This window comes from Umezawaea endophytica (assembly GCF_025061645.1).
Taxonomy (GTDB): Bacteria; Actinomycetota; Actinomycetes; order Mycobacteriales; family Pseudonocardiaceae; genus Umezawaea; species Umezawaea endophytica.
Genome location: NZ_JANYMP010000002.1, coordinates 775719 through 824445, shown reverse-complemented (window position 1 = coordinate 824445; position 48727 = coordinate 775719). Strand labels below are relative to the sequence as shown.

Below are 48727 nucleotides of genomic sequence, written 5' to 3'. Positions count from 1 at the left end.
TCAAACCGCGTCTTACCGCGGTGCAATCCGGGGCTTGTGTTTGAAGCTTAGCAAGCGATTTTTCTGACTGTCAAATCGGCCTGCGAGGCATTCAGTTCTGAAGATTGTGGCCCCCGCTCCGGCCCGTTTCCGGTCCGTGTCGCGGTGACAAGGAGAAAGTTACACCCCCATGAACCGGGGTCCAAATCGGGGTACCCCTACGCCCAAGGTCAACATAACCCCAGCTCGGAACCCCTGCCGGACCTCTCAGAGTGCCCCGAAACCCCTCAAATCACGCACAACTGTGACCGGGACCACGCGAACTTTCTTTCACCGGTTCGCGACGGGCAGGTGCACGATCACCGCGAGCCCCCCACCGGGCACTGCCTCGGCGTGCACACGTCCTTCGTGCGCGGTCACCGCTGCCCGCACGATCGACAGCCCCAGTCCCGTCCCCGTGCGCGCGGTCCGATCGGTCCCACCGCGGCGGAACGGCTCGAACAGGCTCTCCACCAGGTCCGGCGCGATCGGCGGCCCGGACGACGACACCCGCAGCGCGGACCACTGCGGCCCGCCCTCGGTCACCACGTCGATCCACCCGCCCACCACGTTGTGGCGCACGGCGTTCTCCAGCAGGTTCCCCGCGATCCGCTCCAGCAACGCCGGATCGCCCACGGTGTGCGCCGGACCGGTCCGAAAGCTCATCCGCAACTGCTTCGCGGCCGACTCGGTCCGCACCGCCCGCCACGCCGAGTCCACGACGGTCGCCAGGTCGACGTGCTCGTGCACCGCCAACCGCGTCCCCTCGGTGCGGGCCAGGAGCAGCAGCGCGCTCACGAGCTGCTCGGCGCGCTCGGTCGCCGACCGCACCACCCCGGCCATCCGCCGCAGCTCCTCGTCGTCCGCGTCCGGGTCGGACAGCGTCACGTCCAGTTCGGTGCGGATCACCGACAGGGGCGTCCGCAGCTCGTGCGACGCGTTGGCGACGAACCGGCGCTGCGAGTCGAACGCCGCCTGCAAGCGGTCGAGCATCCCGTCGAACGTGTCGGCCAACTCGGCCACCTCGTCACGGGGCCCGGACAGCCGCAGCCTCTCCCCCAGCGACTCGGCCGACAACCTGCGCGCGGCCTCGGTCACGTCGTGCACGGGCTTGAGCACCCGCCCGGTGATCGCCCACGCCAGCACGGCGGCAGCGAGCACCACGAACAGGAACGCCACGGCCCCGGACCGAACGACGTCCGCACGCGCGTTCGCCCCGAGCACCTGGCTCAACACATCGGTGTCGACCTCGACACCGTCCACCTGCACGGTGCTGCCCTCGGGGAACGCGGGCATCGAGTCGACAACACGCCCAACGAGCATCCACCCCAGCAGGAGCAGCAAACAGCTCACGAACGCGACGAGCGCCGTCGCGAGCAACGTGATGCGAAGCCGCAGCCCCGGACCCCGCCGCTGGGTGAAGTCAGTCCTCAGCGGAGCCGCTCCCAGCACTGGGGACCCGGTAACCGGAACCCACGACCGTGTCGATGATGCCGGGCTCCCCGAGCTTCTTGCGCAACGTCATCACCGTGACCCGCACAGTCGTCGTGAACGGATCAGCATTCTCATCCCACACCCGCTCCAACAGCTCTTCACTGCTGACCACGGACCCCTTGGCGGCGAGCAGCACCTCAAGGACACCGAACTCCTTGCGAGTCAGTTCCACCAGCGCACCGGCACGCCGCACAGTCCGCCGAGCCGGATCAAGCTCGACGTCACGCGCACTCAACAAGGGAGGCGTGGCAGGCGTGGCCCGACGAGCAAGCGCACGAACCCGCGCCACCAACTCGGGAAAGGCGAACGGCTTCGCCAGGTAGTCGTCAGCCCCCAACGACAGACCGGCAACACGATCATCGATCCCCGCACTGGCGGTCAACATCATGACCCGCGTCAACGCACCAGAGCTGAGGATCTCCTTGCAGAGCTCATCACCGGACATGCCAGGCAAATCACGATCAAGGACAACCACGTCGTACCGCGTGATAGTCGACTTCTCGTGACCGGACTCGCCGTCGTAGGCAACATCCACAGCCATGCCTTCTCGCCGCAGACCACGCGCAATCGCATCGGCCAACGGCACTTCGTCCTCAACAACCAGGATCCGCACAAGCACAACGCTACCGGGACCACCTGAGAACCACCGCTAGAGACGAAACCGACCGCCCCAACGTCCAGGCCTCACCACCAACGCAACGGACGCCAACAGCAGCCAGCCACCTACAAAACCGGACCTCGCCGACTGCCAGCCACCTACGAAGCCGGACGCCGTCTACGCAGCGTGGCCGATTTTACTTGGGGGATTTGCCCCTTAAACTTGCGTCGGACGGCAGCTTCACCTCTGCCCTTTATTGTCCGACGAAGGGGCAAATCTAGGGGCCCCAAGTCAAATCGGCCACATCCTCGCTGGGACTTCGGTACGTCACCCAACCACGCTGTGACCTGCGAGTTTGACCCACAGGGGTTCCCCCGCCACCCCGCTCGCGCAATTATTTCAATGCTTTTCACGCTTTGTCAAGGCGGGAAAGATGCCTTGACAAAGCGTGAAAAGCACGAAGGGCGCTGGGGATGGGGGCGGCGGGGGAAGTGTGTGCCGGGTCAGTTGCGTGCGCCTGGTCAAGCGCCCTAGTGGGTCGGGTCGTGAGCAAAGCCAAGGGAAAGATCAAGACAGAGAAACACCGCAGCCCCGGTCACCTGGACCGGGGCTGCGGGCTACAACCAGGGACCCTACTTCTTCGCCGCCGCACCCATCTCCGACGACGACGCAGACGCGGACCCAGCCCCAGACTCCGACGCCCCAGACGCCTCCACCATCCGCCCAGCAACCCACTCCGTGACCCGCCGAGCAACCCCCTGCGCCGTCAACCCCAACTGGGCCAACACCTCCGCCCGCTCAGCGTGCTGGTGGAACTCCTGCGGCACCCCAAGGTCCCTCAAAGGCACCTCGACATCCGCATCACGCAACGCCGCGGCCAGCGTCCAACCGAACCCGCCGTGCCGTCCGCCATCCTCCACAGTCACCACGAGCTTGTGCTCAGCCGCCATCTCCACCAGCTCAGCAGGCACCGGGTGAATCCACCGAGGATCAACGACCGTCACCCCGATCCCCTGATCCGCGAGCCTCTGAGCAGCAGCGACACCAAGCTCACCAAACGACCCGACGGGCACGAGAAGCACATCCGCGCTCTCCCCCTCCGCGGGCCTCCTCAGCACGTCAACCGTCCCCACGCGCTCCAACGCGGGCAGGTCCGGACCGACGGACGCCTTCGGGTACCGCACCACCGAAGGCGCGTCGCTGATCTCGACGGCCTCCCGCAGCTCCTCCCGCAGCGTCGCCGCGTCCCTGGGAGCGGCCACGTGGATACCGGGGATCAAGCCGCAGATCGACATGTCCCACATGCCGTGGTGGCTGGCCCCGTCGGGACCGGTGATCCCGGCCCGGTCCAGCACGATCGTCACGCCTTGCTTGTGCATCGCGACGTCCATCAGCAACTGGTCGAACGCGCGGTTGAGGAACGTCGCGTACACCGCGACCACCGGGTGTAGGCCGCCCATCGCCAAACCGGCGGCCGACGTCATCGCGTGCTGCTCGGCGATCCCGACGTCGAAGCAGCGGTCCGGGTACAGGCCGGCGAACTTGTCCATCCCCACCGGGCCGCGCATGGCCGCCGTGATGGCCACCAGGTCCTCGCGTTCGCCGCCGAGCGCGGCCAGTTCGTCCGCGAACACGTGCGTCCACGTCCGCTTCGACGGGCCGACGGCCTCACCGGTGATCGGGTCGATGACGCCGGTGGCGTGCATCTGGTCGGCCTGGTGGTTCTCGGCGGGGGCGAAGCCGTTGCCCTTGCGGGTGACCGCGTGGACGATCACCGGGCCGCCGAACGCCTTCGCGCGGGTCAGCGCGGATTCGAGCGTGGGCAGGTCGTGGCCGTCGACCGGCCCGATGTACTTCAGGCCCAGGTCCTCGAACATCGCCTGGGGGGCCAGCGCGTCCTTGATGCCGCGCTTGGCGGCGTGCAGCGCGGCGTACAGCGGCTTGCCGAACAGCGGTGTCCGCTGCAAGGCGCGCCTGCCGCTCTCCAGGACCTGCTCGTACCCCGGCCGCAGCCGCAGCGAGGACAGGTGGTCCGCGAGACCACCGATCGTCGGCGAGTACGAGCGGCCGTTGTCGTTCACGACGATGACGACCGGGCGGGTCTTGTCCGCCGCGATGTTGTTCAGCGCCTCCCAGCACATGCCGCCGGTGAGCGCGCCGTCGCCGACGATCGCGACGACGGTCCGCTTGGCGTCCGTGAGCTGGAACGCCTTCGCCAGGCCGTCGGCGTAGGACAGCGCGGTCGAGGCGTGGCTGTTCTCCTCGACGTCGTGCTCGCTCTCGGAGCGCGACGGGTAGCCGGACATGCCGCCCCGCTGGCGCAGCGCGTCGAAGCCGTCGCGGCGCCCCGTCACGATCTTGTGCACGTAGCTCTGGTGACCGGTATCGAAGACGACCGGGTCGCGCGGCGAGTCGAAGACCCGGTGCACGGCCATGGTCAGCTCGACCACCCCCAGGTTGGGGCCCAGGTGACCACCGGTCCGGGAGACCTTGTCGACCAGGAATCCCCTGATCTCCTCCGCGAGCCGCACCAGCTCCTCGGCGGTCATCCGTTTCAAGTCCGCCGGTCCCTGCACGGATTCCAGCAGCGTCACCGCTCCACCTCGCCTGTGGTCTGCGTCGGTTCGGATTACGCATCGTGGTGGATGCGCATCGTCCGGTCAGTCTACGGAGGCACGGCTGAGGCGCAGTTCCTCACCCGCTTGCCTTGACCAGGACGTGAAGACCACCCGTCAGGTTGGCTTCTCAGGGTGTATGGAGGCTCACGTTCGGGGGACGAGGAGCGCCACGCACTCGACGTGGTGTGTCATCGGGAACGCGTCGAAGGCCCGGAGATCGGCCAGCTGATACCCCAGTTCCGCGAACGTCGCCACGTCACGTGCCAGTGCGGCGGGGTCGCAGGCGACGTAGACCACCCGCGCGGGTGAACGCCGGGCGATCTCGCCGACGACGACCTTGCCCGCGCCCTTGCGGGGCGGGTCGAGCACCACGACGTCCGGGTTCTGGTCGACGAAGTCGGGTGAGGACAGGACGTCCTCGACCTTCCCGCGGCGGAACTCGACCTGGCCCAGGTCGGACAGGTTGGCGACGCCGTCCTGGACGGCCTGGTGGGACGACTCGACGACCACGACGCGGCCGGTCGGGCCCACCTGCTCGGCGAGCACGGACGCGAACAGCCCGACACCGCCGTAGAGGTCCCAGGCGAGCGTGCCGGGTCCGGCGTCCGCCCACTCGCGGACGACGGCGGCCAGCGTGTCGGCGGCGGCCGGGTGGACCTGCCAGAAGCCCTCGGCGTCCAGCCGCCACGTGCGCTCGGCGGCCAGTTCGACGGCGGTGCCGCTGCCGCGCCTGCGGATGGGCCTGCCGGGCACCGCGCGGCGGCCGTTGCGCGGCTGGGGCTTGCCGGACTCGGTGATGTGCACCTGGCCGCCCGCGTCGCGGGTGACGGAGAGCTCGCCGCCGACCGCCCACTCGCGGCGCACGGCCTCGTCCAGCGCGCCGGGGGCGGCGATCACGCACTCGTCGACCACGACGACGTTGTGCCTGCGGTGGCCGCGGAACCCGGCCCTGCGCTCGGGGCCGACCGCCATCCGCATCCGGGTGCGCCACCCGGTCGGGCCGCCGGGCAGCTCCTCCACAACGACGGCCTGGTCCACGTTCGCGAGCCGGTGGAGCTGCTCCTCGACCACGGCGGCCTTCAGGTCGCGCTGGGCCTCCCAGGAGGCGTGCTGCCAGTCGCAGCCGCCGCACAGCCCCGGTCCGGAGAACGGGCACGGCGGCTCGACCCGGTCGGCGGACGGCCGGAGGATCTCCACCGCGTCGCCGCGGCAGAACGAGCCGCCGGTGTCGTCGGTGATCTGCACGACGGCCAGCTCGCCGGGCAGCGAGTGCCGGACGAACACGACCCGGCCCTCGTGGCGGGCGACGCAGTGGCCGCCGTGGGCCACCGGTCCGACCTCGACCTCGATCCTGCGGTGGCGCCAGTTGGGCTTCTCCACCCCACCGGTGGGGAGGTCGTCGTGGTCGGCGGGCTTGTCGTGCGAAGTCACCTGGGGTCCCTCTTGTCCAAACCGCGACGGATCGCGCCGGGCGCGATCACGTCCTTGTCGTGGACCCGTGTGGACGACGCGAGCTGCCACGGCACGCTCGTCACCATCACACCGGGTTCGAACAGCAGTCGCCCCTTGAGCCGCAGCGCGCTCTGGTTGTGCAGGATCTGCTCCCACCAGTGGCCGACCACGTACTCGGGGATGAACACCGTGACGACGTCGCGCGGGTTGTCCGAGCGCATCCGCTTCACGTAGTCCAGCACCGGTTTGGTGATCTCGCGGTAGGGCGACTCGATCACCTTCAACGGGATCTTGAAGGCTTCCTTCTCCCAGTCTTGCACGAGCCTGCGGGTGTCCGCGTCGTCGACGTTGACCGTGACGGCCTCCAGCACGTCCGGCCGGGTCGCCTTCGCGTAGGCCAGTGCGCGCAGGGTCGGCATGTGCAGTTTGGACACGAGCACCATGGCGTGGTTGCGGGCGGGCAGCATCTTCTGCCGCTCCTGCTGCCTCAGCTCCTCCGCGACCCGGTCGTAGTGCCTGCGGATCGCGGTCATCAGGGCGTAGATGGCGGCCATCGCGGCGATGGCGATCCAGGCGCCCTTGGTGAACTTGGTGATGAGCACGACCACGAGCACGGACCCGGTCATCACCAGGCCCACGGTGTTGATCGTCTGGGACCGCCGCATGCGGTTGCGGGCGGTCGCGTCCTCCTCGGTCGCGAGGAGCCGGTTCCAGTGCCGGATCATGCCGAGCTGGCTGAGCGTGAACGACACGAACACGCCGACGATGTAGAGCTGGATCAGCCTCGTGACCTCGGCGTCGAACGCGATGACCAGCACGACCGCCGCGCCGGCGAGGAACACGATGCCGTTGCTGAACGCCAGCCGGTCGCCGCGGGTGTGGAGCTGGCGCGGCAGGTAGCGGTCCTGGGCGAGGATCGAGCCGAGCACCGGGAAGCCGTTGAACGCGGTGTTGGCCGCGAGCACGAGGATCAGCGCGGTGACCGAGGCGATGAAGTAGAAGCCGACCGGGAAGCCCTCGAACACCGCGCCCGCGATCTGGGCGACCATCGTCTTCTGCTCGTAGCCGGGCGGCGCGTTGACGATCTGGTGCGCCGGGTCCTCGGCCATCCGCACGCCCGTGACCTGCGCCAGGACGATGAGACCCATCAGCATCGTGACGGCCATCAGGCCCATCAGCAGCAGGGTCGTGGCGGCGTTGCGCGACTTCGGCTTGCGGAACGCGGGCACGCCGTTGCTGATCGCCTCGACGCCCGTGAGCGCGGCGCAGCCCGAGGAGAACGCGCGCAGCACCAGGAACACGAACGCGAGGCCCATGAGGTGGTCGTCCTCGGCCCGGATCTCGATGCTGGAGCTCTCCGCGTGCATCTGGTCGCCCAGCACGAACGCCCGGAACAGGCCGTAGCCGATCATCAGCAGGATGCCGACCATGAACGCGTAGGTGGGGATCGCGAACGCGGTGCCGGACTCGCGCAGGCCGCGCAGGTTGATGGCGGTCAGCACGACGATGGCGGCGACCGCGAACTCGACCTTGTGGGTGGCGACGTACGGCACCGCCGACCCGATATTCGCCATCGCCGAGGCGATCGACACGGCCACCGTGAGGATGTAGTCGACCAGCAGCGCGCTGGCCACCGTCAGCCCGGCCCGGCGACCCAGGTTCACCGTCGCGACCTCGTAGTCACCGCCGCCGGACGGGTACGCGTGCACGTTCTGCCGGTAGCTCGCGACCACGACGAGCATCACAGCCACGACCACGAGGCCGACCCAGGGTGCCAAGGTGTACGCGGACAGGCCCGCGACCGAGAGCACCAGGAAGATCTCCTCCGGCGCGTACGCCACGGAGGACATCGCATCCGAGGCGAAGACCGGCAAGGCGATGCGCTTGGGCAGGAGCGTGTGGGCTAGTCGATCACTGCGGAAGGGCCTGCCGACGACAAGGCGCTTGGCCGCGGTTGCGAGCTTGGACACGGGTCCAGAGCGTAAGCGGTCCGCTCACCGTTTCGGACCAACCATGGGTAGGTTCAGTCACGCCGGTCGCGCAGGTCGCGGCGCGAAGAACGAGGAGGCACGCAGTGCACGTGGTGATCATGGGTTGCGGCCGGGTGGGGACATCCCTGGCCAAGGCCCTGGAGCGACTTGACCACCAGGTCGCGGTCATCGACAAGAACGCGCAGTCGTTCCGGCGGTTGGGGGCCGACTTCCACGGCCAGCAGGTCGTCGGCAACGGCTTCGACCGGCAGGTGCTGATCGAGGCGGGCATCGAACGGGCGGGCGCCTTCGCCGCCGTCTCCAGCGGTGACAACTCGAACATCATCTCGGCGCGCGTGGCACGGGAGACCTTCGGGGTCCAGCACGTCGTCGCGCGCATCTACGACCACAAGCGCGCCGAGGTGTACGAGCGCCTCGGCATCCCGACCGTCGCGACGGTCCCGTGGAGCACCGACCGCTTCCTCCGCGTGCTGGTCCCGGAGGGCTCCACGACGGCGTGGCGCGACCCGTCCGGCACCGTCGCCGTCCTGCCCATCACCGTGCACGAGGACTGGGTCGGCCACTCGGTCGCCGACCTCCAGGAGGCGACCGGGAGCCGGGTCGCGTTCATCATGAGGTTCGGCACCGGGGTGCTGCCGGACTCCAAGTCCGTCGTCCAAGCAGACGATGTGATCTACGTCGCAGCCCTGTCCGGCACCGTCACCGACGTGACCGCCGCGGCCGTTCGCGCACCTGAGGAGAACTGATGCGGGTCGCAATCGCGGGCGCGGGAGCCGTCGGCCGGTCCATCGCGCAGGAACTGGTGTCCGACGGCCACCAGGTGATGCTGATCGAACGCGACTTCGCGCACTTCGAGCCGCACACCGTCGAGCAGGCCGAGTGGGTGCAGGCCGACGCGTGCGAGCTGTCGTCGCTGGAGGACGCCGGGATGCAGCTCTGCGACGTCGTCATCGCCGCCACCGGCGACGACAAGGTCAACCTCGTCGTCTCGCTGCTGGCCAAGACGGAGTTCGCGGTCAAGCGCGTCGTGGCACGGGTCAACGACCCGGCCAACGAGTGGCTGTTCACCGAGTCGTGGGGCGTCGACGTCGCCGTCTCGACCCCGCGCATCCTGGCCGCGATGGTCGAGGAGGCCGTGACGGTCGGCGACGTGGTCCGCCTGCTGACCCTGCGCCAGGGCCAGGCGAACCTCGTGGAGATCACCCTCCCCCACGACACCCCGCTGGCGGGCGAACCGGTCAGCGGCCTGACCCTGCCGCGCGACGCGGCACTCGTGACGATCCTGCGCGGCGGCCGCGTGATCGTCCCGTCGGCCGAGGACACGCTCGAGGGCGGCGACGAACTCCTGTTCGTGGCCACCGCCGCCGTCGAGACGGAAATCCGCTCCGCACTGGGCTACTGACGACTCAGCCCCCGCTCGGACGCGCCGGGCGGGGGCTGGGTGGTCGGGTTTCGAGGGGCTGAGCCGCTACGCGTTGGTGTCCGCGGTGGACAGACCGAGTTGAGAGCACGCCTTGAGCAGTTTGGTGTCGCCGCTCGCGACGACGAGATCCCCGTCCTCCAACTGGTCCGCCGACGCCACGTGCACGGCGTCGTAGCCGCGAAGCGCGAACAGGTGGGCCAGTTCGGCCGCGCGACCGGTGACGACCTCGTCGACCTCGACGATCTCGAACTCGTTCCACATCCGGTCCATCAACCGGAGGGCTTCACCGTGGCCTTCGTCGGTCAGTCGCCCCATGCGCACCCCCTGGGCCAGCGCGGCGGCGGCCTCGACGTACAGGAGGCGCGTGGTGACGACGCTGTCCGAGTCGTTCCAGAAGCGCCTGCAAAATTCACTGCTCGACTCGGTGATCAAGAGGGGTACGAAGGCCGAGGTGTCGAAGTAACCGATCAACGCCGCTGTTCCCCCACCAGGTCGCTGATCGAACCCGTTGCGGCGACCGGCTCGGGAGCGGGCCGCTTTCGCGCCTTGGCCGGACGGACGCGCCCTTCGGCGATCAACCGTTCGAGCGAGGTCGGCTGACCGACGGGCACGATGCGAGCGATGGCGTGCCCGTGGTCTGTGACCACGACGGTCCGCCCTTGACGAACTTCCGCCAAGTGGCGACTGAGTCCATCGCGCAGTTCTCGGATTCCAACTTCCACGCCGCACCTCCTGTGGCCACAATCGTAGCTCAAATTATCGCCACCACCGCCGTCGAGACGGAAATCCGCTCCGCACTGGGCTACTGACGACTCCGCCCCCGCTCGGACGTGCCGGGCGGGGGCGGAATCGGTTGGTCAGGTTTCCGGCAGTGGTTTTGGTGGGGTGGCGTAGCGGGCGCGTAGTTGTTCTTCGGTTTCCCGCACCTCGGTCGCTTCGGCTTCCTCGAGGGCTTTGAGGCGTTTGTCCGAGCGGCGGACGGCCCAGACCGTCGCGGCGACCGCGATGGCCATGAGCGGGTAGCCCATGGCGAGGCGGGCGAAGGCGAGCCAGCCGACGGACGCGGTGTCGTACAGCCACTGCTGGACGACGAAGCGGGAGCCGAACACCAGTGCCCACACGAGGGTCGCGATGTCGTAGTCGCGGATCGACAGGCGGTCCTTGCGCCACGACGTGCCGCGGCCGTTGAGGAACGACCACACGACGCCCGCGAGGGGCCAGCGGACCGCGATCGACAGCAGGAAGGCGCCCGCGTAGATGAGGCTCTGCCAGATGCCGAACAGGAAGAAGCCCTTGGCGGAACCGGTGCGGTAGGCGATGAACGCCGCCACGCCCACACCGAACAGGCCGGAGACCGCGGGCTGGATCGAGCCCTTGCGGACCGCCAGCACGACGCCGATCAGCACCGCGGAGCCGAGTGCGCTCCAGATCGCGGGGTACAGGCCCGCGAAGGTGTTGACCAGCACGAACACGACGACTGGGAGCGAGGAGTAGACGAGGCCGCTGACGCCGCCCATCTGCTCCAGCATGGTCGGCATCTTCTCGGGGTCGGCGGTTTTCGTCTTCTGCTCTTCCGTCACGTTCTGGCCGTTCGTCGGGGTCATGAAGCGTTCTGGAGTTCGTAGTACGGGTTGTAGAGCACCTTGCGCCCGTCGCGGACCGCGATGCGGCCGCGGGCCTTGATGGTGCGGCCCGGTTCGATGCCCGCGATGCGGCGGCGGCCCAACCAGACCAGGGTCACGCCCTCGGTGCCGTCGAAGAGTTCGGCCTCCAGCGTGGCGGCCGAGTCGCGCGGGCACATCTCCACGCTGCGGAGCCTGCCCATCACGGTCACCTCCTCACCGGACTTGCAGTCGCACGCGCGCATGGCGCCGACCGCCTCGGCCTTCCGGGAGAGGTCGTCCGCGTCCAGCTCGGTCACGTCGCTGGTGAGGCGACGCATGAGACGGCGCCAATAGCCGTCCCCGGAAACACTCATCCCCGACTCCAGGTCCATCGCAAGGGGCATCGACGACGAAGCCCGTCCAACTCCAGGGTAACCGGGCGCGACGGCCCCGGTATCCGACTGGGGGAGGATCCTTCCCGTGATGCGCCCGATGGTCGATCTGGTCGGCCCAACCGCAGTGGTCCTGCCAGGCACGGCCTCGGACGAGGTGTTCGTCCGCAGTGTCTTCGAGGAGCCGTTGGCGCAGGTGGGACTGCGGTTGACCGCCCCGGAGTCGACGACGGTCGAGGAGCACCTGGCCGCGCTGGACGACGCTTGGAACGGCTGCCCGCTCCTGGTCGGCGGCATCTCGCTGGGGGCGCACGTGGCGGCCTCGTGGGCGCTCCGCCACCCCGAGCGGTGCGCGGGCCTGCTGCTGGCCCTGCCCGCGTGGTCCGGCCCCGCCGGAGAGGCCCCGGCGGCACTGGCGGCACGGGCGAGCGCGGCCGTCGTCGACCGCGACGGCGTCGACAACGCGCTGGTAGGGGTGGACGGCTGGCTGGGAGCGGAACTCTCCCGCGCCTGGCGCGGACACGGCCACCGACTGGCCACGACCCTGCGCGCGGCCTCGAAGTCCGAAGCCCCCACGACAGCCGAGCTGAGCGGCCTCGACATCCCCGCAGGAGTAGCCGCCTGCAACGACGACCCAGTTCACCCGCTGGGGGTCGCCCAATCGTGGACCAAGGCACTCCCCAAGGCCGCCCTGCGCACCACGACGCTGACAGCGCTGGGCACAGACCGCACCACCCTGGGACGAGCCGCAGTCCTGGCCCTGCTAGCCGCTCTAGCCACCTGACCTGCAGGACCCAACGCCGGCGCGAGCCAGCCCTACCCCTTGCCCCCGATCCCCAGCGCCCTCAGGTCCGCACCCTCTTTGTCAAGGCATCTTTCCCGCCTTGACAAAGAGGGTGCGGACCTAGAGACAATCAAAAATCGGGGTCGCGCACCCAAACCAACCCCACCAAACCCACCAAGAAGATCAGCCCTCAGCCTGCGCGGCGATGTGCTTCGCGATGGCCTCGGGCAGCTCGATCGGCAACGGCGTCCGCACCGGCATCGGCTGCGTGCCCCGGACCACGATCGTCCCGCGCAGCAGCTCGTACAGCGCCTCCGCGATCACCGGCGCCTGCTCCTCCGGCCCCGCGGCCACCCCGCGCAACAGCCACCGCGGCCCGTCGACCCCGACGAACCGCAGGTGCACACCGCTGTTCCGGGCGGTGATCTCCTCACCCCACTGCCCGTTCTCCCGGTTGATCCGAGCCCCGTCCTCCTTGAGCTGGGCGATCAGCTCCGCGCCGACCTCCTTCCAGAGGCCACCGCTGCGGGGCGCGGCGAACGCGCTCACCGTGAGCTGCCCCGCGGGCGTGAGCAGGTGCACCGCGCGCACCGCGCCCGCCGGGTCCATCTCGACCTGGAGCTGGACGCCGTCGGGCACCGGGAGCCTCACGGACCCGAGGTCCAGCCGGTTGACGTTGTCCTTGGGGGCTTCCGGTTCGTCGTAGGGACCGTCATCGGCGTAGTCGAGATCATCGCCGTCGAACTCCGCGTCCTGCTGCGCGGTCTCCCGGTTCGTCGCGTGCCTGCCCCGCTTGCGGCGCCGTCCGAACATCTGCGTCTACCCCTCTGTCCTCTGCATGGCGTCGGCCTTCGCCGCCGCCGCGAGCACGCCGTGCCCGCCGGTGGAGCCGTACCCACCCGCGCCCCGCTCGGAGCCCGGTAGTTCTTCGACCTCGCGGAACACGACGTGCTCGACCCGTTGCACCACGAGCTGAGCGATGCGGTCGCCCCGTGTGAGCCTGATCGGCTCGCGGAGGTCGTGGTTCACGAGGCAGATCTTGATCTCGCCGCGGTAGCCCGCGTCGATGGTTCCGGGGGTGTTGACCACGCTGAGCCCCACCCTCGCCGCGAGACCGGACCGCGGGTGCACGAACCCCGCATACCCCTCGGGCAGTGCGATAGCGATGCCGGTGCCGACCACCGCTCGCTCCCCAGGCTCTATCACCACGTCCTGGGTGGTGACCAGGTCGGCGCCCGCGTCACCCGGACGGGCATACGACGGCGGTGGGACTCCTGGATCGAGCCGGGACAGCAAGACCTCGACGCTGGGCACGGCGGGCGAGATTACCCTGCACACGTGAGCGAGAGTGCTGTGACCGCCCCAAGTGCCTTCAAAGAGCGGCTCTACGTCCCGTGGTGGGGCTGGCTGCTGCCGGTGACCGCCGCGGTGCTGCTGGCCGCGGAGATCCACATGGGCTTCCCCGGCGTCCGGTCCTGGCTGCCGTACGTGATCATCGTCCCGCTGGCCCTGCTGCTGATCGTGCGGCTCGGCTCGCTGAAGGTCGAGGTCAGCGGCGGTGAGCTGCGGATCGGTGACGCCCACGTGCCGCTGGAACTGCTCGGCGAGGTCGAGGTGTTCACCGCCAAGACCAAGCGGAAGGCGATGGGCCCGAACCTGGACCCGGCGGCGTTCGTCGCGCACCGCGGCTGGATCGGGCCGATGGTGAAGGTGGCGCTGGAGGACCCGGAGGACCCCACGCCCTACTGGCTGTTCAGCGTCCGCCACGCCGACCGGCTCGCGGAACTGCTGAAGAAGTGAAACGCGACTGGGCGCCACCCCTTCGGGTGAGCGCCCAGTGTCGTTCTTGTGGTGCTGTTCGGGTGACGCCGGTACTGGATCAGGCGCAGTCGCGGCAGATGTACTGCCCGTTGTGCTCCTCGGCGAGCCTGCTGCGGTGGTGCACCAGGAAGCACTTGGAACACGTGAACTCGTCGGCTTGCTTCGGCAGGACCTTGAAGGTGAGTTCCTCACCGGACAGGTCGGCACCTGGCAGCTCGAAGTTTTCGGCAGTCGCGTCCTCGTCGACATCGACTACGCCGGACTGCGTTTCGTTGCGCCGCGCCTTCAGCTCCTCGAGAGAGTCTTCAGCGAGCTCATCGGCCTCGCTGCGACGCGGCGCGTCGTAGTCGGTCGCCATTCTGTTTTCACCCCTGCGGTCTACGGAGACTGTGTTCGTGTCGCTGGTTAACGTCCCAGCGCCCCTTTTTGTGCCCCGTCGTCCAGTGACGGGGGTCTCGCCCCGGTCGTCGAGCGCCAACCCCCTGCTAGTCGACGCTTCTGGTGACTCAACGGTCCCGGAGCGCGCAGAGGGTAGCTCACCGATACGGGGGTAGCGCATCGGGTTCCCCCTAAATGAGCAGAAGGGTGACAGGACCCACGTACGCTGGCCCGATAGGCTGTACGTGGGCTCCGGCCCATCCGTCGCGGCCGTTCGCGGCGCTCCGGCGGCGGTGAACCCTCCGCTACCGGGTGATTGCGGGCGGCTACCAGCCGGTCGGGGACGCGGGATGGTCGCGGACGACATAGGCTGGAATACGGCGAGCACATGGGGACAACGCCAGGGGAGGTCGGCGGACGTGGGACCCGCGAGCACTACGGGGAACAGCGGGCTGTCGCGGTACAGGCGGCGGCGACCGCTACCGGCGCTCGTCCTCTTCGTGATCTTGGCCTTCGGAGCGGTGTTCGTCTGGGCGAAAGTCCTGAACACGGCGAACGACGTGGACCTGGCGATCCGGTGCAACACACCGGGGAGCGCGCCCGCGCCGTCGTCGTCGGCGCCACCCGCCGATCCCGCCGCGTCGCCGGTCGAGGCCCCGAAGCTGGGCAACGTGCTGGCGCACGACGCGCTGGACCGGACTGATCCGGTGCCGGTGGCGGACATCCAGTTCCGGGTGTTCAACGCGAGCACCCAGCGGAACCTGGCCAGGTTCGTCGCGACGACCTTGACCGAGCTGGGCCTGAAGCAGGCCGCCGAGCCGGACAACGACCCGGTGTACCCGGCGGGTGACATGACCTGCCGGGGCCAGATCCGGTTCGGGGCTCCGGGAGCGGGCGCGGCGCGCACGTTGAGCCTGATCGACCCGTGCCTGGAGCTGGTCAGGGACGAGCGGCAGGACGCGACGGTCGACATCGCCGTCGGCAAGAAGTTCGACGAGATCAAGCCGAACCACAACGCCCGCAAGGTGATGGACCAGCTCGCCGACTGGGCCGCGCAGCAGCCCGAGCAGGCCGGTGGCCAGGCCGCCGAGGCCGGGGCGCCCACCGTGGTGGCGTCGAACGTGACGGCGGCTCGGGACGTGCACTGCTAGGCCGGCTCCACCGCACCTGACTGCCGCGAAGCCCTCACCACCTCGGTGGTGAGGGCTTCGCGCTGTCCGGGACCTCGAAGGTCGGGGCGGCTCACACCAGGCCGAACCCGCACTCCACCAGTGCCGCGCGCAGTTCGGTCGCGATGGCCGGGGTGGCGGCGAACGTGGCGTCCTCCCCCAGCTCCGGGTCCTCACCGGGCAGGTGCACGACGGCGCCCGCCTCGCTGGCGACCAGCGCGCCCGCGGCCCAGTCCCACCGGCCGAGCGCGTGCTCCGCGTAGGCGTCGAGCCATCCCGCGGCGACCGCGCACAGGTCCAGCGACGCCGCACCGGCCCGGCGGATGTCCCGGACCCTGGTCGACAGGGCCGCCCAGGTCGTCGCCTGGCGCTGACGGCGTTCCGGCCGGTACGCGAAGCCGTAGCCGACCAGGGAGAGGTCGAGGCGGGTGGCGGCGGAGACCCCCAGCCGGGTTCCGTCCAGGTAGGACCCGTGGCCGCGGGCGGCCGTCCAGACCCGGCCGCTGACCGGTTCCACGACCACCCCCGCCACCGACACGCCGTCGAGCTGCGCGGCGATCGACACGGCGTAGTGCGGTAGTCCGTACAGGTAGTTCACGGTCCCGTCGATCGGGTCCACGACCCACGTGAGCCCCTCGACGGCGGCGCTGCCGCCCTCCTCCTCGCCGATCACCGGCTCACCGGGGCGCATGACCGCGAGTCGGTCGCGAACGAGCTGCTCAGAGGCCCTGTCGGCCTCCGTGACCACGTCGGTGGCGGTGCTCTTCGTGTCCACCTGAGCGGCGACGGCGGCGTGCCTGGTGCGTCGCACGAGGTCCGCGGCCTCTTGCGCGACGGTGACCGCGACGTCGACCAGCGGGCGAGGATCGAAACTCAACTGTTCCACCTACGTCACTCTCGCGGGACTATCTGGGGTGCTCAGGCTAGTGTCTGCGGCCACGGTTACTGAATCGAGTAGGAAGGCCACCGGGGATGGGCATTACCCGCGGGTTCGGTGTGGACATCGGCGGCTCCGGCATCAAGGGCGGCCTGGTCGACCTGGAAGCAGGAGCACTGGACGGGGAGCGGTTGAGGATCGCCACGCCCCAACCGTCGACGCCCGAGGCGGTGGCCGACGTGGTGGCCGAGATCGTCGCGAAGTTCGAGTGGACCGGTCCCGTCGGCATCACGCTCCCCTGCGTGGTCAAGCACGGTGTCGCGCTGACCGCCGCGAACGTGTCCAAGCACTGGGTGGACACGGACGCCCGCGCGCTGTTCGCGAAGCGGCTCGGCAAGCCGGTCGAGGACGTCGTGGTGCTGAACGACGCTGACGCGGCGGGCATGGCGGAGATGAAGTTCGGCGCGGGCGTGAACCGCGACGGGCTGGTCGTGCTGCTGACGTTCGGCACGGGCATCGGCAGCGCGCTGTTCCTCGACGGCCAGCTCGTCCCCAACACCGAGTTCGGCCACCTGGAGGTCGACGGGCACGACGCCGAGTCGAAGGCCGCCGCGTCCGTCAAGGAGGACAAGGGGCTGTCGTGGGCGGAGTGGGCGCCCCGCGTCTCGCGCTACGTGGGCGTCCTGGAGAACCTCATCTGGCCGGATCTGGTGATCGCGGGCGGAGGGGTCAGCAAGAAGGCCGACAAGTGGTTGCCGCTCCTCGAAGTGCGCACCGAAGTCGTCGCCGCGGCGTTGAAGAACGACGCGGGCATCGTGGGCGCCGCGGCGGCCGCCGCGCAGGGGATCAAGCACTGATCCGGAAAATCCCTTACACGATCTAGCTGCGGGAACACCTGTTCAACCCCCTCTAAGGCAAGCGGGGCGCAACAGCACGCGATTCTCGTCGTTACAATGGAACGGTGCCCCGCCGGATGGCTTCGGCGGGCTCTCCCCCGAACTCTGGCGTCCGAGGTTTCGCGCCCTTCGGATCGCCGTGATCGACAGTCGCGAAAGGGCGTACGTGGCAGCCGCAGAAACCGCAACCCGACGCTCCAGCACCACGAGCGCCGCGAAGACGACCTCGGCCGCAGCCGGTGAGTCTGAGGAGACCCCCAAGGCCGCCTCGGCCCGCAAGGCTCCGGCTCGCAAGCCCGCCGCGGCGAAGACTGCGGCGGCTGGCAAGACGGCGGCCAAGGCGCCTCGCAAGACCGCCGCCAAGGCCGGTCCCGCCAAGACGAAGAAGGACGGCGACGAGCCGGACGACCTCGAAGCCGCTCCCGGTGACGAGGACCTGGGCGAGGACGTGGTCATCGTGGACGAGCCCGTCGTCGACGAACCCGAAGAGGCCGAGGACGAGAAGAAGCCCGGCGAAGGCGACTTCGTCTGGGACGAGGAGGAGTCGGAGGCCCTGCGGCAAGCCCGCAAGGACGCCGAGCTCACCGCCTCCGCCGACTCGGTCCGCGCCTACCTGAAGCAGATCGGCAAGGTCGCGCTCCTCAACGCCGAGGAGGAGGTCGAACTCGCCAAGCGGATCGAGGCGGGCCTCTACGCGGCGGAGCGGGTGCGCCGGGCCGAGGACGAGAACGAGAAGCTCACCCCCCAGATGCGCCGCGACCTGCGGTGGATCGTCCGGGACGGCGAGCGCGCCAAGAACCACCTGCTGGAGGCCAACCTCCGCCTCGTGGTCTCGCTGGCCAAGCGCTACACCGGCCGTGGCATGGCGTTCCTGGACCTGATCCAGGAGGGCAACCTCGGTCTGATCCGCGCGGTCGAGAAGTTCGACTACACCAAGGGCTACAAGTTCTCGACCTACGCGACGTGGTGGATCCGCCAGGCCATCACCCGCGCCATGGCCGACCAGGCCCGCACCATCCGCATCCCGGTGCACATGGTGGAGGTCATCAACAAGCTCGGCCGCATACAGCGTGAACTCCTCCAGGACCTGGGCCGCGAGCCCACGCCCGAGGAGCTCGCCAAGGAAATGGACATCACCCCCGAGAAGGTGCTGGAGATCCAGCAGTACGCTCGGGAGCCCATCTCGCTGGACCAGACGATCGGCGACGAGGGCGACAGCCAGCTCGGCGACTTCATCGAGGACTCCGAGGCCGTCGTGGCCGTGGACGCGGTGTCGTTCACCCTGCTCCAGGACCAGCTCCAGTCGGTGCTGGCCACGCTGTCCGAGCGCGAAGCGGGCGTCGTCCGCCTGCGCTTCGGCCTCACCGACGGCCAGCCGCGGACGTTGGACGAGATCGGCCAGGTCTACGGGGTCACCCGTGAGCGGATCAGGCAGATCGAGTCGAAGACGATGTCCAAGCTGCGCCACCCGTCGCGCTCGCAGGTCCTGCGCGACTACCTGGACTAGACGCGAAAACCGGCGATGGCCCCGCACTTCGGTGCGGGGCCATCGCCGTGTCGCGCCGACCGCACACCCGTTCGAGGTGCGGAGCGGTCCACCGGCCGCCGAACGCGGCATTTCGGGCGCGGAGTTCGCTGGTCGGCAGCTCGCGGAGGTCACGGCGAGGTCTCTGAACGTCTGGTGAACGGCTCGAACCGCGTCCGAATGGTGGAATCCGGGGCCGTGTTCGCTGTGGGCTGACCAAAGTGTTATCGATCACACCAACGGCCGCAAGGGTCCCACCAGTTGGAGCAATCCGAGGCCTTCGGCCCCCAAAACGCCTGGTCTGAAACCGTTGCCACGACTGCGGAAAGTGATGTTGAACCCCGCGAATCGGCGTTCGGGCCGGTTCGGCGCACCGACGAGTGGGTAAATCGCGAGTGACGCGCGTCGCCACGTCGACGGGAACACTGACTTCCGCGCGAACGTCTGAGAGAGTGGAGCCAGCGAGCACCGCGCACCAGCCAGATGCGTAGTGGTCGCAGCTTGGTAAGAGGGCACCGAAATCCTCGGTGCCGGGACGGAGGGAGACTCTAATGACTACACCCACGCTCACCCGCCCCGAGTTGACCGCTGCCGACCGCTGCGACCGCTGCGGGGCTGCTGCCCAGGTTCGCGCCGTACTCCCCTCCGGGGGCGAACTGCTGTTCTGCGGGCACCACGCCCGTGAGCACAGCACGAAGCTGCGCGAGCTCGCTGCCGAACTTCAGCAGGGCTAACAATCGGGGCCGTGTGTGGCCCTCAAGCACCCTTGCCGTTCCGGGGCGGGGATCCGAGAGGATCCCCGCCCCCCTCGCGTTCAGGGGGCTTCTCGCGCCCGCTACACGGTGCCGAGCACGGGTTCGAAGGCCGCTTCGGCCGCGCCCACCAGCTTGGCGTCGCGGCCCAGCGGTGAGCTGAGGATGCGGGTGCCCCCGACGGCCCTGCTGACCAGGCTGCGGCGCTGCACGACGGCCCTGACCTCGGCGACCACCGGTTCCGGCAGGGCGGTGAACAGGTCGCCCAGCACGACCAGCTCCGGGCCGAGCATGTTCACCACGGTGACCAGGCCGACGGCCAGCCACTCGGTGAACTCCCCCAGGCGGTGCATGACGTTGTCGGGGTCCGTGGCGAGCGAGCGAAGTTCGGCGACGACGGCGCCGCGGGAGGCGTTGACCGGCAGTGCGAGCGCTCGGCAGAGGGCGGCTTCGCCGACTTCCGTCTCCCAGCAGCCCTCGCAGCCGCAGTAGCACGGCAGACCGCCGGGTCGGACGACCATGTGCCCCAGTTCGCCCACGTAGCCGCCGGTGCCGCGCAGCGGTGAGCCGTTGGAGATCACGCCTCCGCCGACCCCGACGTCGGCGGAGATGTAGACCATGTCCGACGCGCCTCGGGCGGCGCCGCGGACGTGCTCGGCCAGCGCGCCCAGTTCGGCGTCGTTGCCGACCTGCACCGGGAGTTCCATCACGGCGCTGAGGCGTTCGCCCAACGCGACGTTCGTCCAGTGCAGGTTCGGCGCCTCGTGCACCCAGCCGTCGGACCGGCGGACCACACCGGAGACGGAGACGCCGACCGCGACGGGCTGGAGGTCCAGTTCGTCGCTGAGCAGCTTCGCCGACTCGACGATGTGGGTGATGACCTCGCGGGGATCGCGGGTGCGGGTGTGCAGGTTCCAGCTATCCCGGCCGATGATCTCCCCGCCCAGCCCCACCATCGCCATGGCCACCTGCTCGACGCGGATGTCGATGGCCAGTACCACGGCGGCGTGGGGCTGGGGGAGGACCAGCAGCGAAGGCCTGCCTGCCCCGCTGCGTTGCGCGGGTACGCGTTCGGCGACCACCCCGGTTTCGGCGAGCCCGTCCACCAGGGCCTTGATCGTGCTGCGGTTGAGCCCGAGCTCAGCCGCCAGCGACGCCCTGGTGGACGGACCGTCGACGTGCAACCGGCGCAGGAGCGCCGTGCGGTTGTGCCTGCGGACCTCGTCCGGCCTGGCTCCCGCGGTCGGTGACGTCACCGCTTGCTACGAAGCGGCCGAACGACGACGCGACAACGCATCCACGCTGGCGGCCAGCAGCAGCACGAGGCCGGTGACGATGGAGACCACCGCCGCCTCCTGCTTGAGCAGGCCGAGGCCGTTCTCGATGATCGCGATGACCGCGCCACCGATGACCGCGTCGCGCAGTCGACCCTTGCCGCCGAACAGCGAGGTACCACCGATGACGGCGGCGCCGACCGCGAAGAGCAGCGTGTTGCCCGCGCCGGAGCTGGGGGAAACCGAGCCGATCTTCGAGGAGTACACGATGGCGCCGAGCGCGGCGACCGACGAGGCGATCACGAAGACGCTCATCCGGATCTTGGGCACGTTGATGCCCGCGCGCCGGGCGGCTTCGGCGTTGCCGCCGACCGCGTAGATGTGCCTGCCGTAGCCGGTGCGGTCGAGCACGAAGGTGCCCACCGTGAGCAGCACCAGGACGATCGGCACCACGTACGGCACGCCGAGGATGATCACGTTCGGGTTGACCGCGCGGTTCTGCGTGAGCAGGACGGTGGCGACCGCGCCGAGCAGGATCACCGTGCCGACCTTGATCAGCACGAGCGGCGTGGGCTGGGCGACGAGGCCCCTGCGCAGCCGGGAGAAGTGCCGGTTGAGCACCACGGCCGTGTAACCGCCCGCGGCCAGCAGGAACAGCACCCAGCTCCCGGTGGTGTCCAGGTTGCCGTTGGCGACGTTGAACAGCACCTTGTCGTTGCGGATGGGCAGCGTGCCGCCCTGGCCGATGTACTTCAGCGTCACGCCGCCCCACGCCAGGAACAGCGCGAGCGTCACGACGAAGGACGGGATGCCGACCTTGGCAACGAGGTAGCCGGTGAGGCTGCCGATCGAGGTGCCGATGCACAGCGCCAGCAGCATCTCGATCCACGCGTTCGGCGGCACGCCGAGCAGGAGGATCACGAGGCCGATGACCGGGAGCACGACACCCGGCCAGATGCGCAGCAGTGCGGACAGCACGGCCGCGATCAGCATGAAGCCGCAGGTGATGTAGAAGACGCCGTCACCGAAGGCGGACAGCATGTTGCCGTCCTTCACCAGGTGCAGCGCCATCACGGAGGCGGCCACACCGGACGCCGTGCCCGCGGACAGGTCGATCTCACCGAGCAGCAGGACGAAGACGAGGCCCATCGCGATGATCACGATGCCCGCGCCCTGCGCCAGCAGGTTCGAGATGTTGCCCAGTGTCAGGAAGGTCTCCGACTGCGTGCCGAAGAAGATCACCAGCACGAGCAGGCCGAGCAGTGCGGGCAGCGAACCGAAGTCGCCGCCGCGGACCTTGGCCACGTACTCCCTGAGCGCCTCGCCAGCGGACTTGGAGGTCGTGTCGATGCCGAAGTCGGAAATGGCCCCGGAGTCGGGGGCCTTCTCGCCGGTAGGGGTGTCAGTCATGCTCTGTTCCTCGGGCATCAGATGGTCGCGGATTCCGGGCGGGCGATGCCCAGGTCGCCGGAGCGACCAGCGGTGATCAGCTCGACCACCTGTCCGTGGGTGACGTCCTTCGTCGGTAGCTGAGCCGCCATGCGCCCCAGGTACAGGCAGGCGATGCGGTCGGACACCTCGAAGACGTCGTTCATGTTGTGGCTGATGAGCACCACTCCGAGGCCCTGTTCGGCGAGCCTGCGGACCAGGTCGAGCACCTGGCGGGTCTGCGCCACGCCGAGTGCCGCGGTCGGCTCGTCGAGGAGCACGACCTTGCTGTCCCACAGCACGGACTTGGCGATGGCCACGGTCTGCCGCTGGCCGCCGGAGAGCGACGCGACAGGCGTGCGGACGGACTTCACGGTGCGCACGGACAGCGAGGCGAGCGTCTTGCGCGCCGCCTGCTCCATGTCGGCCTCGTCGAGCAGCCCGTACTTGCCCCGTTCACGACCGAGGAACATGTTCTGGACGATGTCCAGGTTCTCGCACAGCGCGAGGTCCTGGTAGACGACCTCGATGCCGTAGTCGGCCGCTTCGCGGGGGCTGTGGATGGTGACCGGTTGACCTTCGAACAGCACTTCACCCGAGTCGATCGGGTGGATGCCCGCGATGGACTTGACCATCGTCGACTTGCCCGCGCCGTTGTCACCCACGAGTGCGGTGACCTCTCCGGCCCGCACGGTGAAGTCGATGTCGTGCAGCACGTGCACGGGTCCGAAGCTCTTGTTGATGCCGCGCAGCTCGAGAATCGGCTCGCTCACGGCTGTCCTCCAAAACATGGGTCCTGCGGCGGAAACCGCGGTGGGTGCCAGTCGGGGGCTGGCACCCACCGCGGCGGTTGCGGTGAAGCGGATGGCTACTTGATGCCGAGCTCGGTGCAGACCGCGGCGAGGTCGGCGACGCAGATCTCGGAGGCCTTGACGGCGCCCGCGTCCACGACGCTCTTGACCTTGTCCTTGGTGATGAGCTGCGCGTCGAGCAGGACCGACGGGACGTCGCGGTTCGCGGTGGTGTCCTTGGTCTTGCCGGTGGCGATCTTGTCGGCGCCCGCGGTGTCACCCTTGGCCAGGAGACCGGCCAGCTTGGCGGTGGCCTCGGCCTCGGCCTTGATCGGCTTGAAGACGGTCATGTACTGGTCGCCGCGGAGCACGGCCTGGAGGCCGTCCGGGGTGGCGTCCTGGCCGGTGACCGGCACCTTGCCGTTGAGGCCGAACTTCTTCAGCACGGTGATGACCGCGCCTGCGAGACCGTCGTTGGCGGCGACGACGCCGTCCACCTTCTGGCCGTTGCCGGTCAGGATCTGCTCGAAGACGGTGCCACCGATCGCGTTGTCCCACTTCTCGATCGGCTGGGACTGCACGAGCTTCAGGTCACCGGAGTTGTAGAGCGGCTTGAGGATCTTCTCCTGGCCCTCGGTGAACAGCGTGGCGTTGTTGTCGGTCGGGGCACCCTCGATCTGGATGACCTCGGCGCCCTTCTTGCCCTTCAGCGCCGTCGCGAGGCCCTGGCCCTGGAGCTCGCCGACCTTCACGTTGTCGAAGGAGACGTAGTACTTCGACGTGCCGCCGAGGTTCAAGCGGTCGTAGTCGATGACCGGGATGCCCTGGGCATCGGCCTTGGCCGCCACGGCGGCACCCACGGAGGAGTCCGGGGACGCGATGATGAGGACCTTGACGCCTGCGTTGATCATGCCGTCGGCCAGGGTGGTGAACTTCTGGTTGTCACCCTGCGCGTTCTGGATGTCCGCGTCGAGGCCTTCGGCCTTGAGCGCGGCGGTGAGGAGGGGCTTGTCGAAGCCCTCCCAGCGAGCGGAGGACGCGGTCTCCGGAAGGATCACGCCGACCTTCGCGCCGCCTGCCGCGCTACCGGTGTCACTGGTGCCGGTGGTGGTGCTCCCACCGGTCGAGCTGTTGGCACCGCACGCCGTCATGGCCACGGCAAGGCCGGTGCCTACGGCGATGAGGGCGAGGCTCTTGCTGCGCATCCGCCATCCCTTTCACTGCACTGTCCGAGGGCCGGACAGAAAATGTTGTGGCGCACAACGTATGCCCTTGGACCGGGTGACCGGAACCACACTGCATCGATAAAGAAGGCACGATGCTGCAACGGAGAGGTAACCAAGCCGACATGTGACTACTGCAAATGCACCGTGACGTCACGCTCGGTGAGATTAACCGGTTGCGCAGTGTGCCGAGCGTCTCATTTGATGCGCACGGATGATGAACGGAATTCACGTCCATGTCCGGCGGGCGAACGCGCGGGAACCGGTGGGCGAACAGATGACGCGCGGGCAACGAACACCCGACAAAACGGACCTGGGAACTACCAGGACCGCAGCGTGGCGATGCGCTCCTCGAGCTGCTCGATCGTCGCCATGGCGGTGGGCGGCCCACCGCAGTGCTCGCGCAGGGCGTTGTGGATCTTGCCGTGCGGCTTCTTGGTCCGGTGGTGGTGCATCGCGACGAGCGTGTTCAGCTCCTTGCGCAACGCGGCCAACTGCTCCTGCACGCCCTGGGGACGCGCGGCGCGCGGCGGCGGCGCGGGCTCGGCGGCCTTGCGCTTCGCGACCTCGACCAACTGGTGCTCCTGGCGCTGCCGCAGCAGCGCGCGCACCTGGTCGGGCTCCAGGAGGCCGGGCAGGCCCAGGTACTCCTGCTCGTCGTCGCTGCCGTGGAACGCGGCCGTACCGAACGAGGACCCGTCGTAGATGACCTGGTCCAGCTCGGCCGAGGCGCCGAGCGAGGTGAACGCCTTCTCCTCCTCGCCCTCCTCGTCCTTCGTCCGGTTCGCGTCGGCCAGGAGCTCGTCGTCCCAGCCCTCCTTCTCGCGGTGCGGCTTGCCGAGGATGTGATCGCGCTGCTGCTCCAGCTCGCTGGCGAGCCCCAGCAGCACCGGGACGCTCGGCAGGAACACGCTGGCCGTCTCGCCCTTGGCGCGCTGGCGCACGAACCGACCGATGGCCTGGGCGAAGAACAGCGGGGTGGACGAGCTGGTCGCGTAGACGCCGACGGCGAGCCGCGGCACGTCGACGCCCTCGGACACCATCCGGACCGCGATCAGCCAGCGCTCGGTCGTCCGGGAGAACTCGGCGATGCGCCCGGACGCCTTGGGGTCGTCCGACAGCACGACGGTCGCCGTGTGGCCGGTGACGCGCTCCAGGACCTCCGCGTACGCCTTCGCGGTCGCCTGGTCGGTGGCGATGATCATCGCGCCCGCGTCGGGCATGCCGCCGTTGCGCAACTGGGTCAGGCGCGTGTCGGCGGAGGTGATCACCGACTTGATCCAGTCGCCGCTCGGGTCCAGCGCCGTGCGCCACGCCCGCGCGGTCTGCTCCGTCGTCAGCGGCTCGCCGAGCCGGGCGGTGAACTCCTCGCCCGCGCTGGTGCGCCAGCTCGCCTCGCCGGAGTACGCCAGGAAGATCACCGGCCGGACCACGCCGTCGCGCAGCGCGTCGGAGTAGCCGTAGGAGTGGTCGGGCTGGCTGCGCATCAGGCCGTCGCCGCCGGGGGCGTACGAGATGAACGGGATGGGCGAGTCGTCGCTGCGGAACGGGGTCCCGGTCAGCGACAGCCGCCGCACGGCGGGCGTGAACGCCTCGCGGATCGCGTCGCCCCACGACTTCGCGTCGCCGCCGTGGTGGACCTCGTCCAGCATCACCAGCGTCTTGCGGTTCTCGGTGCGCACCCGGTGCAGCGTCGGGTGAGCCGCGACCTGCGCGTACGTCACCGCGACACCGTGGTAGTCGCGGGAGGTGACGGCGTTGGTGTTGCGGAAGTTCGAGTCGATCGCGATGCCCACCGCGGCCGCCGCCTGCGCCCACTGGTGCTTGAGGTGCTCGGTCGGCGCGACGATGGTGATCGACTCGACCGTCCGATCGGCCAGCAGTTCGGCCGCGACCCGCAGGCCGAACGTGGTCTTGCCCGCGCCGGGCGTCGCCACCGCCAGGAAGTCCTTCGGCTTCGCCGCCAGGTACTTCGTCAGCGCCCGCCGCTGCCACGCCCGCAGCGGGCGCTGGGCAGCCGGGGACTCGACAACCTGCGTGTCGGGCTGTGCCACGAACTCATCGCTCCTTCAGCGCAGGTCAAAGGTGTGCTGTGACAGGCGAATGCCCTCAGTCCGGTGATGTCCCGCGACAGCGCGGGAGCCCGGTGAGGGCAGCGTTCAGCCTACCCGTTCACGGCGGGACCGCCCGACACCGATGGCGACTTCGGGCCGTCGCGAAGGGGAAACCACCAGGTGGGAACAGCGGGCAACTTCGTCACACCAGTGTCACGACCTCCCGTGTCCGGCCCGCCAGTGCCGCGAAACCTCCCGCCATGCACCATGCTTGACCTCGCGATGAGTTTGCCGACCGACGACAGCAGGCGCTCCTCGCCCACCACCGCGCAGGAGCCGGTGCGCCGTGGGCCAGGGCGTCTCTTGGCACGCACGCTCCAGAAGGCGTGGCAGGGCAACCTGTTCTCCGAGGCGGCCGAGGCCGCGTTCTGGCAGACCCTGTCGTTCCCCCCGCTGCTGCTCGGCCTGCTCGGCAGCATGGGCTACCTCGGCGACTGGCTCGGCCCGGAGGTCGTGAGCCAGGTCAAGGAGAAGATCATCGGCTTCTGCCGCACGATCTTCAGCGGCGACGTGGTGTCCGGGGTGATCGAGCCGACGGTCGACCAGATCCTCACAACCGGCAAGGGCGAGATCGTCTCGATCGGTTTCGTGATCTCGCTGTGGGCGGGCTCGTCGGCCATGTCGTCGTTCGTCGACGCGATCACCGTGGCGCACGACCAGTACGGCGTGCGGAACGAGGTGTGGCAGCGGATCTTCGCGCTGCTGCTGTACATGGCCAGCCTGGTGCTGCTGATCGTCGGGCTGCCCGTGCTCGCGCTAGGCCCGGAACTGCTGACCGAGTTCCTGCCGACGAGCTGGCAGAACACCGTGTCGTACTGGATCGGCGTCTTCTACTACCCCGGCCTTGGCGTGCTGCTGATCCTCGCGCTCGCCACCCTGTACAAGCTGTCGCTGCCGCGGAAGCTCCCGTGGCACCGACTCGTACCGGGCGCCGTGCTGGCGATGGCCGTGTTCCTGGCCTCCAGCATCGGGTTGCGGCTCTACATCCAGTGGATCACCACCACCGGCTACACCTACGGCGCGCTGGCGACGCCCATCGCGTTCCTGCTGTTCGCGTACTTCATCGGCCTGGCGATCACCATCGGCGCGTACTTCAACAGCGCGATCCAGGACATGTGGCCCGCCAGGATGACCCGGCGGCAGCGGCGGCGGTGGCGCAGGCTGGAGATGGAGCGGACGGCCGAGCGGATCAGGGCCGACGAGGACCGGGGGTCCACGCCCCCCGAAGAGCCCGCTCCCGACCGGGGCACCGCGTCCTCACCCGCGGACACCAACCACACGACACCGCTGGTCGTGCCGCCCAGGAGCCCGCAGAACTGACGCCCTACTCGAACCGGCTCGGGTCCCCCGCGCCGACGCGGACGATCTCCGGTTCGCCGGTCGAGTAGTCGATGACGGTGGTGGGCACGGTGCCGCACTCGCCCGAGTCGATGACGGCGTCGACCACGTTGTCCAACCGCTCCTTGATGTCCCAGCCCTGGGTCATCGGCTCCTCCTGGTCCGGGAGGAGCAGGGTGCTGGACAGGAGGGGTTCACCCAGTTCGGCGAGCAGCGCCTGGACGACCGTGTGGTCCGGGATGCGGACGCCGACGGTCTTCTTCTTCGGGTGCATCAGGCGCTTCGGGACCTCCTTCGTCGCCGGGAGGATGAACGTGTAGCTGCCCGGCGTGGCCGCCTTGATGGCGCGGAAGGCCGCGTTGTCCACGTAGACGAACTGGCTGAGCTGCGCGAAGTCCTGGCAGACGAGGGTGAAGTGGTGACCGTCGCCCAGGTGCCGGATCTCGCGGATGCGGTCGATGCCCGAGCGGTTGCCGAGCTGGCAGCCGAGCGCGAAGCACGAGTCCGTGGGGTAGGCGATCAGTCCGTCGTTCCGGATCAGGTCGACGGCCTGGCTGATCGACCGCTTCTGGGGGTTGTCCGGATGAACGTCGAAGTACCTGGCCATGGGGGGAGCTTAGGGTCGGCCGGTCGGCGGAACACTTCGAGGTCGATCGATCGGGCGAGGACCTCGGCTCCGGCGTCGATCCGGTCCGGGTGAGGGGGTCGTGCTCACAGCGCCCGTGGCGGCCGAAATCCTCGGCGGGCGCGGTGGCCCCGCGCGCGCCGAGGTCGTGACGGGCGTCCTAGTCGTCGCCGCCGGGCGGCAGGCCGTCGTAGATCTTCTTGCAGTCCGGGCACACCGGCGAACCGGGCTTGGCCGACTTGGTCACCGGGAAGACCTCGCCGCACAGCGCCACCACGTGCGTGCCCATGACCGCGCTCTCCGCGATCTTGGCCTTGCGCACGTAGTGGAACATCTTCGGCGAGTCGTCACCGGTGGAGTCGGTGCCCTGGGACCGCTCATCGGTCTCCGGAAGCGTCTGGGTCAAGGTGCTCACCACACCATGATGCCCCACCGCTCGTTTTCGACCTAGTGGGTCGGTCGTTCATCATTACCCCTTGTGACGACTACGAGGATCGCCGAAGAGGTCGCCGACGCGTTGGCGGAGAACCGGGCAGTGGTGGCGCTGGAGAGCACGATCCTGGCCCACGGGCTGCCGCCGGGTCGCAACCGCGAGGTCGCCGGACGGTTGGAGGCGGTCGTGCGCGCGGCGGGCGCGGTGCCCGCGACGATCGCCGTGCTGAGCGGCGTACCGGTCGTCGGGTTGAGCACCAACGAGCTGGACCGGGTCTGCGATCCGGCCAACGACCTGGTGAAACTGTCCCGCCGCGACCTCGGACCGGCGTACGCGCTCGGCCGCGACGGCGCCACGACCGTCGCCAGCACGGCCGCCCTCGCGGACGCCGCGGGCGTGCACGTGTTCGCCACCGGCGGGCTCGGCGGGGTGCACCGGGGCGCGCACGACTCGTGGGACGTCTCGGCCGACCTGGACGTGCTGGCCACCACGCCGGTGCTGGTCGTGTGCTCCGGCGTGAAGTCGGTGCTGGACATCGGCGCGACCCTGGAGCTGCTGGAGACCCGCTCGGTGCCGGTGCTCGGCTACCGGGTCGACCGGTTCCCCGCCTTCTACCTGCGTGAATCGGAGTTCGACGTGCCGTGGCGGGTCGACGACCCCAAGCACGTCGCCGCCGTCGTGGCCGCGCACCGCGACCGCGTTCCCGGCCGTTCCGGGGTGCTGCTGGCCAACCCGGTGCCGTTCGAGTTCGAGATGGACCGCGACCTGCACGACCGGCTGCTCGAAGACGGTCTGGAGCTGCTCAGGACGCGCGGTGTGCACGGCAAGAACGTGACGCCGGTCCTGCTGGAGCACTTCCACGGCGCCAGCGGCGGCGTGAGCCTCGACACCAACGAGGCGCTGGTCATGTCCAACGCGCGGCTGGCGGCCGAGGTCGCCGTGGAGCTGGCCCCGTGACGATCGTCGTGGTCGGCGACGCCGGGCTGGACGTCGTCGCCCGGCACGTCGGCCCCATCCCGTACGGCGGCGACGTGCGGGCGAACGTGACCATCGAACCCGGTGGCGCGGGCGCGAACACGGCGGCGTGGCTCGCCGAGTGCGGTGCCCAGCCGGTGCTGGTGGCGCGGGTCGGCGCGGACGCGGCGGGCCGCCAGGTGCACGCCGAGCTGACGGCGGCGGGCGTGCGGTGCGCGTTCGCCGTCGACACCGAGGCCGCGACGTGCTGCGTCGTCTGCCTGGTCGACCCGCAGGGGCAGCGCAGCATGCTGGCCGACCGGGGCGCGAACGCGCGCTTCTCCCCCGCCGACCTCGATCCGGGGCTCCTCGCGGACGCCACGCACCTGCACCTGTCCGGCTACGTGCTGCTGGACGCGTCCTCCAAGCCCGCCGCGCTGGCGGCGTTGGCCGCGGCGAAGGAGGCGGGGCTGACGACGTCGGTGGACCCGCAGGCGTCGGTGCTGCTGGACCTGGACCCCGAGGGGTTCCTGGAGGACGTGCGCGGCGTCGACTTCCTGATGCCGAACGCGGAGGAGCTGACCGCGCTCACCGGGTCCGCCGACCCCGCCGCGGCGAAGGCGCTGCTGGACGTCGTGGGCGCGGTCGTGCTGACGTCCGGCGCGGACGGGGCGAGCTGGGTCGACCAGGACGAGATCGTGTCGGTGCCCGCCGAACTCGTGGAGTGCGTCGACTCGACGGGCGCGGGCGACGCGTTCGACGCCGGGTTCCTGGCCGCGTGGCAGCGGGGCGTGTCCAAGAGGGACGCGCTGCTCGGCGGGATCAGGGCGAGCGCGCGGGCCGTGACCCTGGTGGGGCCTCAGCCGTCGATGACGCGGTGATCCTTGCCCGAGGCGGCGATGGCCCTGCGCTCCCGCTCGTAGCGGTTGGTCTTCTCGGACTTGCGCGGCGGGCGGTCATTCGCGATCAGGACGGCCATCCACGGCAGCGGGATCGACAGCACCAGGAACGCCACGGCGAGCCACCAGATGTCGATGAAGACCATCGCCAGGATGATGCACGGGATGCGCGCGCTCATCATGATCGCGTACTTCCGCTTCCTGGCCTTGTGCTGCTCGTCGAGGGACAGGGCGGCCTCGGTGATGAGCACCGGGGTGTCGTCACGCTCGGATGTGCTCACGACACCACCTCCGTTTTCATCGTCCCACTATCGATACCCATCCAACACCCGCCGAAGCGGGGTCCGCACAACAGGGCCGACCTAGGATCCGCTCGTGGTCGCCCTTGATCGGCTGGTCGACGTGCTGGGGAGTCTCGGCACGCACCTGAGCTGCGCTCCGCGCGGGCGGGCCGTCGAACTGCGCGGCGTGGCCCTGCACGACGCCGCCGAGCAGACCCCGGCCGCTCCCGACGACGTCCTGCTGGGCCTGGGCGTTCCCTCCTCGTCCGCCGCCGCCCGGTTGGTGGCCTCCACCGCCGCGGCCGTCGTGGTGCTGCACGGGCGTCCTCCGCTGGACGAGAAGGTGCTCGTCGCCGCGCGGAGGTCCGGGGCGGCGGTGCTGCTGGTGGAGCCGTCGGTGCCGTGGGGCCAGTTGGCCTCGGTGGTGCAGACGCTGGTGCTCGGGGGGCAGCGGTCCGGCGACCTGTTCGCCGTGGCGGACGCCATCGCGGCCGTGGTGGGCGGGCCGGTGACGATCGAGGACCAGCAGTCGCGGGTGCTGGCGTACTCGTACCGGCAGCAGGACGTGGACCAGGTGCGGGTGCAGACGATCCTCGGGCGCAAGGTGCCGGAGGAGGCCCGTGCCGCGTTGGACTCGTACGGGGTGTTCGCGCACCTGGCCGCGTCGGACGAGCCGATCTTCGTGCCCCGGCTGACCGAGCAGCTCGGCGGACGGCTGGTCGCGGCCGTCCGGGCGGGCCGCGAGGTGCTGGGGTCGGTGTGGGTCGAGGTCGACGAGCCGGTCGACCCGTCGCGCGCCGCGGCGCTGGTGGACGGGGCCCGCACCTCGGCGCTGCACATGCTGCGCGCTCGGGCGAGCGCGGACCTGGAGCGGCAGGCCGAGGCGGACCTGGTGATCGCGCTGCTGGACTCGCCGTCCGGGGCACCAGCGGCGCTGGCCCGGTTGGGGTTGCCGCTGGTGGACCTCCGGGTGATCGCCGTGCAGGCGCACGTCGGGGACGCGGACCACGGGGCCGCGCTGCTGGCGTTCGAACGGGCCACCGCGGGCTTCGGGTGGTCGCGGCCGGGGCGCAGCGCGCTGTTCGGGAACGTGCTCTACACGGTGGTGCCGTGCGGGGATTCGGCCGCCGTGGCCGTGGAGTGGGTGCGGTCGCTGGAGCGGGAGCTGCCCGCCGAGGCGACGGTGCTGGCCGGGATCGGCGGGGCCGCCGACGCCGTGCAGGTGTCCGCTTCCCGCCAGGAGGCCGACGAGTGCCTGGCGCTGTCGTCCGGGGAGCCCGTCGTGTACGACACCGCCTGGGCTCGGGTGCTGCTGCGCCGGTTGGCGGCCGCGGCGGACAGCGGGCGGCTGCCCGTGCGGGGCCCCGTGGCCGAGCTGCTGCGGCACGACCGGGAGCACGGGACGGCCTACGCGGAGACGCTGCGGGCTTGGCTGGCGGCGCAGGGGGACACGCGGGAAGCCGCTCGGGCCCTGTCGGTGCACCCGAACACGCTGCGGTACCGGATGCGGCGGATGGCCGAGGTGACCGAGTTGTCCCTGGACGACGCGGAGCAGCGGTTGGCGATGGCCGTCGCGCTGGCCGTGCACGGTCGGCGGGCCTGACGCCGACGGGATGAAAGCATGGGCCGGTGCTCCCTGATTTCACTCCCGAGTTGACCTCGCGTCTGCGTGACGCTTTTCAGACCGCCGGTTACGACACCGACGGGGTGCTGGCGGCTCTTGGCGGGCAGGCCCACGCCGCCATGACGCGCGGCGAGCCGGAGGCCGCGCGGCGGGCCACCCGCGACGCCGGGGCGCTGGGGACGTTCGTCCGGCTGTTCCTGCTGGGTGACGTCGAGTCCGAGGCCGACGTCGCCGCCGCGTTCAAGTCCGTCGAACTCGACTCGCTGCTGGCCAGCGAGGTGCTGCGGGCCGACCCCGGCGGTTTCCGGGCCGGGTTGGACGTCCGGCCGCACGACTCCTGGTGGGTGATCGCCGACCTCGACGCCGACCAGCGCGGCGGTCCGGTGCCGTCCGACCACGTGCTGGGCATCGGGCAGGCGTCGATCAGCCTGGCTCGGGCGACGGCGCGGCGGCCGGTCGGGTCCCTGCTCGACCTGGGGACGGGGTGCGGTGTCCAGGTCCTGCACGCCTCCCGGCACGCCGAGCGGATCACCGCGACCGACCTGTCCGAGCGGGCGCTGGCGCTGGCGGAGGGGACGTTCCTGCTGAACGGGCTGGACGTCGAACTCGGTCGGGGCGAGTGGTTCGCGCCCGTCGCGGGCAGGCGGTTCGACCAGGTCGTGTGCAACCCGCCGTTCGTGGTCGGGCCGCCGCGGGTCGACTACACGTACCGCGACTCCGGGCTCGGCGGTGACGACGCCAGCGCGCTCGTCGTGCGGCAGATGCCCTCGTTCCTCAACGAGGGCGGTGTGGGGCAACTCCTGGCCTCCTGGCTGCACCGCAAGGGCGAGGACTGGGCGGACCGGGTGTCGTCGTGGTTGCCGCGCGGGGGCGTCGACGCGTGGTTCGTGCAGCGGGACGTCGCCGACCCGGCCCTGTACGTGGGGACGTGGCTGCGGGACGCCGGTGTGGATCCCCGGTCCCCCGAAGGGCGCGAGAAGGCCGCCGTGTGGCTCGACTGGTTCGCCCGCAACGACGTCGAGGGCGTCGGGTTCGGGTTCGTGACGCTGCGGCGCACGTCCGGGGCGCACGCCGAGGTCGTGTGCGAGGACCTGCGGCACGCGTACGTGGACCCGCTGGGGCCGGAGACGTCGCTGTGGCTGGACCGGGTCGAGTGGTTGCGGGCGAACGGGTCAGCCGAGTCGTTGCTCGCGACGCGGTTCACGGTGCCGGAGTCCGTGCTGCTCGAAGAGGTGTCCTCGCCGGACGAGGAGGGCTGGACGGCCGTCGTGCGCCGCCTGCACCGCCAGGACGGGCCGGGGTGGCAGCACGAGCTGGACGAGGTCGCGGCGGCGCTGCTGGCGGGGTGCCGCGGGGCGCTGACGCTGGAGGACCTGGTGACGCTGCTGGCGTTCGCCCACGACCTGCCGGTCGACGGGCTGGTCGCGAACGCCCTGCCGGTGATCCGCGACCTGGTCCGGCACGGCATGGTGAGGCCCGCGTGAGGGCTGTTGTGGCGCGAGTCACACAGGCCAGCGTGACGGTGGAGGATCAGGTCGTCGGCTCGATCGACGAACCCGGCCTGTTGGTGCTGCTGGGGGTGCGTGTCGACGACGACGCGGCGATGGTTCCGGTCATGGCCAGGAAGCTGCACGAGCTGCGGATCCTGAACGGCGAGGAATCGTGCGCGTCGACCGGCGCGCCCCTGCTCATCGTGAGCCAGTTCACACTCTACGGCGAGACGCGGAAGGGTCGCCGTCCCTCGTGGACGGCGGCCGCCCGCCCCGAGCACGCCGAGCCCTTGATCGAGGGAGTGGTGCGGGAACTGCGACAGAAGGGCGCTCGTGTCGAAACAGGACGGTTCGGCGCGATGATGTCGGTGCGGAGCGTGAACGATGGACCCTTCACCGTTTTGGTCGAACTCTAGGACGCTCTCAGGAAATCCTCAGCATTGCGCGAGCAACGAGTGTGACGGCGGAGACGTCTTCCTGTCAGGGAGTCGGGAACGAATTGGCATTCCGACGCGTTTCCCAAGTGTCCAGCCGGCAAGCGATGGGTACCCAGCGGGCCCCGACGCCGAAAGGCTCACTGCGCAGTGCAGCGCAGGTGTGTGACGCAACCGCACGCCAGCCCGCGACAAAGGGGGAGGGAGTTCCATGACCGTCCCGAGGGTCTTCGACCGCGAGGTCGACACCACCGTCAGCCACATCAGTCCCGCCGAACTCGACCTGGACGCTCAGGGTCCGGCCGCCGATCTCGTTCGAGTCTACCTGAACGGAATCGGCAAGACCGCCCTGCTCACAGCGGCGGAGGAGGTCGAGCTGGCGAAGCGGATCGAGGCGGGCGTCTTCGCGCAGCACATGGCCGAGACCGCGAAGCGCCTGTCCCCCACGCGTCGCGAAGAACTGCGCGCGCTGGTGCGGGACGGCCACGTCGCAAAGAACCACCTGCTCGAAGCGAATCTTCGTCTGGTCGTTTCGCTTGCCAAGCGATACACCGGTCGCGGAATGCCGCTCCTCGATCTGATCCAGGAAGGCAACCTGGGCTTGATCCGCGCGGTGGAGAAGTTCGACTACACCAAGGGCTTCAAGTTTTCGACGTACGCGACGTGGTGGATCCGCCAAGCGATCACGCGTGGAATGGCGGATCAAGGTCGCACCATCCGCCTTCCCGTCCACCTGGTGGAACAGGTGAACAAGTTGGCGCGGATCAAGCGCGATCTCCACCAGCAGCTCGGCCGGGAAGCGACGACCGAGGAACTCGCCAAGGAATCGGGCATCAGCGCCGAGAAGGTCTCCGACCTGCTCGACCACGCCCGCGACCCGGTGAGCCTCGACATGCCGGTCGGTGCCGAGGAGGACGCCCCCCTGGGCGACTTCATCGAGGACTCCGACGCCACGGACGCCGAGAGCGCGGTCATCTCCGGCCTGCTCCAGGACGACCTGCGGCGCGTGCTGTCCACGCTGGACCCGCGCGAGCAGGCGGTCATCCGGCTGCGGTACGGCCTGGAGGACGGCCAGCCGCGCACGCTCGACCAGATCGGCAAGCGCTTCGGGCTGTCCCGCGAGCGCGTCCGCCAGATCGAGCGCGAGGTCATGTCGAAGCTCCGCCAGGGCGAGCGCGCGGAGAAGCTGCGGGCGTACGCGAGCTGACTCACCCGTTTGGCCGCGTTGACTTGTGATGCGGATCACGGCACGGTTCTGCTCTACACGGACCATGCGGCAGCCTCCACCCCATCACGTGGGGGCTGGTCGCACGCGAAGGAAGGTCGGGGCGGTCGGGGGCCGGCCCGGCCTTCCGCTATTGGTGGCCCCTGAAGGACGCGAATCACATCGCGGCGGCGTGGTGGGGCGACGGCGATCGGATACGTTTGTCGGATTCCGAAGCGCGCAAGGGAGCCCGCCGACGTGCCCACCACCACCACGTTCCAGTACACCGACGTCCTCCCCTTGGCGAAGGACACCACCACCGAGTACCGCCTGCTGACCGCCGACGGCGTGAAGGTCGTCGAGGCCGCGGGCCGGAAGTTCCTGGAGATCGCTCCCGAGACGCTGACGCTGTTGGCCAAGGAAGCGATCCGGGACATCCAGCACCTGCTGCGCCCGTCGCACCTCGCCCAGCTCCGCGCGATCGTGGACGACCCCGAGGCGAGCGGCAACGACCGCTTCGTCGCGATGGACCTCCTGCGCAACGCGAACATCGCCGCGGGCGGTGTGCTGCCCATGTGCCAGGACACCGGCACCGCGATCATCATGGGCAAGCGGACCGAGGGCGTGCTGACCGGCGGGACGGACGAGGAAGCCCTGTCGCGCGGCATCTTCGACGCCTACCAGGAGCTGAACCTGCGGTACTCGCAGATGGCGCCGACGACGTTCTGGGACGAGAAGAACACCGGCACCAACCTGCCCGCGCAGATCGACCTGTTCACCGCGCCCGGCACGGAGCCGAAGTACGAGTTCCTGTTCATGGCCAAGGGCGGCGGCAGCGCCAACAAGACGTTCCTCTACCAGGAGACGAAGGCGCTGCTGAACCCGAAGCGGCTGGCCACGTTCCTGGACGAGAAGCTGCGCTCGCTCGGCACGGCCGCGTGCCCGCCGTACCACCTCGCCGTGGTCGTGGGCGGCCTGTCGGCCGAGCAGAACCTGAAGGTCGCGAAGCTCGCGTCCGCCCGCTACCTGGACGGCCTGCCGACCGAGGGGTCGCCGCTGGGGCACGCGTTCCGCGACACCGACCTGGAGCAGCAGGTGCTGGAGCTGACCCGGAACTTCGGCATCGGGGCCCAGTTCGGCGGCAAGTACTTCTGCCACGACGTCCGGGTGATCCGCCTCCCCCGGCACGGCGCGTCCTGCCCGGTCGGCATCGCGGTGTCCTGCTCGGCGGACCGCCAGGTCAAGGCGAAGATCACCGCCGACGGCGTGTTCATCGAGCAGCTCGAACGCGACCCGGCGCACTTCCTGCCCGACGTCGAGGACGAGCACCTGTCGGACGAGGTCGTGAAGATCGACCTGACGCTGCCGATGGCGGAGATCCGCGCCGCGCTGTCCGCGCTGCCGGTGAAGACGCGGGTGTCCCTGACCGGGCCGCTGGTCGTGGCGCGCGACATCGCGCACGCCAAGATCAAGGAACGCCTCGACGCGGGCGAGGGCATGCCCCAGTACCTGAAGGACCACCCGGTCTACTACGCCGGTCCGGCCAAGACGCCCGAGGGCTACGCGTCCGGCTCGTTCGGCCCGACCACCGCGGGCCGGATGGACTCCTACGTCGAGGAGTTCCAGGCCGCGGGCGGGTCGCTGGTGATGCTGGCGAAGGGCAACCGGTCCAAGCAGGTCACCAACGCCTGCGAGTCGCACGGCGGGTTCTACCTGGGCTCCATCGGCGGCCCGGCCGCGAGGCTGGCGCAGGACTGCATCCGCAAGGTCGACGTGCTGGAGTACGCCGAGCTGGGCATGGAAGCCGTGTGGAAGATCGAGGTCGAGGACTTCCCGGCGTTCGTCGTGGTCGACGACAAGGGCAACGACTTCTTCTCGGAGACGTCGGCCCCGCTGCTCCAGGTCTCGTTCAGGAAGTGACGGGAGGGGCTCGACGAGCCCCTCCCCCACCCATTAAGCAGCGTCTTGCCTGGATTCCAGAACGATCTTGCGTTCGGCCAAGGGGGACGCGAGCGTCACGGTGAGCGGGACGTCGCGGATCTCCTGGGTGCACACGCCGCCGTTGGGCGCGTAGTACGTGGTGACGAGGGTGATCAGGACCTGGTCGGGCGACTCCGCGGTGACCTCGGCGGACGCGGTCTTGCAGCCACCGGCCTGGCCGATCACCCCGAGCGTCCTGCCGTCGGACCCGACCTGCACCTGCGACTTGTACGTCTCCGGCAGCACCGTGCCGTCCACGCGCGCGGGCGGCACCTCGGTCGGGCTGCCCGGCAGCGGGGTCGCGGACGACTGCGGCGGCTGGGACGGGACGTTGCTCTGACCGGGCGGTCGGACGGACGACGAAGGCAGCGTGGCCGAGCCCGGCGGGAGGCCGGAAGCCGACGGCGAGGTCGGGCCGGACGAGGCCGTGCTTGACGATCCGCCCGCCCCGAACGGCTGGTCATCGCTGCCGCACCCGACCAGGGCGAACAGTCCCACGGCTAGGGCGACGAGCACCTTGGCGTTCCTCATATCGCAAGGACGGTACAGGCGTCGATCCGGTTGCAGGACTGACCGGACAGGACAAAGCAGGACAGGAAACGCCCGGCCGACGGGGGGACGTCGGCCGGGCGTCGAGCACCCGCTACCCGCTCTTGCGCGAGGTCAGCACGACCGTCCGCTGCGCGAGCGGTGCGTCGAGCTTCGCGGTCAGCGGGGGGAACCGGATGTCCATGGTGCACATCTGCTGCTCGGCGGGCAGCGTCTCGACCAGGTCGAGGTGCACGGACGTCGCGGACTGCTCGGCGACCTGGAGGGCCACCTTGCTGCAACCGCCCTCCTGGCCGATGGCGCCGATGACCGTGCCGTCACCCTCGGTCCAGACCGACCTCGGGTAGTCCTCGGCCAGCGCCGCCGCGTCGACCTGCGTCAACGGGACCTGCGTACCGCCGTTGGGCGGCGGCTCACCCGGCGCGATGTCGGGCGAGCTGGACGTGGGCGCGGGCGGGGAGGAGACGCTGAGCTGCGGCTCAGGCTTCGGGTCGCCTGCTCCGGCACCGACCTGGGCCTGTGGGCTCGCACACGCCGTCACCAGCAGGAGCAGGACGCCGGCGCTGACTGCGGTTCGTAGGCTTCTCATGTGAAGAGGACGGAGCAACCCTGCGTTCGGGTTGCGCCGTCCTGTTCACAGTTACCGGTTCAGGTGATCCTTGATTCCCGCTACGGCGTGTTTCAACGCGTCCAGCCTTGGCTGTGACGCCAGACCTGCGTGGTAGAGGTGGAACTCCTCCACGCCTTCGTCGACGTACCGCTTCCACTCGGTCAGCAGCGTCTCGCCGTCGATCGGCTTCGGCGGCAGCGCCAGCACGTAGCTCGCGATCCGGGCCTCCGGACCAGCGACCTCGCGCAGCGCGCGGATGCCGGGGGTGGCGGCGTCGGCACCGGCCCAGCAGAACACCGTGAGCACGTCGACATCGGCGTCGACGGCGGGCGCGACGGTGGCGAACGGGCCGGTGGCCCACTCGTCGCCGGTGGCGTGCAGGGCGATCCGGACGCCCGGCGCCTGCTCGCGCACCAGCGCGACCAGGGTCCCGCGCAGGTCGCGGACGGTGCCCGTGCGCACCGAGGACACCGGCTTCGCCAGGTCCCCCAGCGCTTCCTCGACGCTCGGCACACCCGCGTCGACCCCGGCGCGCACGGCGGCGCGCAGGTCGTCCACGTCGACGCCCGCGTCCTGGTAGCGCACCGCGCACACGACGCAGAAGCACAGCGACAGCAGCTTCTGCTGGACCGGGTTCCAGTCGGCGCCGTCGGTCTTCTCGTGGTGGCCGCCGTGGAAGAAGCCGAGCGGGCCGCACGCCTCCAGCACGATCCCGTCCGGCCGCCCGAGGGCGAGGACCTCGGTCACGAGGGTGCGCGCGTACTCGACGACGTCGGGGTTCGCCGTGCACAGCGCGTACGGGTAGCGGTCGCCGAAGGCGTTGACAACGTTGACGTCCGGGTGGAGGTCGCCCAACCGGCTGCTGTGGGTGAGCACGGTCCAGGCGTAGACCGGCAGTCCCGCGGCGCGCAGGGCGTCCGCCGCGGCGCCGAAGGAGTTGTCACCGTCCACCCAGGACGGTTCGGCGGGCACGAGCCGCTTGCCCGCCCAGGCCTCGTCGCGGACCGGGAGGTAGAACGCCGCGTGCCGGGCGTCGACCATCCGGTGCTCCGGGTGCAACGGCGTCGCGGCGCGCACGGTGTGGTACGACGCCGCGAGCGCGACGGCGTCCACGCCGAGGTCCGCATACCGTTGTGCCGCAAGGGGATCGCCTACGACGTCCCAGGGATAGACGTGCGCCACACTCGTCACCACCGGGGGCGCTTCCTTTCGTACGAAGGGTCGGACTTCTGCATGTAGCCGGTGTCGTCGCGCTGCACGATGCCGCACGTGCGGTAGTTCTCGGCCAGTCGGGCCAGCGCGTCGCGGTCCAGTTCGATGCCGAGGCCGGGGGTGGTCGGCACCGGGACGGCACCGTCCACGAAGGTCAGCGCGCCGGGCAGGACGACGTCGTCCTCGCGGTTCCACGGGTAGTGCGTGTCGCAGGCGTAGCTGAGGTTCGGCGTCGCGGCGGCGAGGTGGGTCATCGCGGCGAGGCTGATGCCCAGGTGCGAGTTCGAGTGCATCGACAGGCCGATGCCGAAGGTCTCGCACGTCGACGCGAGGTTGCGCGACCGGCTGAGCCCGCCCCAGTAGTGGTGGTCGGACAGGACGACCTGGAGCGCGTCGATCGCGACGGACGGCGCGATGTGCTCGAACGCGACCACGTACATGTTGGTGGCCAACGGCATCGAGGCCTTGGCGGCCACCTGGGAGAGCCCCTGGAGGCCGGGCGTCGGGTCTTCGAGGTACTCGACGACGCCGTCGAGGGCTTCGGCGACGCGGATCGACGTCTCCACCGACCACGCGGCGTTCGGGTCGAGCCGCAGCGGCAGGTCGGGGAACGCCTCGCGCAGCGCGAGGATCGCCGCGATCTCCTCCTCGGGCGGGAAGACGCCGCCCTTGAGCTTGATCGAGCCGAACCCGTACTCGTCGATGAGCTTGCGGGCCTGCGCCACGATCCCCTCCGGGTCGAGCGCCTCGCCCCACTGGTCGGGCTCGGCGCCGGGGTGGCCTGCCCACTTGTAGAACAGGTAGGCGCTGTACGGCACGGCGTCGCGCACGGCGCCGCCGAGCAGGTCCGACACCGGGCGGCCGAGCGCCTTGCCGCGGATGTCCCAGGTCGCGACCTCGAACGGCGAGTACACCCGGTCGACCGTGCCCTCGACCGTGAGCGTGCCGGTGAGGCCGTGCCGGTCGTCGCCGGACTTGCCGCCCAGCACCTCGGCGACCTTCGCGTGCATCACGTTGAGCTGGTGCACGTCCAAGCCGACGAGCGCGGGCACGACCTGTTCCAGCCTGGCCAGGTGGCCGATGTCGCCGTAGCTCTCGCCGAGCCCGGAGATCCCCTCGTCGGTGTGGACCTCGATGATCGTCCGCAGCGCCCACGGCTCGTGGACGCCCGCCGAGTTCAGCAGCGGCGGGTCGCGGAAGGCGACCGGGGTGATCGTGATGTCGGTGATCCTCATACCGCCAACGCCCTTCCCGCCGCGATGATCCGCTCCAGCTCCTCGACGTGCTCCTCCGACGGGTCGACGAACGGTGGGCGCACCCCTCCGGCGTCCAGACCGCCCAGCTTCACCGCCGCCTTGACCAGCGCCACCGCGTACCCCGGCACCTGGTCGCGCAACTCGACCAGCGGCACGAAGAACTCGGTGAGGTAGCGCCGGACCAGCGCGGTGTCGTCGTCCTGGATCGCCTGGTAGAAGCCGAGGGAGATGTCCGGCGCGAACGCGAACACCGCCGAGGAGTACAGGTCGACGCCGATGCCGCGGTAGGCGGGCACGGTCAGCTCCGCGGTGGGCAGGCCGTTGAAGAACTGGAACGGCTTGTCCACGCGCGCCCGGACGGCGAGCACGATGCGCTGGAGCTGGTCGATGTCGCCGAGGCCGTCCTTGAACCCGATGACGGTCGGCAGCGACGCCACCTCGACCGCGGTGTCCGGCGTGAACACCGCGTTGTTGCGCTGGTAGACGATCACCGGGAGGTCGGTCGCGGCGGCGACGTCGGCGACGTAGCGGACGAGTCCCTTGGCGGGGTTGGTCACCAGGTACGGCGGCAGCAGCAGGAGCCCGTCGGCGCCCGCCCGCGCGGCGGCCCTGGCGAAGTCCTTGGCGATGGGCAGCGGGCCGCCCGCGCCCGCGAACACCGGCACCCGACCCGCTGTCGCCTCGACCGCGACCGCCACGGCGCGTTCGAACTCCTCCAGCCCGAGCGCGTGGAACTCGCCCGTCCCGCAGGCGACGAAGACCGCGCCCGGACCCGCCGAGACACCGTGCTTGACGTGCTCAGCGAGCACGTCCTCGGCGATCTCCCCCGTCGGGTCGAACGGTGTGACCGGAAAGAACAGCACCCCATCGAGTTGCATAGACCTTCATCCCTTGATCGCTCCGGTGGTGATCCCACGCAGGAAGGACTTCTGAAGCGACAGGTACACGATCAGGCTCGGCACCAGCGCCAGCAACGCTCCGGCCAACACGATTCCCGGCCCGACCTCTTCGTCGGACCTCAACGACAGCAGGGCGACGGTCAACGTGTAGTCGGAAGGATCCGCGGCAACGATCAGCGGGAGCAGGTACTGCTCCCAGATCATGTTGAACCCGAACACGGCTACCACGCCGAGCGCGGGCTTGACCAGCGGCAGGATGATCTGCGCGAAGATCCGGAGCTCCCCGGCGCCGTCGACCTTCGCGGCTTCTTCGAGCTCCACGGGGATCTCCTTCATGAACTCCGTCATGACGAAGATGGAGAAGCCCCAGGCGCCCAGCGGCAGGATGACGCCGAGCAGGGTTCCCCTCAGGCTGACGTGCACGAGCGGGAGGTCGCCGATCACCAGGGACAGGGGGATCGCGATGACCTCCTCGGGCAGCATCATGGTGGTGAGCACCAGGAGCAGCACGACCGCCTGCCCCCGGAACTTCTTGCGCGCCAAGGCGTACGCGGCGAACACGCTGACCGAGAGCTGGAGCAGGAGCGCCCCGCCCGCGATGATCAGCGAGTTGGTGAGGTAGTGCCAGATGCCCTTGGAGCCCGCGGTCTCGAAGTTGATCATCGACGGGTTGTTGGGCAGCACGGACAGCCTGGTCGGGTCCGGGTTGTGGTCGAACGCCCCGGAGAACACGGTGATCAGCGGGCCGGTGAACAGCAGGACGGCGCCGACGCACAGCACCGCCCGGATGGTCCTGCTCAACCAGGCCTGACGGCCGGTCGACCACCCGAGCGCGGTGTCGCACTGGTCCGCGACACTCATCCGGCCTCCTTCCGTCGTCGGTACAACTGGACCACGACCGTCAACGCGAACGTGATCAGGAAGAGCATCACCGAACCGGCCGAGGCGACGCCGATCTCGTTGCGCTCGAAGGCGACGGTGAACACCCGCGTCATCCACACGTCGGTGGAGCCCGCCGGGCCGCCGCCGGTGAGCACGTAGACCTCGGTGAACACCCGCAGGCCGCGGATGGACGCCAGGGTCAGCAGGATGGTGATCACCGGGCGCAGCGCGGGCAGCGTGACGTGCCGGATGCGCTGCCACGTGGTCGCGCCGTCGAGCGCGGACGCCTCGTACTGCTGGCGGTCGATCCCCGCGAGCCCCGCGAGGATCAGCACCATGTCGTACGGGGCACCCTTCCAGACGCCGACGAACATGACCGACGCGAGCGAGGTGTCCGGGCTGTCGAGGAACGTCCACGGGCCGAGGCCCACGACCGACAGCACCGTGTTGACGAAGCCCTCGGGGGCGGGGAAGAGCAGCAGCCGCCAGATCTCGCCGATGACGGCGGTCGCGGCGACCACCGGCAGGAAGACCGCGGACCGGACGAACCACAGCGACTTCGCGTGGCCCTCCAGCAGGAGGGCCAGCGCGAACCCGATCACCATCGAGCCGATGGTCTGGCCGAACGCGAGGACCAGCGTGTGGCCGATCGCGTCGCGGAACCGCTCGTCGCCCATGATCCGGGCGTAGTTGTCGAACCCCACCCACAGGTCGCCGAGGAACGGCCGGACCTGGTACAGGCTCAGCCGGATCCCCTCGATCATCGGCAGGTACTTGAAGACGACGAAGATGAGCACCGCGGGCGCGAGGAACAGCCACGGCGTGAAGCTGGATCCCGTGAAGCTGGATCCCGTGAGGCGACGCCGGTGGCGCCGCCTCACGGGGTGGGAGCCGACGGCACCGCCGCCACTAGCCGCCGGTCCCACGTCTGTGGTGCCGCGGACGGGATGGGACACCGTCACTTGGCCATTCCCTGTGTCTGGAGCTCCTTCTTGAGGTTCTCGGCGAGCTTGCCGAGTTCGGCCTTGGAGTCGTTGCTACAGGTGGAGAAGAGCGAGTTCAGCGTTTCGGAGAACTGCTGCCGGAACGGCTGGAAGTTGGGGACGCTGGAGAACGGCCGGGCGCTGTCGGCGTAGACCTTCGCGGTGGTCTCCCAGCGCGGGTCGTCGTAGACGGCCTTGACGTCGACCTCGCTGTTGACGGGGAGCCGGACCACGGGGGTCGGGTCGCCCTTCATGCCCGCCTGCTGAGCCTCGGCGCTGATCAGGTACTCGGCCAGCTTCTTCTGCGCGTCGGCCCGCGGCGAGCCCGCCATCAGGTAGATGTTCTCGCCCTCGCCGAGCACGGTGTCACCGGCCGGGCCCTTGGGGGCCGCGACGACCTCGTACTTGTCCTTGCCGAGGTTCTTGTCGAACCGGCCGAACATGTACGGGCCGGTCACGTAGATGCCGGTCTTGCCGGTCTCGAAGAACGCGTGCGCGTCGTTCGTGCCGGTCGTGAGAGCGCCGGGCTGGACCAGTTTCGGGTCGCCGCAGAACATCTTCTTCAGGTAGTCGACCGACTTGACCGTCTCGTCGGAGTCGACCGCGACGGAGAACCGGTCGCCGTCCTGCTTGAGGATGTCGCCGCCGCCCTGCCAGACGAAGCTCGACGCCCACCAGCCGAGGTAACCGCGGTCGGTGGTGCCGGGCACGAGCATCCCGTAGGTGTCGGCCGCGCCGTTGCCGTCCGGGTCGTCCTTGGTGAACGCCGTCGCCAGGTCGGTGAGCTCGTCCCACGTCTTCGGCACGGGCTTGCCGACCTTCTCGCGCCAGTCCCTGCGGATCAGCGTGACCATCGCCTGGGTGGAGAACGGGATGGCGTAGTACTTGCCGTCGGACGCCCTGCCGTTGTTCCAGGCCCGTTCGACGACGTCGCCGCCGCCCGCGATACCCGCCTTGTCGATCTCGCCGACCAGGCCCTGCGAGGTGAAGACGCCCAGCGAGCCGGTGTCCGTGACGACCAGGTCGGGCAGGTCCTTCGCCGCCGCGCGCTGCTGGATCTGCTTGTCGAAGTCGGCGAAGATCGGCTTGTAGTCGACCTCGACCCCGGTCTTGGCCTCGAACTCCTTGAAGATCTTCTCGTAGACCTTCGCGGTGGCCTCCGTGCTGCGCGTCCAGACCTCGAACGGGGCGTTCGGGTCCTGCGCGACACCGGCGGCGCTGCCACCACCCGTCGACGTCGCCGACGAGCCGCATCCAACGAGCACGGCGCCCACAGCGGCCAGCGCGACAGCCGCGGTGGCAGACCGGGAACGGGGCATCTCACTCTCCTTGATGTTCACATCCGTGAAACGGAGTCGTACTTGTGAACCTGATGCCGGACTGTAAGAATCAGCACAGCAACGTGTCAAGAGCGTGTTGCCGAGATGTTTCCCTGGAGGACCTGGTGACCGAGGCCGCTTCGCCCACCCGCCCTGGGGCGGTGAAATCCGCCGACCGGACCGTTGAGCTGCTGGAAGTCCTGTCGGCGTCCGATCGCCGGCTCACCCTCACCGAGCTGCACCGCGAGCTCAGCTACCCCAAGTCGAGCCTGTACATGCTGTTGCAGACGCTGGTGAACCGCGGCTGGGTGGAGGTCGAGCCCGACCGCGGCACGTACGGCATCGGCGTGCGCGCCCTGCTGGTCGGTACGTCGTACCTCGACCACGACCCGGTGGTGCGAGCCGCGATCCGGGTCATGGAGCAGGTCCGGCAGACGGTCAACGAGACCGTCCACCTCGCGCGCCTCGACGGCGCGGACGTGGTCTACCTCGCCAGCCGCGAGTCCGAGCACCACCTGCGGGTCGTCTCCAGGGTCGGCCGCAGGCTGCCCGCGCACTCCACCTCGCTGGGCAAGGCGGTGCTGTCCACCCGCACCCCGCAGGAGGTCGACGCGCTGCTGCCGGACGAGCTCAAGCCGTTGACGCCGAACACCGTGATCGAGCGCGGCCCGCTGCACGCGCAGCTCGCCGGGTTCCGCGCGCTGGGCTACGCCCACGAACGCGAGGAGAACACGCCCGGTCTCGGCTGCTTCGCCGTCGCGCTGCCCTACCGCAACCCGGTGCTCGACGCCATGAGCTGCTCCGTCCCGCTGGGCAGGCTCGACGAGGACCACGAGCGCCAGGTCATCGGCGCCCTGCTCGACGCCGCCCGCACCATCACCGAACTGCTCCGGCAGTTCGGCCGCTGACCGTCCACCACGCACACCCGGAGGGGTCCGACCCGTGACCGCACGAATCCTGATCACCGGCGCCGCCGGTGGGCTGGGCACGCTCCTGCGCCCCCGGCTCGCCGAGGGCGACCGGGTCCTGCGCCTGCTGGACATCGCTGAGATCCCGGCGGCGGGCGACGGCGAGAACGTCGAGCTGGTCCAGGCCTCGGTCACCGACATGGCCGCGATGGAAGCGGCGATGTCCGAAGTGGACGCCGTGGTCCACCTCGGCGGGCACAGCCTCGAACAGCCGTGGGCGCAGATCCTCGACGTCAACATCAACGGCACCCACGTCGTGCTGGAGGCCGCGCGCAGGCAGGGCGTGAAGCGCGTGCTGCTGGCCAGCTCGAACCACGCCGTCGGGTACGTCCAACGCGCGGACGGCAACGCCGACGACTACCTGTTCCCCAAGCCCGACACGTACTACGGCGTCAGCAAGGTCGCGATGGAGGCGCTCGGCAGCCTCTACTCCGACCGCTACGGCATGGACGTCATCGCCATCCGCATCGGCTCGTGCTTCGAGAAGCCGAAGGACGCGCGGATGCTCTCGACGTGGCTCTCCCCCGACGACGCCGCCCGCTTGGTGGAGGCGTGCATCGCGGCGCCGAACCCCGGTTTCCGGGTCGTGTGGGGAGTCTCGGACAACACCCGGCGCTGGTTCTCGCTCGACGAGGCGTACGCGCTTGGCTACGAGTCGAAGGACGACGCGGAGGCGTTCGCGTCCGAAGTGGACGCCCCGGATCCCGAGTCACTGGCGCAGAAGTACGTCGGCGGCGCGTGGTGCGGCCCCTATTTCGACACCGCGGTGAAGGAGGCAGGTCAGTGATCGTGCAGGGCTACAACCCCCGGACCGGCGAGCCGATCGGCGAGCCCGTCGCCAAGACGACGGACAGCGAGGTCGACGCCGTCGTCTCGGCCGCCGCGACCGCGTTCGAGACCTGGTCCGCGGTCCCGGCGGCGGACCGGGCGGCGGTGCTCGAGGCCGTGGCCGACGCGCTGGACGCCGAGTCCGACCTGCTGATCGCGACCGCAGACGGCGAGACCGCGCTGGGCGTGCCCCGGCTGACCACCGAGCTGAAGCGCACCACGAACCAGCTCCGGCTGTTCGGCGAGGTGCTCCGCGAGGGCAGCTACGTCGAGGCGACGATCGACTCGCCGAACCCGGACATCATCCCGCCCCGCCCGAACCTGCGGCGCGTCCTCCGTCCACTCGGGACGGTCGCGGTGTTCTCGGCGTCCAACTTCCCGTTCGCGTTCTCGGTGGCGGGCGGCGACACGGCGTCCGCGCTCGCGTCCGGCTGCGCGGTCGTGGTGAAGTCCCACTCGGCCCACCCCGGTACCTCCCGTGAGACCGCGCGCGTCGTCACGGCGGCGCTGTCCGCCGCGGGCGCGCCCGACGGCCTGTTCGGCATCGTCTACGGCACGCACGCGGGCGTCGCGCTGATCCAGCACCCCCGCACCCGCGCGGTCGGCTTCACCGGCTCCACCGGCGGCGGCCGGGCGCTGTTCGACATCGCCCAGGGCCGCCCCGACCCCATCCCGTTCTACGGCGAACTCGGCAGCGTCAACCCGGCGGTCGTCCTGCCGGACGCCGCCGCCGCGCGTCCCGAGGAGCTGGCGGCCGCGTTCGCCCAGTCGCTCACCATGGGCGTCGGCCAGTTCTGCACCAACCCCGGCCTGCTGTTCGCCCCGGCTTCGCTGGTACCTGCTCTGGGTAACGCCGTGGCCGCCAGCCACGGCGGCGCGATGCTGAACGAGCGCATGTGCGACGCGTACCGGTCGTCGACCGACGCGCTGGCCGCGGGCGACCTCGTCACCGAGGTCTCGTCCGGCGACAAGCCAGCCGATGGCTGGAGCGTCGCGCCCCGCCTGTTCACCGTGCCGCTGGCGGTGTTCGCGGACAACCTGGAGAAGCTGACCGAGGAGCACTTCGGCCCCGCGGGCCTCGTCGTGACCTACGACGACCCCGCGGACCTGCTGGCCGTCCTCCCCGAGCTGCCGGGCACGCTGACGGGCACCGTCCACGCCGACCCGTCCGAGCACGAGCTGGCAGGCCGGGTCGCCGAGGTCCTCCGCCGGGTCGCCGGACGGCTGGTGTTCAACGGCTGGCCGACCGGCGTGGCGGTCGCGTGGGCCATGCACCACGGCGGCCCGTGGCCGTCGACCACCAACCCGCTGCACACCTCGGTGGGCGCCACGTCGAT

Annotated in this window: 48 protein-coding genes (1 of these 48 running past the window's edge); 19 read left to right on the top strand and 29 right to left on the bottom strand. The window is 69.9% G+C overall.

Going from position 1 to position 48727, the window contains the following annotated elements:
- Positions 1–309: 309 nt before the first annotated feature.
- The 5 genes from NZH93_RS07390 to NZH93_RS07370 form a co-directional block, all read right to left on the bottom strand.
- Complete coding sequence (locus NZH93_RS07390) at positions 310–1470, bottom strand: sensor histidine kinase (protein ID WP_259622149.1); 1161 nt, start codon at positions 1468–1470, stop codon at positions 310–312.
- The gene (locus tag NZH93_RS07385) at positions 1442–2125 is read right to left on the bottom strand and encodes a response regulator transcription factor (protein ID WP_259622148.1); all 684 of its coding nucleotides are present in this window, start codon (positions 2123–2125) and stop codon (positions 1442–1444) included. Before NZH93_RS07385 ends, NZH93_RS07390 begins: the two co-directional genes overlap by 29 nt.
- Positions 2126–2742: 617 nt before the next feature.
- The gene (gene dxs, locus NZH93_RS07380) at positions 2743–4704 is read right to left on the bottom strand and encodes a 1-deoxy-D-xylulose-5-phosphate synthase (protein ID WP_259622147.1); all 1962 of its coding nucleotides are present in this window, start codon (positions 4702–4704) and stop codon (positions 2743–2745) included.
- 168 nt (positions 4705–4872) lie between these two features.
- The gene (locus NZH93_RS07375; protein WP_259622187.1) at positions 4873–6108 is read right to left on the bottom strand and encodes a class I SAM-dependent RNA methyltransferase; all 1236 of its coding nucleotides are present in this window, start codon (positions 6106–6108) and stop codon (positions 4873–4875) included.
- Between the two features lie 47 nt (positions 6109–6155).
- The gene (locus tag NZH93_RS07370) at positions 6156–8150 is read right to left on the bottom strand and encodes an APC family permease (RefSeq protein ID WP_259622146.1); all 1995 of its coding nucleotides are present in this window, start codon (positions 8148–8150) and stop codon (positions 6156–6158) included.
- Between the two features lie 104 nt (positions 8151–8254).
- On the opposite strand from NZH93_RS07370, the gene NZH93_RS07365 reads away from it, so the two are divergent.
- The gene (locus NZH93_RS07365) at positions 8255–8917 is read left to right on the top strand and encodes a potassium channel family protein (RefSeq protein WP_308214176.1); all 663 of its coding nucleotides are present in this window, start codon (positions 8255–8257) and stop codon (positions 8915–8917) included.
- Positions 8917–9573 (top strand): potassium channel family protein, encoded by a 657-nt coding sequence (locus NZH93_RS07360; RefSeq protein WP_259622144.1) that lies wholly within the window; start codon positions 8917–8919, stop codon positions 9571–9573. The genes NZH93_RS07365 and NZH93_RS07360 overlap by 1 nt, the downstream gene beginning before the upstream one ends.
- Before the next feature lie 66 nt (positions 9574–9639).
- Here the strand turns inward: NZH93_RS07360 and NZH93_RS07355 are convergent, their stop codons facing one another.
- From NZH93_RS07355 to NZH93_RS07340, 4 genes are all read right to left on the bottom strand, one after another.
- Positions 9640–10065 (bottom strand): type II toxin-antitoxin system VapC family toxin, encoded by a 426-nt coding sequence (locus tag NZH93_RS07355; RefSeq protein ID WP_259622143.1) that lies wholly within the window; start codon positions 10063–10065, stop codon positions 9640–9642.
- Complete coding sequence (locus NZH93_RS07350; RefSeq protein ID WP_259622142.1) at positions 10062–10316, bottom strand: type II toxin-antitoxin system Phd/YefM family antitoxin; 255 nt, start codon at positions 10314–10316, stop codon at positions 10062–10064. Before NZH93_RS07350 ends, NZH93_RS07355 begins: the two co-directional genes overlap by 4 nt.
- A gap of 135 nt (positions 10317–10451) precedes the next feature.
- Positions 10452–11198 (bottom strand): DUF3159 domain-containing protein, encoded by a 747-nt coding sequence (locus NZH93_RS07345; RefSeq protein ID WP_259622141.1) that lies wholly within the window; start codon positions 11196–11198, stop codon positions 10452–10454.
- Positions 11195–11572 (bottom strand): OB-fold nucleic acid binding domain-containing protein, encoded by a 378-nt coding sequence (locus NZH93_RS07340; protein WP_259622140.1) that lies wholly within the window; start codon positions 11570–11572, stop codon positions 11195–11197. Before NZH93_RS07340 ends, NZH93_RS07345 begins: the two co-directional genes overlap by 4 nt.
- Before the next feature lie 109 nt (positions 11573–11681).
- Between NZH93_RS07340 and NZH93_RS07335 the strand changes: the two genes are divergently transcribed.
- Positions 11682–12374 carry an alpha/beta fold hydrolase gene (locus NZH93_RS07335; RefSeq protein ID WP_308214175.1) on the top strand — a complete coding sequence of 231 codons (693 nt, stop codon included), beginning with the start codon at positions 11682–11684 and terminating at the stop codon, positions 12372–12374.
- Between the two features lie 183 nt (positions 12375–12557).
- Here the strand turns inward: NZH93_RS07335 and NZH93_RS07330 are convergent, their stop codons facing one another.
- Positions 12558–13187, bottom strand: coding sequence for a DUF3710 domain-containing protein (locus tag NZH93_RS07330; RefSeq protein ID WP_259622139.1), 630 nt, complete (start codon positions 13185–13187; stop codon positions 12558–12560).
- A gap of 6 nt (positions 13188–13193) precedes the next feature.
- On the bottom strand, positions 13194–13688 hold the full coding sequence (dut, locus tag NZH93_RS07325; RefSeq protein WP_259622185.1) for a dUTP diphosphatase: 495 nt from the start codon (positions 13686–13688) through the stop codon (positions 13194–13196).
- A gap of 24 nt (positions 13689–13712) precedes the next feature.
- On the opposite strand from dut, the gene NZH93_RS07320 reads away from it, so the two are divergent.
- A complete protein-coding gene (locus NZH93_RS07320) occupies positions 13713–14174 on the top strand; it encodes a DUF3093 domain-containing protein (RefSeq protein ID WP_259622138.1) in 462 nt (153 codons plus the stop codon).
- 79 nt (positions 14175–14253) lie between these two features.
- Here the strand turns inward: NZH93_RS07320 and NZH93_RS07315 are convergent, their stop codons facing one another.
- A complete protein-coding gene (locus NZH93_RS07315; RefSeq protein WP_106196725.1) occupies positions 14254–14553 on the bottom strand; it encodes a DUF4193 domain-containing protein in 300 nt (99 codons plus the stop codon).
- Positions 14554–14992: 439 nt separating this feature from the next.
- Between NZH93_RS07315 and cei the strand changes: the two genes are divergently transcribed.
- Positions 14993–15724: an envelope integrity protein Cei gene (cei, locus tag NZH93_RS07310; RefSeq protein WP_372506586.1), complete on the top strand. Its 732-nt coding sequence runs from the start codon at positions 14993–14995 to the stop codon at positions 15722–15724.
- Between the two features lie 91 nt (positions 15725–15815).
- Here the strand turns inward: cei and NZH93_RS07305 are convergent, their stop codons facing one another.
- Positions 15816–16619 (bottom strand): inositol monophosphatase family protein, encoded by an 804-nt coding sequence (locus NZH93_RS07305; protein ID WP_259622136.1) that lies wholly within the window; start codon positions 16617–16619, stop codon positions 15816–15818.
- Positions 16620–16714: 95 nt separating this feature from the next.
- Here NZH93_RS07305 and ppgK point away from each other — a divergent pair, with 95 nt between their 5' ends.
- The 3 genes from ppgK (at position 16715) to NZH93_RS07290 (ending at position 19774) form a co-directional block, all read left to right on the top strand.
- Positions 16715–17476, top strand: a complete 762-nt coding sequence (ppgK, locus tag NZH93_RS07300) for a polyphosphate--glucose phosphotransferase (protein ID WP_276022802.1) — start codon at positions 16715–16717, stop codon at positions 17474–17476.
- 205 nt (positions 17477–17681) lie between these two features.
- Positions 17682–19022, top strand: a complete 1341-nt coding sequence (locus NZH93_RS07295) for an RNA polymerase sigma factor (protein WP_372506585.1) — start codon at positions 17682–17684, stop codon at positions 19020–19022.
- 569 nt (positions 19023–19591) lie between these two features.
- Complete coding sequence (locus NZH93_RS07290; protein WP_106196729.1) at positions 19592–19774, top strand: DUF7455 domain-containing protein; 183 nt, start codon at positions 19592–19594, stop codon at positions 19772–19774.
- 101 nt (positions 19775–19875) lie between these two features.
- Here NZH93_RS07290 and NZH93_RS07285 read toward each other — a convergent pair whose 3' ends face one another.
- The 5 genes from NZH93_RS07285 to NZH93_RS07265 all read right to left on the bottom strand — a co-directional run bounded on the left by NZH93_RS07285 (position 19876) and on the right by NZH93_RS07265 (position 26562).
- A complete protein-coding gene (locus tag NZH93_RS07285) occupies positions 19876–21048 on the bottom strand; it encodes an ROK family transcriptional regulator (protein WP_259622134.1) in 1173 nt (390 codons plus the stop codon).
- Positions 21049–21054: 6 nt separating this feature from the next.
- Complete coding sequence (locus tag NZH93_RS07280) at positions 21055–22476, bottom strand: sugar ABC transporter permease (RefSeq protein WP_259622133.1); 1422 nt, start codon at positions 22474–22476, stop codon at positions 21055–21057.
- A 17-nt stretch (positions 22477–22493) separates the two neighbouring features.
- A complete protein-coding gene (locus NZH93_RS07275; protein ID WP_259622132.1) occupies positions 22494–23267 on the bottom strand; it encodes an ATP-binding cassette domain-containing protein in 774 nt (257 codons plus the stop codon).
- 95 nt (positions 23268–23362) lie between these two features.
- Complete coding sequence (locus tag NZH93_RS07270; RefSeq protein ID WP_259622131.1) at positions 23363–24490, bottom strand: sugar ABC transporter substrate-binding protein; 1128 nt, start codon at positions 24488–24490, stop codon at positions 23363–23365.
- A 338-nt stretch (positions 24491–24828) separates the two neighbouring features.
- On the bottom strand, positions 24829–26562 hold the full coding sequence (locus NZH93_RS07265) for a DEAD/DEAH box helicase (RefSeq protein WP_259622130.1): 1734 nt from the start codon (positions 26560–26562) through the stop codon (positions 24829–24831).
- Between the two features lie 282 nt (positions 26563–26844).
- On the opposite strand from NZH93_RS07265, the gene NZH93_RS07260 reads away from it, so the two are divergent.
- Positions 26845–27942, top strand: a complete 1098-nt coding sequence (locus NZH93_RS07260) for a YihY/virulence factor BrkB family protein (protein WP_259622129.1) — start codon at positions 26845–26847, stop codon at positions 27940–27942.
- A 4-nt stretch (positions 27943–27946) separates the two neighbouring features.
- On the opposite strand, the gene NZH93_RS07255 is transcribed toward NZH93_RS07260, so the two are convergent.
- Together NZH93_RS07255 and NZH93_RS07250 are read right to left on the bottom strand one after the other, a co-directional pair.
- Positions 27947–28567: an L-threonylcarbamoyladenylate synthase gene (locus NZH93_RS07255; protein WP_259622128.1), complete on the bottom strand. Its 621-nt coding sequence runs from the start codon at positions 28565–28567 to the stop codon at positions 27947–27949.
- Between the two features lie 178 nt (positions 28568–28745).
- Positions 28746–29000 (bottom strand): DUF3039 domain-containing protein, encoded by a 255-nt coding sequence (locus NZH93_RS07250; RefSeq protein ID WP_245887506.1) that lies wholly within the window; start codon positions 28998–29000, stop codon positions 28746–28748.
- A 63-nt stretch (positions 29001–29063) separates the two neighbouring features.
- On the opposite strand from NZH93_RS07250, the gene NZH93_RS07245 reads away from it, so the two are divergent.
- Complete coding sequence (locus tag NZH93_RS07245) at positions 29064–29975, top strand: pseudouridine-5'-phosphate glycosidase (protein ID WP_259622127.1); 912 nt, start codon at positions 29064–29066, stop codon at positions 29973–29975.
- Positions 29972–30853, top strand: coding sequence for a carbohydrate kinase family protein (locus NZH93_RS07240; protein WP_259622126.1), 882 nt, complete (start codon positions 29972–29974; stop codon positions 30851–30853). Before NZH93_RS07245 ends, NZH93_RS07240 begins: the two co-directional genes overlap by 4 nt.
- Here the strand turns inward: NZH93_RS07240 and NZH93_RS07235 are convergent.
- The gene (locus NZH93_RS07235) at positions 30832–31152 is read right to left on the bottom strand and encodes a DUF3099 domain-containing protein (protein WP_259622125.1); all 321 of its coding nucleotides are present in this window, start codon (positions 31150–31152) and stop codon (positions 30832–30834) included. The genes NZH93_RS07240 and NZH93_RS07235 overlap by 22 nt on opposite strands.
- 94 nt (positions 31153–31246) lie before the next feature.
- Between NZH93_RS07235 and NZH93_RS07230 the strand changes: the two genes are divergently transcribed.
- From NZH93_RS07230 to NZH93_RS07210, 5 genes are all read left to right on the top strand, one after another.
- Positions 31247–32755 (top strand): PucR family transcriptional regulator, encoded by a 1509-nt coding sequence (locus tag NZH93_RS07230; protein ID WP_259622124.1) that lies wholly within the window; start codon positions 31247–31249, stop codon positions 32753–32755.
- Between the two features lie 26 nt (positions 32756–32781).
- On the top strand, positions 32782–34260 hold the full coding sequence (locus NZH93_RS07225) for a DUF7782 domain-containing protein (RefSeq protein WP_259622123.1): 1479 nt from the start codon (positions 32782–32784) through the stop codon (positions 34258–34260).
- The gene (dtd, locus tag NZH93_RS07220) at positions 34257–34682 is read left to right on the top strand and encodes a D-aminoacyl-tRNA deacylase (RefSeq protein ID WP_259622122.1); all 426 of its coding nucleotides are present in this window, start codon (positions 34257–34259) and stop codon (positions 34680–34682) included. The genes NZH93_RS07225 and dtd overlap by 4 nt, the downstream gene beginning before the upstream one ends.
- Positions 34683–34911: 229 nt before the next feature.
- Positions 34912–35907, top strand: coding sequence for a sigma-70 family RNA polymerase sigma factor (locus NZH93_RS07215; protein ID WP_259622121.1), 996 nt, complete (start codon positions 34912–34914; stop codon positions 35905–35907).
- 255 nt (positions 35908–36162) lie between these two features.
- On the top strand, positions 36163–37824 hold the full coding sequence (locus NZH93_RS07210) for a fumarate hydratase (RefSeq protein WP_259622120.1): 1662 nt from the start codon (positions 36163–36165) through the stop codon (positions 37822–37824).
- Positions 37825–37857: 33 nt separating this feature from the next.
- Here the strand turns inward: NZH93_RS07210 and NZH93_RS07205 are convergent, their stop codons facing one another.
- The 8 genes from NZH93_RS07205 to NZH93_RS07170 all read right to left on the bottom strand — a co-directional run bounded on the left by NZH93_RS07205 (position 37858) and on the right by NZH93_RS07170 (position 45594).
- The gene (locus NZH93_RS07205) at positions 37858–38415 is read right to left on the bottom strand and encodes a hypothetical protein (protein WP_259622119.1); all 558 of its coding nucleotides are present in this window, start codon (positions 38413–38415) and stop codon (positions 37858–37860) included.
- A 112-nt stretch (positions 38416–38527) separates the two neighbouring features.
- Complete coding sequence (locus tag NZH93_RS07200) at positions 38528–39022, bottom strand: hypothetical protein (protein WP_259622118.1); 495 nt, start codon at positions 39020–39022, stop codon at positions 38528–38530.
- Positions 39023–39073: 51 nt separating this feature from the next.
- On the bottom strand, positions 39074–40156 hold the full coding sequence (locus NZH93_RS07195) for a hypothetical protein (RefSeq protein WP_259622117.1): 1083 nt from the start codon (positions 40154–40156) through the stop codon (positions 39074–39076).
- Between the two features lie 74 nt (positions 40157–40230).
- Positions 40231–41490, bottom strand: a complete 1260-nt coding sequence (locus tag NZH93_RS07190) for a glucarate dehydratase family protein (protein WP_259622116.1) — start codon at positions 41488–41490, stop codon at positions 40231–40233.
- Positions 41487–42389 (bottom strand): 5-dehydro-4-deoxyglucarate dehydratase, encoded by a 903-nt coding sequence (locus tag NZH93_RS07185; protein ID WP_259622115.1) that lies wholly within the window; start codon positions 42387–42389, stop codon positions 41487–41489. Before NZH93_RS07185 ends, NZH93_RS07190 begins: the two co-directional genes overlap by 4 nt.
- Positions 42390–42395: 6 nt before the next feature.
- A complete protein-coding gene (locus NZH93_RS07180; protein WP_259622114.1) occupies positions 42396–43271 on the bottom strand; it encodes a carbohydrate ABC transporter permease in 876 nt (291 codons plus the stop codon).
- On the bottom strand, positions 43268–44173 hold the full coding sequence (locus NZH93_RS07175) for a carbohydrate ABC transporter permease (RefSeq protein WP_259622113.1): 906 nt from the start codon (positions 44171–44173) through the stop codon (positions 43268–43270). Before NZH93_RS07175 ends, NZH93_RS07180 begins: the two co-directional genes overlap by 4 nt.
- Positions 44174–44250: 77 nt before the next feature.
- Positions 44251–45594 carry an ABC transporter substrate-binding protein gene (locus NZH93_RS07170; RefSeq protein WP_259622112.1) on the bottom strand — a complete coding sequence of 448 codons (1344 nt, stop codon included), beginning with the start codon at positions 45592–45594 and terminating at the stop codon, positions 44251–44253.
- Positions 45595–45719: 125 nt separating this feature from the next.
- On the opposite strand from NZH93_RS07170, the gene NZH93_RS07165 reads away from it, so the two are divergent.
- The 3 genes in view from NZH93_RS07165 to NZH93_RS07155 are tightly spaced (at most 34 nt apart) and all read left to right on the top strand, a layout consistent with a single transcriptional unit that may run on beyond the window.
- Positions 45720–46502 (top strand): IclR family transcriptional regulator, encoded by a 783-nt coding sequence (locus NZH93_RS07165; protein WP_259622111.1) that lies wholly within the window; start codon positions 45720–45722, stop codon positions 46500–46502.
- Positions 46503–46536: 34 nt separating this feature from the next.
- Positions 46537–47349: an NAD-dependent epimerase/dehydratase family protein gene (locus NZH93_RS07160; RefSeq protein WP_259622110.1), complete on the top strand. Its 813-nt coding sequence runs from the start codon at positions 46537–46539 to the stop codon at positions 47347–47349.
- A protein-coding gene (locus NZH93_RS07155) for an aldehyde dehydrogenase (NADP(+)) (protein WP_259622109.1) crosses the window boundary here: on the top strand, positions 47346–48727 show its 5' portion. It continues 124 nt past the right edge of the window; 1382 of the gene's 1506 nt are visible here — the first part of the coding sequence; its start codon is at positions 47346–47348; the stop codon falls past the right edge of the window. The genes NZH93_RS07160 and NZH93_RS07155 overlap by 4 nt, the downstream gene beginning before the upstream one ends.

What these genes read in the sequence shown, in the direction of transcription:
- NZH93_RS07360 (WP_259622144.1), top strand. Translation starts at nt 8,917, where the DNA reads ATGCGGGTCGCAATCGCGGGCGCGGGAGCCGTCGGCCGGTCCATCGCG.
- NZH93_RS07345 (WP_259622141.1), bottom strand. Translation starts at nt 11,198, where the DNA reads ATGACCCCGACGAACGGCCAGAACGTGACGGAAGAGCAGAAGACGAAA.
- NZH93_RS07340 (WP_259622140.1), bottom strand. Translation starts at nt 11,572, where the DNA reads ATGAGTGTTTCCGGGGACGGCTATTGGCGCCGTCTCATGCGTCGCCTC.
- NZH93_RS07335 (WP_308214175.1), top strand. Translation starts at nt 11,682, where the DNA reads ATGCGCCCGATGGTCGATCTGGTCGGCCCAACCGCAGTGGTCCTGCCA.
- NZH93_RS07330 (WP_259622139.1), bottom strand. Translation starts at nt 13,187, where the DNA reads ATGTTCGGACGGCGCCGCAAGCGGGGCAGGCACGCGACGAACCGGGAG.
- NZH93_RS07315 (WP_106196725.1), bottom strand. Translation starts at nt 14,553, where the DNA reads ATGGCGACCGACTACGACGCGCCGCGTCGCAGCGAGGCCGATGAGCTC.
- ppgK (WP_276022802.1), top strand. Translation starts at nt 16,715, where the DNA reads ATGGGCATTACCCGCGGGTTCGGTGTGGACATCGGCGGCTCCGGCATC.
- NZH93_RS07290 (WP_106196729.1), top strand. Translation starts at nt 19,592, where the DNA reads ATGACTACACCCACGCTCACCCGCCCCGAGTTGACCGCTGCCGACCGC.
- NZH93_RS07280 (WP_259622133.1), bottom strand. Translation starts at nt 22,476, where the DNA reads ATGACTGACACCCCTACCGGCGAGAAGGCCCCCGACTCCGGGGCCATT.
- NZH93_RS07270 (WP_259622131.1), bottom strand. Translation starts at nt 24,490, where the DNA reads ATGCGCAGCAAGAGCCTCGCCCTCATCGCCGTAGGCACCGGCCTTGCC.
- NZH93_RS07260 (WP_259622129.1), top strand. Translation starts at nt 26,845, where the DNA reads ATGAGTTTGCCGACCGACGACAGCAGGCGCTCCTCGCCCACCACCGCG.
- NZH93_RS07255 (WP_259622128.1), bottom strand. Translation starts at nt 28,567, where the DNA reads ATGGCCAGGTACTTCGACGTTCATCCGGACAACCCCCAGAAGCGGTCG.
- NZH93_RS07215 (WP_259622121.1), top strand. Translation starts at nt 34,912, where the DNA reads ATGACCGTCCCGAGGGTCTTCGACCGCGAGGTCGACACCACCGTCAGC.
- NZH93_RS07205 (WP_259622119.1), bottom strand. Translation starts at nt 38,415, where the DNA reads ATGAGGAACGCCAAGGTGCTCGTCGCCCTAGCCGTGGGACTGTTCGCC.
- NZH93_RS07200 (WP_259622118.1), bottom strand. Translation starts at nt 39,022, where the DNA reads ATGAGAAGCCTACGAACCGCAGTCAGCGCCGGCGTCCTGCTCCTGCTG.
- NZH93_RS07190 (WP_259622116.1), bottom strand. Translation starts at nt 41,490, where the DNA reads ATGAGGATCACCGACATCACGATCACCCCGGTCGCCTTCCGCGACCCG.
- NZH93_RS07185 (WP_259622115.1), bottom strand. Translation starts at nt 42,389, where the DNA reads ATGCAACTCGATGGGGTGCTGTTCTTTCCGGTCACACCGTTCGACCCG.
- NZH93_RS07180 (WP_259622114.1), bottom strand. Translation starts at nt 43,271, where the DNA reads ATGAGTGTCGCGGACCAGTGCGACACCGCGCTCGGGTGGTCGACCGGC.
- NZH93_RS07170 (WP_259622112.1), bottom strand. Translation starts at nt 45,594, where the DNA reads ATGCCCCGTTCCCGGTCTGCCACCGCGGCTGTCGCGCTGGCCGCTGTG.